This is a genomic window from Fulvivirga lutea, assembly GCF_017068455.1.
Classification (GTDB): domain Bacteria; phylum Bacteroidota; class Bacteroidia; order Cytophagales; family Cyclobacteriaceae; genus Fulvivirga; species Fulvivirga lutea.
This window is the reverse complement of the sequence record NZ_CP070608.1, coordinates 3,769,769-3,827,439: the sequence shown is the minus strand read 5'-3', so window position 1 is coordinate 3,827,439 and position 57,671 is coordinate 3,769,769. Positions and strand designations below refer to the sequence as shown.

Here is a 57,671-nt window from a genome sequence, read left to right as displayed (position 1 = left end):
AGCTAAACTCAACCTCATACCATCTTTAATACTCGCATGCACAAGTTCATCATAAATGATAGTATCTCCTTTTTGAGGGATGGAAGAAATAACGGCCAGATTAGCCAAGTAACCAGAATTTAAGATCAGACAACTTTCTGCTGAAAATTGTTCAGTTAAAAAGGCTTCCGTTTCCTCGGCAATTGCACTATTACCAGATAACAGTCTTGAACCTGTTGACCCAAGATTTAAATTCTTCGATTGCCTTTCTACTTTGGCTTTTAAGGTTTCATTTCTAGAAAGACCCAAATAATCGTTAGACGAAAAGTCTACTAAACCATTGGTTGTCTTCAAGCTTCTGATGCTATTATTCTGTTTTCTTTTATTTAATTGATCAGTAAGCTTTTTAGGAAGGGTCATTTCTAAAATGTTTCTATTTTAGCGGCTAAAATACTGATTATCCGATCGTTGATGAAAATACAAGCCTTTCTATTTTTTCTACTGCCATTTAGTTGCTTGGCTCAGGAAGTTTTTAACAGTCATCGTATGGATAGAGAACTAACAGTGCGGTATGATAACGATGTTGTTTTTGTAATCGATCAATACTACACATCTGGGGCAGATATATCTTATGCCAGAGTGGTTGGCCAAGAAAAATTCTTTGGAAAGTTATTTAGCACTTCTTATGATGATTCTAAGGTGATTATGAGAATTGATTATGGCCATAAGATTTTTACACCCCAAAAAATACGTGAACCAGATGTAATAAGGAGGGATCGGCCGTTTGCGGGGTGGCATTATACGGGGCTTTGGTTTGATAATTATCCTTCAAAAAATGCATCTAACCAGTATGGTGTTAGGCTGGGTATGGTGGGCCCAAGCTCCGGGATAGGAAACTTCCAGTTATGGTGGCATGATGTAGCAAGCATTACGGCACCCAAAGGTTGGGAGTTAGAAATTCAGGATGAGTTTGTGATTAATCTTAATTATTTAAGGACTCAAAGAGTACCTATCGCAAAATCATTTGATTTGGTGAGTGAAACCCAGTTGACTGCTGGTAACGGAAGTACGAGGGCTTATCAGCAATTAATAATGCGGCTAGGTGAATTAAACCCTTTAGATAATTCTGGATATAATAGAAGTAGATTGTCTAAGAATATCCCTGAATTAGGAAAAATAGATCAGTTTTTAGAGGAAGGATTTTTCTTTTATGGGCTAAGAGCGGAGTACATCAATCATAATATTTTTATAGAAGGTAGCAGAATAGGCAAAGCAAGTCCGCATGAAGAACAAGCCGAAAAATTTATGATTACGCACGTTTGGGGCGGTGTGTATTCAAGTCATTATACAACATTCAAAGTATTGTTTTACAGGATGAGTCCTGAGGTGGTTGGTGGCAACGTGCACCGCTATATAAGTTTGGAATTAGGTTTTAGATTCTAACTTATTTTTTTGATCTCATTTTTTCAAGCTGCTCCCATAAATCCTGAGGCACTGCTTCGAGGCCATTGAACTCGCCAGCACCATTAATCCATTCGCCACCATCTATAGTTACAACCTCACCATTTACATAAGCAGAATAATCGGACATAAGGTAAGCTGCCAGATTCGCCAATTCCTGATGTTCTCCGAATCTTTTAAGAGGTATTCTTTTCAACGGATCTATTTGTTCAGCAACCTCTCCCGGGAATAACCTTTTCCACGCCCCTTCAGTTGGAAATGGACCTGGTGCAATGGCATTACTTCTGATATTATACTTTGCCCATTCAGCTGCAAGAGATCTTGTAAGTGCCAAAACGCCAGCCTTAGCACAAGCTGATGGTACAACATAACCGGAGCCAGTCCAGGCATAAGTGGTAACTATATTTAGAAATGTACCCGCTTGCTTTTTCTCTATCCAGTTTTTACCATTAGCTAATGTAAAGTTGTATGTTCCTCGCAATACAATGTCTACTACAATATCAAATGCTCTGTGAGAAAGTCTTTCTGTTGGGCTAATAAAGTTTCCAGCAGCATTGTTTAAAACACCATTAATCTGGCCGAATTTTGACTCAGTCTCTTTTATAACATGGAGTACTTCATCATATTTCCTAATATCGCAAGCTACGGGTAGCACTTTCCCACCAGTCTCTTTTTCTAGCTCAGCAGCAGATTTTTCCAATACTTCCAGCTTCCTACTGGTAATAACAAGGTTGGCTCCGAGTTCTAAAAAGTATTTCCCCATCGATTTACCGAGGCCTGTGCCACCACCTGTTACAATAATGGTTTTTCCTTTTAGAGAATCTTCTTTAAGCATGCCAGTCATAATTGTAAGTTTTAACTTTAAATATATTTAATCATAAGCCGAGTAAACAGAACAAACCACTTTTTATTTCGTTTGTCGATTTCGGATATTAGTATGTAAATATAAAGACATGAGAAAAGTAATAGTTTTCATTGGGTTGTTTGCGCTGGTAGGTTCGTGCGTTACTCAGAAGAAGTATGATGAGCTGCTAGCCAGTAAGATTAATCTGGAATCTGATTTGGCGAATTGCAGGGATAGTTTAGCTACTGCACTTGCTACCATTGACAGGCTAAACAATGAAATTGCAACTTTAAAGAAAGATACTAGTCAGCTCAAAAATAAAATAAAGAATTTGACTGGTGACTTAAGTAGCTTAAGTAAGGATCACGCTCAGCTTCAAAAGTTGTATGATAACTTACTTGGAAATAGCGGTAAAATGACACGTGATTTAGCTGAGCAAGAGGAAAGGTTGCTTGCTACCAAAGAAGAACTTGAGAGAGCAAGACAACAAAACGAACAGCTTAGTGCTGATTTAGCTGTGCGAGAGCAGAAGGTGAAAGAACTGGAACAGATTTTGGAAAATAAAGATAAGGCCGTTCAGGCCCTTAAAAAGAGAATTAATGAGGCTTTACTAAACTTTAAAGAGAGTGATTTAACGGTATCTGTTAAGAACGGGAAAGTATATGTTTCATTAGCTGAACAGCTATTATTTAAGTCTGGCAGTACAAGTGTTGACCCTAAAGGAGTTAGTGCTTTGCAGCAATTAGCTAAGGCCATTAAAGATCAGGAGGATTTGAATATAATGGTGGAAGGCCATACCGATGATGTGCCTATCTCCAGGACTTCACAATATATGAATGATAATTGGGATTTATCTGTGCTAAGAGCCACATCAATCATTAGAATTTTAACTAAGGCCGGAGTGTCTTCAGATCAGGTGATGGCTGCTGGAAGAGGGGAGTTTATGCCAGTTGATTCTAACGACACGAAGGAGGGTAGGCAGAAAAACAGAAGAACTGAGATAATTATTACTCCTAATTTGGATGAGCTCTTTCAAATATTGGAGACGAATTAAATGAAAAAAGCCTCTCGAATTTCGAGAGGCTTTTTTGTTCTTCCCTGCTTATCTTCCTCTGCTTCTACCTGAACTTGTTGATCTGCTTGGAGCACTGCTTCTATTTGATTTCTCGTAAGAAGTTCTACTCACTCGGCTATGATCTTGTTTATCGGTATGGTATCTATCTCTTCTGGTATAAGTCACATCAGCAGATCTTCTAGAATCGTGATGGTCTCTTTTACCATTTTTATAGTGACCATTCTTATGTCCGTTCCCAGGACTATTACCATGTACATGATGTGGTCTTCTGTTATTTACATACACCACATGGTTATGTCCGTTGTGAAAATGACTATTACAGTTGTTATAATAAGTAGTGTAATAATTTGAATGGTATCCGCAAACTGAACCGCAAACATGGTTTACAAGAGGGTAATCATATCTTACTATTCTTCTGTTTATCCAACCATCATTTCTTACAGAAACTTCAACGAATACATCACCTCTTTTAAGAATAAGTTCGAAATATCTTACTCCATAATTGGTAACTCTTGAGGCATGAACGATGTCATATCCGTAGTAATTATTATACACTACGTTATGTACTCTGTTTGGCAAATTCCAACCCAGTTCTACTCCAAAAGAAGTAACGAAATACTGTGCGTTTACTAGTGAAGAAAAACCTACAACTAATGCGAGAGTTAATAATATCTTTTTCATGGCTCTTCGTTTTTTGATTTGATAAGAAGAGTGCAACGATGATGCCAAAAATATTTTAACCTACTTAAACATCTGATTATCAGTTAGTTGAAATTCGATTTTATAACCTTAAAAATCTGTGTTTCTGATGCGCTAGATAGTCTAATTAGATAAATTCCATTAGGGTAGCTGGATAAATCAACAGATATTTTTGAATTGGCAACAACCTTCGGAGCTACAATTTTCTGGCCTCTGGAATCGTAAATGATCAGATCAACTTCCTGTTTATTTTCATTCAATTCAATATTAAGAATACCTTCAAATGGGTTAGGACTAATAATTACTTCATCAGCCAAATTATTACTAACCGATAGGACAAGTGTTGAAGCGGAGGCCTCATTACTGAAATCAGATTCTCCGCCAGTATTTATTGCCTTTATTCTATAAAAATACTCAGTTAGCTCTCCCAAATTATCATCGTCAAACGATGTTGAATTAGCACTAATTGAGGCTATTTCTACATAATTATTATTCTCACCAACGCTTCGCTCAACTATATAATTATCTTCATTATCGGCTACATCTACCCAGCTTAAGCTTATTTGACTTAAGTCTATTGCTTCGGCAATTAGATTAGTAGGTGAAGCTGGTGGTAATGGGAGTAATAGTGCCGATACCTCATTGCTATAGCCTGAACTCCCTCCAGAGTTTATTGCTTTAACTCTATAGAAATATTCATTATCAAGGTTTAAGTTGATATCTTCAAATATTGTGGATTCTGATTCTAATGTGGCAATTACTACATAGTTTAAATTGTTTTGTATACTTCTCTCAATAACATAATTCTCTTCATTATTAGAATTATCATTCCACGTAAGGTTAATTTGATCAAGACCTTCAATTTCAGCAGTCAAATTAGTTGGGTTAGCAGGAGGTAGAGATAATGTACGACCAATTAGAATTGCAGAATAGTCTGACTCAAGAGTTCCTTTAAAATTTTTAATTCTATAAGAATAATAGGTTCCGGGTTCTAAGGAATCGTCTGTATAGCTGGTCGTGTTAGGTGTTAATATTGCAATTTCCAAAAACACACCATTCTCTAATCTTTCCAAAACAACACCTTCTTCATCATTATTATTATCTGTCCAGTTTAGCGTAAGACTATTAGCAGTAATATTAGATAAGTTAAGATTAGCAGGAGCAAATGGAAAAAATGAAATCGATTCTTCATTTGATGGGTTGGAATTTGTTGTGCTTAATGCAATTATCCTGTAATAGTATGAATCTGATACAGAAATTGTTGCATCTGAATATGTTGTAACGCCTGCACCTACTGTTGCTATTTCTGAAAAATTGGTATTGTTATTTGTAGATCTCTCAATGGAAAAGCCCGTTTCACTTCGTGAGTTGTCGTGCCAATTTAGAATTACCACACTATCATTTGAAGAGCCAGCTGTTAAGTTAGATGGTGGTAGCGTCTTTCCATTACCTATTGTACAAATTTCTAAGCCCCACGCATCTAAAGAGCCTCCATCTTGATCAAAAACATCTGATATTCTGAGCTGCCATATACCATAAGCTTCCAACCCATTTAAAGCATCTAATGAAGTTTGAGGTTGATAAGTCCCTCCATCTGTAGGGGGACAAGGAATAGACCCAACAGAAGCTCCAGAATCGAAATTAATATTGAAATCATCTTGATCATCACATATTTGACTAAAGAGAGTAGCCCCGGCACTTGATGGAGATAAAATTTGAACAATTAAGTCACTTATGTAGGTATGTGTCCCCTGTAATCCAATAACATTGATGTCTGATATTGGTCCTTCACTATTCATCATCAATTCTGAAACTATTTGTTGAGTTCCAACACTCTCTATAGTAATTGGAACATCCGTGCTTTCTAGTGTTGTACAGCTAGGGGTACCTGTTGTGAAAGAACTAACCGAGTAATCACTATCCTCACAACCTCCAAAGCTTTTTACCCTAACATAATATGTAGTACTTTCTTCCAGATTAGAATAAGTAAACAACCCTCCAGCAGAACTATTGTAACCTGAAATAATATTAGTGAAGGCTTCATCTGTTGCTAATTCGCCAAAATAGAGGAAACTACCGCGTATGTCATTCCAAACTACTGTACCAGAAGTGGCAACCTCTGTTTCACCATTTTCAGGAGATAAAATATTTAATATATCAGGCTCGCCATCATAAATATCCAAAACTAGATTAAGCCTTCTCTCGCTGACTCCATAATTGGCAATTAAATCTAAATAGTAAGTACCATCTGCAGTTAAATCAGGGTTATTTATTGTTAATATACTTTTGTTCCCTGGCGCTACAATGTTTTGAGAGAACTCTGCATTAATTCCATCTGTTAATCCTTCCAATGTTAACGTTACATTTTCTGAATAACCCAATATACTTCCAACACTTATTTCAATTTCTTTTGATTCTTCACCGCAAATAACTATCGAGCTATTATCTAATGAAAGATTATAATCTGGCTTAGTTGGCTCATTTATTAAAAAATCTATGTTATTAATATCAAAAAAAGCGTTATCTACAGCTTCAATCATAATTCTGGCGCGTGTAGTTATAATATCAGGTATTAACACTAACTCACTGCCATCATTTAATGTATTCGAACGCAATACATGGGGGTAAGTTAGACCTCCGTCCTCTGACAATAGTATATTTACATACTTACAATTTACTGGTGATAAATTTGTGTTTGCAACATCCCAAGTTACTTCAACATTATTTTTAGCTTCCACCTCAGTGGTGGTGTTAAAAGAATTAATAATAAATGGGCCGGCTTCTGTTGTAACATTGAAGAGTAAATTATCATAATTCACGCCCCCGCCACCATCAGCATTATCTCGAGCAATAAACCTGAATGATAATGATCGATCATAGTCTGGTAGAATTTCGCCTAAAGTTTGAGTGTTATTTATAATATCGCTCAGTTGCGGGAAGTATCGGGTTCGATTCGTAGTTGGGCTAAATGATCGAAACAATGGGGCATTTCCACTTGGGCTATTTGGATGACCAGCAGGCCCTAAGTCATGTTGCTCCCAGGCAAAGGTCAATTCATCTCCATCTGGGTCTGAAGCTGAGCCCATCAGTTTAAAAGGAGTATTTGCTGGGATAGTAAATCCACCTTCGCCTGCATATACATCTGGAGGAGTGTTACCTGTTGATGTGATTGTAGGGCAGTTATTGCCTGATCCATCGACACTATATGCTAATATTTCGTCATAGCTGGCACTATGGAAGTAAGGGTCGCTATTATTTTGGATGTTTTGAGGTGAACAAATACCGGCATAGGCTAAAATGGTCGTCCCGCTTCCAGGCTCATAGGCTGTAGAGCTGTTTCTATTGCCGCCAGTGCATGAACCAGATGTTCCATTGAAAGTATGATTAGCACCAAATTGATGACCAATTTCATGTGCCACATAGTCAACATCGTAAGGGTCTCCAATGGGTGTACTAGTACCAGTTACCCCGCGTGCATTACCACCACTTATACATGGTCCGGGGCCAGCAAGTCCACCGGCACCAGTAGAAAACCCATGACCAACATCATATGTGCCTGCTCCCAAAATGTTATCTATCTCTGCTTGTACTTCATTTATAAACGAACTCGCACTACCGTTTGTGTATGGATCGGTGTTTGGGTCGGTGAAAATTAATAAGTCTGTATTACCCACCAATTCAAACGAAATAGCTACTTCAGATTCATAAATACCAGTTACCCTATTCATTGTTGTAACTATGGCAGACAGAGCGTCTGGCACAGTTCCTCCATGAAATTGAGTGTATTCTCCGGTTGTAGAAATGGCAATACTGTAAGTTCGTAATTCTGTGCCTGATGATCTTTCTGAAGATTGATTAGATTTAGCTTCCGTTCTAAGAGCGACACTTTGCTTATCGTTTAAAACATCATCATTTGAAAAACCCTCTTTAGAAGCTATGAAGTCTTTCTTATAGTATACCTGATATTCAGACTTGGAATTTAAATTGATTGGATCAATAAAAATTGTTCCTTCCGCTGATTGGAACATACCATGAAAACCTTTGCTGGTTATATCAAACCTTCCTGAATATTTATTATTCAATGATTTGCCTTTATAAGCCTTGATGTCAGGGTATTTTTCTTTTAATTCTTTGGACATTACTCCTGATTCTTCCAAAGTAAATTGGGCAAAATCACCATTGGGTAATGGCACTTCAATAGTAGTTTGATTACTGCTTAAATTATCCGCCAATTTCGGTAGGTCTAAATTGTAGAATTTAGATTGACGTGTTGAAATACTTATTTCCTTTCTTTCATTTGACGTGCTTTTGGCCTCTGACCATAGGCTTTGACCATTAGATAGGTTGGGGATGGTTATGAAAGCCAGAAGCGTAACTTTGAACAATTTATTCATTACTTAATTACTTTATCGATGAAAGGGTTATCAGAATTTTTTACAGCGTACTTTTTATCATAAACGATGTAGTACTCACTTTTTTTCTCAACTGGGTTAATGTAGTAAGTGGTTTGCTTATCTGTAATCATAAGATAGAAACCTGATGGGTTGATGTCTATGCGGCCTAAAACAATGTCATCATTACCAATAATTTTATATGACTTAATTTCAGGAAATTTTGCCGCAAGTTCTGGGCTCATCGTGCCAGATTCTTCAAGATGATTTTCTTGATATTCACCACCTAATGTTGGAGTAATTACCTTGTTAGTTGTAGTTAAATGATTCTTTAATTTATCAAAGTCTAATTTATAACTATTAAACTCCTTAGGTAAGGTTTCACTTTTACTAATACTAGTTGGTTGCCAGTAAGAAATTGTATTTGCGGTTTTTTGATTATCAGTTGGCTTACAGCAATATGCTAATAAGCCAACTAATAATAACATAGGTATGTATTTCATTATTACTCTTTAATCACAACGGCATTTAAGTCTTTAGTTTTAACTAATTCATTAAATGCTGGGACATCTTTTTCGAAAATAGCCTCTAATCTACTTAATTCCTTGTCGATTAGAGTGGTAACTTCTTTCTTAAATTCTATTGCCTGATCGGTTGGTTTAAAATCACCCATGCCCATGAGCGAATTTAAATGCCCAAGCTTGTTATTTAACTTAATAGGGAAGTTAAGAGGGTCTTGATTACTTCTGTTTTTAGTTTGATATAATTCTACCTCTACAGCATTTAAGTTAGACTTTAATTTCTCAGCCATTTCATGAAGATCGGGATATTTCTCTTTATCGTATTTAGCGGCAACATCCGTAATTTGAGTTTTAGCCTTTCTAATCTTTTCAATAGCCTTATTGGTTTCTGAAAGCTTGGCAATTACCTCTTGTTGAAAGTCGAATTGAGCTTGTAAATCGGCAATTGATGAGCTTATTCTTGGATCTTTTAAAACCTTAAATTCTACTTTTTGAGTAAAGTCCTTGTGAACTAACTCTGCCATATAATTTCCAGGTACAGCAGTTGGGCCTTGCAAAGATGCCCACCAAAGTATCATGCCTTCAAAACCGTCAGCACCGTTATATTTTAAATCCCAACTATTGATGTTCATTCCGGGCTTAATATCTAATGTACTTTCCTTGCTGTCTGCTTTGGGTTTGGAACTGAAAGTTCTAACCAACTTTTGTTGGCTATCATAAATATTCATTCTTACAGTATCTAAACCAGCAGTATCTTTCACGTAAAAGTGGATTAATGCACCGCCAGGATGGTTATCGCCTTCATACTTTTTATCAGCATTATTACCACCCTCCATGCGATAACTATCTAGAGGCTTGAACAAATGTAATTTTTTGGTTTTGATAGTTTCGTTAAGCTGGTGTAAAGGTGTTAAATCATCGATTAACCAAAAACTTCTACCTTGTGTTGCGGCTATCAAATTATCATTTTTAATTGCCAGATCGGTAATAGGAACTATTGGCAAATTCAGCTGAAATGAAGACCAGGATGTTCCATTGTCGTAAGAGATATACATTCCGTTTTCAGTACCGGCATACAATAATCCTTTTCTTTTTGGATCGGCACGCAGTACACGTGTAAAGTGTTCACTCGGAATACCCGAAGTTATTTTTCTCCAGGTTTTACCATAATCTGTTGTATGGTATAAGTATGGTTGATAGTCACCTAATTTATATCGTGTTCCAGCAATGTAGACACCACCTTCATTAAATGGGTCGATTTCCACACTGTTGATCATTGTCCATTCAGGCATATTAGTTGGTGTGACGTTGCTCCAATTTTTTCCACCATCTTTCGTAACATGCACGAGTCCGTCATCAGAGCCAGTCCAGATAAGTCCTTCTAGTTTAGGAGATTCTGCAGCGGCAAAAATGGTGCAGTAGTACTCCACGCTGGTATTATCCTGCGTTATTAAGCCACCTGATGAGCCTAATTTGGTAGAATCGTTTCTAGTTAAGTCTGGGCTGATTGTTTCCCATGACTGGCCACCGTTGGTTGTAACATGTAATTGATTGGATGCAGCATAGAGTTTGTCAGGGTTGTGTGGTGAGAAGAAAACAGGGAAATTCCATTGGAATCTATATTTAAAATCTTCAGCACCATGCCCCATAGGGTTGTCCGGCCAAACGTTTATACCTCTTATTTCTTCTGTTTTATGATTCACTCGTGATAAATAACCGCCATAACTTCCACCATATACAATGTCATTATCGTCTGGCTTAACAGCTATATGTGCACTCTCACCTCCAGCGGTAGGCTCCCAATCTCTCTCGTCAATAGCGCCATCTGTTGTACGATGACTAATTCGTATTGTGGAATTATCTTGTTGTGCGCCATAAATTCTATAGGGAAAATGGTTATCCGTTGTCACGCGATAAAACTGTGCCGTGGGTTGGTTTAAATAGGTAGTCCAGTTTTCTCCACCATCGTAACTAACTTGTCCACCACCATCATCACCAATAATCATTCTTTGGTTGTCTTCTGGTGCTATCCACAAATCATGATGATCTCCATGCGGGGCATAAAAAGACTCGAATGTCTTTCCGCCATCTTTTGATCGGTGGTATGCCACATTCATCACATACACCATATCTTCGTCTTGCGTATCGGCATAAATCCTTGAGTAGTACCATGCTCTTTGTCTTAAACTTCGGTCGTCATTAGTTTTTGTCCAGGTTTTTCCTGCATCGTCAGACCGAAATACACCACCTTCAGCATTTTCTATGATAGCCCAAAGTCTATCTGAATTTACAGGTGAAACGGTTATGCCCGATATGCCCCAAACGCCTTTGGGTAATCCTTTATTAGTACTGATGTTTTCCCAGTTATCACCACCGTCAGTGCTTTTCCATATGGCAGAACCAGGGCCACCACTCTCCAAGCTGTATGGGGTTCTTCTTATATTCCATGTGGAGGCATATAAAATTCTTGGGTTATTTGGGTCCATTATCAGGTCTACTGCACCGGCATTGCTATTAGCAAAAAGTATTCTCTCCCAGTTTTTACCACCATCCTTACTTCTATAAACTCCTCTTTCATTTGTTGATTTGTACAAGTCGCCCAAAACGGCTGCGTAAACCAGATCAGGGTTTTTAGGATGTATTGAAATTCTTGGAATATGCCTAGAGTTAGGGAGGCCAATCGACTCCCAGGTCTTTCCGGCATCAACTGATTTATACATTCCTGATCCTGAAGAGACATTTCCTCGAACTGTAACTTCTCCGCCACCTACATAAATCACATTATTGTCCCATTCGCTCACAGCTACTGCACCAATCGATCCACCGAAAAAACCATCACTAATATTTTTCCAGGAGTTGCCGCCATCTGTGGTTTGCCATACACCTCCACCCGTAACTCCCATATAAAATAAAGTGGGTTTGCCTTTAACTCCGGTTACCGCTGCCGATCTTCCACCTCTGTAAGGTCCAATATGCCGCCATTTCATACCGTCTATTAGTTCGGATGGATAGGTAAGGGTCTCATTATTCGACTTTTTTCTTTGTGAAATACTTTGGTTCGTGAATGCAATAATTAGAGCAAGTAGAAGAGTGAATTTTTTGATCATGTTACAAATAGTTATTGGTTCAACTAAAGTTATCAAAATTAATTCGGAAGAAATTCATAATGTAAAAGTCAGCCCAGATTAATCAATGTATTTCAGTAAGGTATTGATAAGGAAATGACCAATAAGATTGCTATTTTTGAACTTGAAATGGCCTATTATAAAATGTTGCGTTTCGTAAAAAAGTACATATTCTGGTTATTTTTCCTATTTCCATTTCTTGGGGTATCACAAAATGTGGAGCGAATAGATAGCCTTAATGCTAAGCTAAGCAAACTTGCTATCAACGATTCAAACAGAATTGAATTGTACAATCAGTTGGGCTGGGAGTATAGAAAATCAGAACCTGACAGTACTATTCTTTATGCCGAGCGAGCCATAGCGTTAACCAAACGTTTAAATTCAGATAGAGGAATTGCCAAACCCCTGAATTACATAGGAATAGGGTATCACTACAAAGGAGATAATGTAAAGTCTTTTGAATATTATAACAAAGCACTAGAAGAGGCTGAAATTCATAATGATTCATCGCAGTATGCTCATGCGCTTAATAGCTTGGGAAGATTACACCTTAATCAGGGAGATTTCTTAAAATCTTATGATACCTATTTTAAAGCATTAAAAATATTTGAGGCAATAGATGACTGGGATGGAGTAAGTTATTGCTACAAGAGTTTAGCTGAATTGTATCAAACCCAAAACAACTATGAGAAGGCACTTGAAATGAGTGAAAAGTCTTTTCAGATTAGGATCGAAAGTGGAAATATAAGGGGACAGATATCAATACTTATTGAAATAGCAGGCATTTACGAGCAGATAGAAAATTTCGATAAAGCCTTTGATCATTACCTTCAGGCCAAGGTAAAAGCGGAATCAATCGATGATAAAATTAACATTGCAAATATCGACTTAGGAATATCTAAGTTGTATTACTCTGAAGCAAAGTATGATGAAGCTTTAATCTTTGGTTTGAAGGCGTTTAGGGCTGTTTCTAGTACTCGTAATATGGACTTGAGAGGCCAGATTGAGCTTCAATTGGGAAAAGTCTATTTTGAGCAACGAGAGTATGAAAGATCCAAAGATTTTTTAGAGAAGGTAATTGAAGATTCTGATAAAACCCAGGACTTATCGCTACAACGAGATGCATATTATTATCTATCCGAGATTGCAGCTAATCAGAATGATGTAACGGCCAGTTATAATGCATTTTTGAAATATACTGAGTTAAATCATGCATTGGATAATGCTGAAGTTGCACGGACCATTGAGAGACTGGAAGCTCGTTTTGAAATTGAAAAGAAAAATCAAGAAAATGAAGTGCTGAAAGCCCAGCAGGCTAGGGATGAGGCTATTATTGAGCGCCAGCAAATTCAAAATATAGCGCTGACAGTAATCATATTTGTTGTTTCCTCATTACTTGTTTTTATCTGGGTGATGAGCAGAAAGCGCAGGGCTGATAACCTTAAACTGAGAGAGAAGAACGAAGAAATAGCGGCTCAAAGAGAAGAGATTAGCAGACAGAATGATCAGATTAATACTCAGAATGAAAAACTTCAGAAGCGTAATGCTGATTTAGCTCAATTGAATCAAGAGAAAGATACCTTGATGAATATTGTAGCACATGATTTAAAATCGCCATTTAACCGTATCAAAGGTATTACTGAATTGCTGAAGCTTTCTGGCTTGAATGAAGAACAAAAGAATTACAATGAGCTTTTAAAAGACATCTCTCAAAGTGGTATTGATCTTATACGAGACTTGTTGGATGTAAACTCCTTTGAAGATGATTCCAGAAAAATGGACATTACCAAGGTAGATGCATGCGATATGCTGTTAACTAAAGCCAAGTATTTTTATGCTGACGCAAAATCTAAGAATATAGAGATTGTAACTGATATTAAGGATGCTCACGCCTATCTTCATACCGATGAAACCTATTTGTCGAGGATACTTGATAACTTAATATCTAATGCTATTAAGTTCTCCAATCGCGATTCGAAAGTAGTATTAGGAGCGGCAAGAAAAGAGAATAATGTATTGGTGTTTATTCAGGATTCTGGTCCCGGCTTTAATGAAGAGGATAAAAAGAATCTATACAAGAAATTCACTAAGTTAAGTGCACAGCCAACGGCAGGTGAAAGTTCCAATGGATTAGGTCTTGCCATTGTAAAAACATTAGTAGATAGATTGAATGGTGAGATTAAGCTTGAGACAGGGGGGGGCGGAGGAAGTAAATTTACGCTTACCTTCCCGGTTGGTGTAGAGGCAAAATCAAGTTCTAGAATCGAAGTTTAAAATATAAATGCAATAGCGCAAAGTGGGCAGATTTAATCCGTCCTTTTTTGTTTAGCCTAATGCCATTTTTAAATCACCAATAAGGTCTTCGACATCTTCTATACCTACGCTAAGTCTAATTAAGGAATCCACTAAACCTATCTTCTGTCGTTCATCAAAAGGAACACTTGCATGTGTCATACTTGCCGGGTGATTGGACATTGACTCAACACCCCCCAATGACTCTGCTAATGAGAAATAGTGAAAGTTTTCCATCACCTTGAAGGCCTCAGATTTATCATTACCCTTTAAAGTAAAAGAGATCATACCTCCGAAATCTTTCATTTGAGTTTTAGCAATGAGGTGATTAGGATGATCTTCAAAACCCGGCCAATACACCTTGTCCACTTTCGGGTGAGACCTTAAATACTCGGCAATTACTCTTCCATTTTCACAATGCCTTTGCATTCGTAGGTGTAGTGTTTTGATGCCTCGCAGCACCAGAAAACAATCCTGAGGACCTGGCACAGCACCGCTACTTTTTTGAATGAAAGCAAGGTCTTCAGCCAGTTGATCGTCATTTACAACCAAAGCACCCATTATTACATCAGAATGCCCACCTAAATATTTTGTTACTGAGTGCATAACAATATCTGCACCTAATTCAAGTGGTTGTTGTAAGTAGGGCGTGGCAAAAGTGTTATCTACAGCCAATCGAATGCTATGCTTCTTAGCAATACTAGCTGCACCAGCAATGTCAATGATGTTCATCATCGGATTGGTAGGTGTTTCCAGCCACAACAGTTTTGTTTTGTCTGTTATATAGCTTTCAATATTGGCAATGTCTTCCATATCCACAAAATGGAATTTGATGCCGAATTTGGCATATATTTTAGTGAAGAGGCGGTATGTTCCACCATATAAATCATTTGTTACGATTACCTCATCGCCCTGATTTAAAAGTTTAATTACTGCATCAATGGCTGCTAAACCGGAAGAATAGCAAAGACCATGTTTACCACCTTCTAGCGCTGCAATGCTCTTTTGTAAAGCACTGCGTGTAGGGTTTTGGGTTCTGGAGTATTCAAAGCCCTTATGATTGCCTGGTGACGCCTGCACGTATGTGGAGGTTTGGAAAATAGGAGTCATAATAGCTCCTGTTGATGGATCCGGCTCTACACCGGCATGAATAGCTTTGGTGCCAAATTTCATGTTGTAAATTTTAAAATGGATAATCTAACGGCAACTAATTTAGCAGAATATTGCGATGTGCCAAGATGTAATTAAAGTACTAAGACCAATATGCCTTGATGTTTTCCTTCCAGTTTTTCTGATCTTTTAAATAGAGTAAGGTATTTATCAGCATTTTACTCTTGGATGAATCTTTGTCTGATTCTTCAGCTACTGACAGTAGTAAATCCAAAAATTCTTCATCGCCTTTAGCTTTGAGCGCTTTCAAAAATGACTTCACGGAATTTTCGTTTAGAGGAAGTGCCGCTGATTCAGATTCTTCTTTAACTGGTGGAGGAGATTGAAAAGCAGCTGACTCATCTTTGGCCACTTTTTTAGGCTCTACGAAGCTCTTGGCTTCCTGCTTAAGAAAGGCATCTAAATCTTTTAATGGATTCTTACGCTTAGCCATTATTCAATTTTTTAACTATTTCTTTGGCTACTGATAAATACTCTTTTTCAGCCATGATTGTACTGAAATTTACGAACAAATTCTTTTGAGGAACAGTTACTTCTAAAATTTCTGCATTGAGATCGCTCAGTGCATCCATGATAGTTTTTGATCCGGTAAGGCTATGTATCCTATTAGGTAAAACCAAAATCTTTAAATCACTTTTCAACTCCTTCGCTGGCGATAAATCTTCTACTGTTTGATAAGTGACCAACAGATCATTTTGGGTAAGGCTGGTAGGCACAATTACAGCATCGCTTTGTAGGCAGAGCTTTTTAATACCTTCATCAGTAGTTTTACCAGCACTGTCAACTAAAATATAGTCGTAGCTTTTAGCCGATCTCATATTTTCGAGGTCAGAAGCTATTTGCTTATCCTCAGAACCCAAGATTTCGAAAAGTGAATCTTCTTTCGCACCGGATTTGTACACTTCCATTTTTCGAAGTGTATTCAATGTATAATTCGTATCGGTTTCTATTAATGCAACCTTGTGGCCAAGATTATGAAGCATGGTAGCCAGGTTTATGGCGTTGGTGGTTTTTCCTGTGCCACCCTTTCTACTAATGAAGGATATAACTTTTGTCATGAATAAATAGGTTGATTAAAAATAGATAATAGCCACGACTAAACCCAAATTCTTGTTTACTTTGATGTTAACCCAATTGTCTATGAAAAAAGTATACTATCTCTCCACCTGCGATACCTGCAAGAGAATAATCAAAGAACTGGGAATAGGTGATGAGTTCGAATATCAGGATATCAAAACAAAAAAGATTACTGAAGAGCAGCTTAATCAGATGAAAAATCTTTCAGCCAGCTATGAATCGCTGTTTAGCCGAGTAGCTAGAAAATACAAAGAACAAGGTTTGAAAGATAAAATCTTAATGGAAGATGACTATAAGTTTCTGATTCTGAATGAATATACCTTTTTGAAAAGGCCGGTTTTTATTATTGATAAAAAAATATTCATTGGAAACTCTAAAAAGAATGTGGAGGCAGTAAAAAAGGCGATTAGTTAATTAAGAACCTAGATTTTTCAATGGTGCGGTTTCATCCAAAATCACACTGATTGTGTGTATTACCGAATCTATTTCTTCCGTTTCTTTCACAATCTTTTCCAACAAAACCTGCTTTTCTTTTTCGTCTGTAGAGATGTTGAACAAATTTGTGAGTCCAAGCAGTCTGGCCACTGGAGCCCTTAGGTTATGAGCTGTGTGAAAAGCATATTCTTCTAACTTGTTACTGTAATCAACAACCTTTTTTGTTCGCTCCGTTACCATTTCCTCTAACTTCTCGTTATGCTGAGAAATGATCTTATTTTGATTTTCTATGGTTTCATTGGCCGAACGAAGTTCTTCAACAGTATCATTCAATTGATCATTTAGCTTTTTCAGCTTTTTATTTTTGTGACTTATTTCCGCTTTCTGTTTGTTAAGCTTTCTATTGCTTTTCAATTTAACATAAACGATATACGAAAGGCCAAGCAAAGTAATTGTTAAAAAACCCACTATATAGATGTAAATCTTTGATTGGAATTTTTGTTTGGTACGTTCCAGCTCCAGCTCATTTTCAGTTTGTAATAGCTCCAATGCACTGCGCTGCTGAATCAAATCTTCCCTATTAGATACGCTATACAAACTATCATTTAGTCGGCTCATTCTTTGAAAATGCCGGAGGGCAGAGAGCTCGTTATTATTAGCAGAATCTAACTGATAGCTTAATAATTCGTATCCGACATTTCCACGCACGTAGCTAATGGTGTCTAATAAACTCTTTAGCCTTATGAGATTATTTTTCATGGCCTCAAACTCTGAATTAATGAGGTTGAGGCGAATTAAATCCTCGAGCGTTGAGCATACTACTTTGTATTTCTTAAAAGTGGTAGCTTGCGAAATGGCCTTTTCATAATAAAATCTTGCCTTATCAGGAATGCCTAGTGAAAAGTGTGCATTACCTTTTTCATGTAAAATTTCATCTATGAGCTCACTTTTGTTTTCTTCTGCCATTAGTTGGGCACGTTCTAGCGTTAAAAGTGCTTTTTCATACTCTTGCAGGCCATTGTAAGAAATGGCCACATTTAGCATAGATGATATTATTTGAAAGATACTTCCTTCCTTCTCTCGTATATACAGTGCCAAATGATGGTACTCTAGCGCTTTTTCGTACCAGCCCTGGTATTCGTAAAGAATACCAATGTTTTTTAGCGCGAAAGCCTCGCCTTCTTTGTCTTTAATTTCTCGGCATATTTCTAACGATTTCAGATAATAATCCATGGCTTTTGAGTCGTAAGCCAAATCCCGGTAGATATTACCCAGGTTGTTGAAAATTATTCCCTGGCCAAACAGATTTCCTTCTTCTCTGTAGATATCAAGCGCAATGGTTAAATACTTTAGGGCAGCATTATCTTTGCCACCAATATTGGTGTAAATAGTGCCCAACCGATTGGCAACTTTTGCTTTAAGCTCATCATGATTCTGTATGGCTGGGTCTACGAGTAATTTTTCGCCCAGTTGAATGGCCTCATCGTTAAAACCTCTTTCGTAGTACGCATTCAACAACTCAAGCTGAATCGAAAACTCGTTATTTTTCGAAGTATTTTTTTGAAGTTCATTTTTAAGTGAGTCTATATCTCCATGGCAGATGAAGGCTACAAGAAGTAGTATGAAGACGCCCACAAGTTTTTTCATTTCAATAAGATACTAAAAAGGTAGAGTTAATGCCAGTGAAGTGCTTATTGAGTTTATGAATCACGTTGTGAAGTTGAGGTGAATGTAATGAGTTGGAGGGTCAATTGGAGCTTTTTTCATTCATTTTCCTCACCGCTCTTTCAATTCCGGCAGGTGATAGTGGAAACATAGGAACCAACTCTTTCATTACCTGAATGGTGTAGGTATAAGGCCAATACTTTAATGGTTCCGGGTTTAGCCAAACGCATTTTTTAAACTTGCTTACAATGGATTGTATCGACTGAATGCTGTGACTATCTAATTCATAAGGAGCCATGGCAGCATCGCCAATAAAGAACACTCTGTATCGCTTGCTATGGGCCAACAACTTGTCAATGGTGATAGACTTGGTTCTGCGTTCATCTACATACACTCGATTGTAAATGGTGTTATGGAAATAATACACTTCCAAATCATGAGCGAAGCGGGTTTTCATCTTTCGGAAGAGGTTTTGCACGCTGCGAACGTAAGGCGCCATGGAATAACCACCATTATCTATCAGGACAATCACCTTTAACTCTTCATTTTTTTCGCTTGATAATTCTGGAATGAAAAGTCCGCCACGCTTTAGTCCGGATTTGATAGTTAATGGCACATCTAACTTTTCAATGGCACTTTCCTCTATAACACCCTTTATTGATGCCAATGCAGCATCTACGTTATTATCATTTAAAAGAGCATCTCTGTCGATTGGGAAGTAGTTTTTATCGCCCATGACTTTACGGGCCATTTTACCACCACCTTGTCCGCCTACTCGAATGCCATTTTTAGCTGCTCCGCCATGTCCGTAAGGTGAAATTCCGCCTGTACCAATCCAATGGCTGCCACCTCCATGCCTTGTTTTTTGTTGCTCACGCACTTTTTCCATGCGCTCCAACAGTTCTTCTAGTGATAAATCGGAATAATCAGCCATTTTATCAAGTACACGTTCTGCCGGTTCGCCATCATTTTCCAGACCATCTTCATCAGCCAAATCAGGGTTGTCTTTATCCCAAATTTCTTTTCCGTTAATTACTTCCTTAATGTCGTAACTGGTCAAATGCACCTGGTCTAAAAATTCGGTTACCAGCTCTTCATCAGAAAGATCTTTGCCGGCTTCATCCAGAAACTGTGTTTTCCACTTAGCAAAAGTTTCTGATCTCAGAATGGCATCTTCCAGCGTTTGACCCGGCTCTATGGGCACGTATAAGAAGTATTCGTAATAAGCTTTGGTAAACGGGCCCATTTCTGAAGGCTCTTTCACTACAATGCCTTTCAATACATTATAAATATCCCCCAGCGTTTTTATCAACCCTTTCTGCATGGCCTTTCGAAGCAAAAGCAATGTGCGTACATCGGCTTTAAGCCCATGCGATCGAAATTTTTCTGGTAGGGAGCTTAACATATTAGTTTAATCTAGATCCACCGAACGTATCATCAGCACCAATCATTCTATTTACACGTTCCATATCGGTTTGAGTTTTTATCAAAGCACCAATTCCTTCTAATCCTTCAATTTTTTTAACTGCTTCTTTTGGTGCGATGTCACCCATATATTTAAGCCAATTCAGGATTTCACGAGTTGTTGGAGCCCTTTCCAACCCTAGCCTGCGTAAATGGTAAAACACATCCAATGCTACACGCACCACTTTTTCATCCAGTTTAGGATGATGCTTTTCGATGATTTTACCCATCACCTCTTTATCAGGAAAATCGATGTAATGATAAATACAACGACCTTTGAAGGCTGTTGGCAGCTCTTGTTCCCTGTTGGAAGTAATGACAATGGCAGGCATATCTGCTTCCGATATTTCAATCACCTCACCTGATTCCGGCATAATGAATTTTCTATGACTTAAGGCATACAATAGATCATTCGGAAACTCGCGGGGAGCCTTATCAATTTCATCAATTAACAGCACAGAATTTGGCTTGCTGTAAGCAATGGCAGCCGGTCCTTTCACCACATAATCGCCTAGTTTTTCAGGGTTTCTGTTGCCGGTAGTTAGCTTACTTTCTAATCCTTTCTCTTCGCGCTGTGCATTTAAAATTTCAATCTGAGAATCGCGGAGGTACTTCACATGATCGAAGCGCGCCACAAACTGCTCTATATTACTTTTGGAACCTACCGGATACACTTCCAGGTCCAGACCTCGATCTTTTGCATAATGAATCGGAAGTTCGGTTTTACCTGTTCCTGGTTCGCCCTCAATGAGTAGGGGCATGCCTAATGTTCTTGCCATATGAAAAGCCTGTGCCAATGCCGGATCACACAAATATTTATCGGAACCTGTCCAATGCGTTGTTTCTGCCATAGTAATAAAACTGTTAGCGTTAAATTAAGTTCAATAATTCAACAGAACCTGCAATAAAAGGTAAATTGATGGATAATAACTAATGATGCTGCTTACCATACTTGGTCAATGCAGTGTTTACATCCAGCATGGGCACTCGTAAAGTTCCATTGTGGAGGTCTTGTTTTTCGTAAATATCCAAGTTATGGATGTCGTAAGGTTTGTTATTTAAGTCGAGCATGATGACATCAAAGGTAAACGCAGTATCTGTGTTAGCCACAAACCAATGTACATTGTCTTTTTCATCCGAAATTGAAGAATTATCGCCAATCTGAGCTATTCTATCAATGGTTGGTTTGATAATGAGGTTTTGATCTTCCTGCCCAAGCTTTTCATAATGCCTTAAATGCATTTCACCTTGGAGAATCAGGTGAGCGGAAGCCATGTTACTATGTCCATGTGGAATGATGGCTCTATCTTTCTTCATTCCAAAAATCTTTTTGACAAACACCGTTTTCTCGGGCAGTCCGGAAAGCTTTGGAAAAAACACTTTGCGTGTATTCACACCCAAATCTGGATAATCAAAGCCTTGAGTGAGTTTTTCAAATTCAATGAATTTCAAAAGCTCTGTGAGCTCAATTTTGTTGTAAAGTTTTGCAATGAACGACTGCCACTCTGTAACAGTTATTGACCTTTTTTTGAGGTCAGAGCAGTATTCATTTAATTGTATTGCCCAATGTTGTGTGAGGGGTCTGATGGATTTACCAAAGGCATTGGCAACTACCAATGATTCCAACATTGCGAAACTTGCAACCGTTGTTAATAGCCCTTTGGTAAATTCTCGTCTATCCACTTCGTATTTACATCAAGAATCCATTTTCAGCTTTAATGGCTGGTGGAATGTCGGTATCATCAAACATTTCCCTTAGATCAATTTCAATGCCTCTGGCAATGGATGTGATTGGCACATCATTATAGGTTCCTTCAAAGGGGTTTTCGGAGTAATCACCAATTTTTTCCATGAGGAAGAAAACCCAGGTAATTAAGCCGCTTAAAAACGGACAAATCCACATAGCCCAAGGGTCATTTTGTCCTAAAACATCGAGCAGACCGAAGGGTACAAAAACGCAAAAAACTACGGAAATCCAGATGGCTACTGAGGCATATTGCCTCGGGAATGGGAAGTTTTTAATTCGTTCCGATTTCCCCTGATCTTCATAAAACGTGGTTATGAGCTGATGGAATTCCATGTGGCGGAAATCATCAAAGTAGTTTTTGTCTTTTAGCTCCTGAAGAATTTTGGATTGTATTTTTAGGATTTGGGTAGCGCCATTGGTTTTAGACTCCAATTCTTTTATCTCTTTTTCAGAGATGTACTTGGAGAGCTCTGCTTCTAATTTATCGGTGTAATCTTCACAAACTGTTGGTGCATATACGCCATTGAGGCGGTTTTCTGAATGTTCCCATTCTCTGCTTAGCCTAAGCTGGTGCCTTAGCAAAGTAAGCCAGGCAATATGACGATAGATTAAACTTTTATGTATTTCAGCTTCATTTTCGCCTTGTACAAAAGAAAGCACTGCCGCTCCAAAGGTTCTACTGTTGTTCACAATGCTGCCCCATATTTTGCGTGCTTCCCAGGTTCTGTCGTACGAACTGTTATTTTTAAAACCGAGATAAAAGGCTACTGCTATACCTATGATACCCAGCGGCCCCCATGGTAGGGCAATATGTAGCTCTGTGAAATAGGAGATGGAGCAGACTAATGAACCGTAAATGGCACCCCAAATAAATGGCCATTTAGACCAATTAAAGGTCATCCAGAAACCATATCTTCTTTTTACGTACATAGACTTTTGTTTTTAGTCCTTGTTAAAAATGAAATTACCATATTAATCTCACTTTACTACAAAGGCAAATTAGTGAATTTCATGTACAATTACTCTAGCAGGAAGTAAGTCTATGGGTTAGTTGTAATTAGTATTACTCCTTTTACTGTTCCTCTTAAACCATATAATGCTACCTTAGTGTTATCAGGTTTAAAAATTTCAATAGATTTAATATCATTAGAATCGTATTTTTTAAGTTCTTCCATGTCCTTTATATCACCATTAAGGACAACTAAAGGTGACGGGTTATCGGGAATGGAGCTGTATGTATGTGGTAATCCGCTTTCTTTTTCTGTTGGCCCATTGATGTAGGATTTAGGCTTGTTACTAGTTGAGTCGTATACGTAATCTAATTCTGTCAGCATTATACCTTTAATCTTATCATATAAATCAGTTTGTTTCTTGGCAATCATTACAGAAGGCATTAGGATCAATGCCATTACTAAGAGCTTTTTCATTATATAAACGGTTTTATTAATTTTTAATCTAATTGTCAGTTAGCAATGATGATTCAAAAAGATTTTATTCTGTTCTTCTAAATGTATTAATAATACCCGAAGCACCTTCATCATAGAAATTTTCTATTTGCAGCTCGTCATCAGACTTGTTGAAATAATAATCATTGAATGCAGAGTTACTTGATAGATACCAACGAAGGGATATTTTGTCGTTGGTTATTTTAAAGTCATACAAACCAGCGCCAGGTTTTGGTATGGATTGTCCATTTTGTATTTCAGTCCCTCGTTTGAGACTGATTACTTTTAATCCATCTAAAGATTCAAAACTAATAGTATCTGATTCATTGATAATTTCTATCCATCGGCTTTCAACAACAATTGTTTGTTGAACAGGATTTTCTTCAGAGCAACTAAAAGCTATAAATAATAAGAGTATAGGTACTATTAGTTTCATTTATCAAGTCATTAGTTGCTTTTTCTATTAATCCAATAAACTGAATCGGGAGTTTCGACAATAATAAAATCTTTATTCACCCTGAATCCAGAGATGAACAATTCCTCTTTACTTAATGAACGTATTGAGTCCATTGTTTTATTTTCAATTCTACCTAAGTAAGGACGATTCTGACTACCAAATTTTCGATTGGCACTATATTTTGTTAAACTAATTGTTCTTTTCATATCACTTGTACTGGTAAGTACTTTTGATAGCGTTAGTGTGGAATCGATTATTTCAATTACAGCATATATCCCACCAAAATTTAATCTAGACTCTACATTCTTGTCATCAAGTTGATGTTTTAAATATTTTTTTTCAATTAATTCCCAGCTTCCATATCCATAGTTGTACTGAAGATTACCATTATTTTCATATTGTAATATACCAAAGGGCTCATAACTATCAATCATTTCTCTATTCACAAATTCAATTTTCTTAACCTTCCACAATGTAGTGGTTAGCTTACTAAGCTTGACAGAATCTAATAAAAGTGCATCTGAATTGTTTAATTCAAATGAAACTGGTTGTGCACTTGAAATATTGATACTAAAGTAAAGCGCAAGTAGAATTATAAATTTTCTCATATGATATAAAATGCTATACACAACTACTTATAATTGAAGCTTTATTAAAAATACAACATCCTAGTCACTTAAGTAATAAAATTATTGGAATAGTGATAAAGCAGGATCCGGATAAAAGAAAAGAGTGAATGTCTGGCATTCACTCTTTTTGTATTGTCATTCCGGCCTGGAGCCGGAATCTTTGTCTTTCTGTCTAATTCGGGATTGCGGGTCGAGCCCGCAATGACATGCTAAAAATAAAGAGCATGACCGCAATGACACTTTTAAAATTAATAGCGAGCCCGCAATGACGTTCTAAAGAAGAGATTACTTTGCTCGTAAACTCGCTTGTAATGACGATAATAATATTACAAATCCCTGTTCAGTTCGAATTTCTCTAAGTAATCAGCTACTCTGCGAACAACCATACCACCTAGAGAGCCATCTACCACTCTGTGGTCGTAGCTGTGTGATAAGAACATTTTGTGTCTAATCGCAATGGCATCACCGGCAGGTGTTTCAATAACCGCTGGCTTTTTTACAATCGCGCCAAGCGCCAAAATACCTACTTGAGGCTGCATGATAATAGGCGTACCCATTACGTTGCCAAATGAACCTACGTTAGAAATAGTGAATGTTCCACCAGAAAGCTCATCAGGGCTTAATTTATTATCCCTCGCTCTTACAGCCAGATCGTTTACTTTGTTGGCTAAACCTGTTAAGTTGTACTGATCGGCATTTTTGATAACAGGCACAATTAAGTTACCAGAAGGTAGCGCCACGGCCATTCCAATATTTATGTCCTTCTTCTTAATAATTTTATCGCCATCCACCTGAATGTTGATCATTGGATAGTCCTTAATGGCCTTAACAACCGCCTCAATGAAGATAGGAGTGAAGGTTAAATTGCCGCCTTCACGCTTTTTGAATTCATTTTTATTTCTGTTTCTCCAGAATACAATGTTGGTTACATCTGCCTCAACGAATGACGTAACGTGCGGAGAAATACGCTTAGAATCTACCATACGCTCGGCAATCATCTTGCGCATTCTGTCCATTTCAATGATTTCGTCACCTGCGCTGATAGAAGCAGGAACTAATGGAGCAGACTTAGGTGCAGCAGCTGGCTGCGATGCTGGTGCCGGACTACTCGTTTGAGCAGGAGCGGCAGCAGGCTGAGAACCTCTTGTTTCTAAGTAATTTAAAATATCGTGTTTTGTTACTCTGCCTTCTTTTCCTGAACCCGGAACGGTTTCAAGCTCAGCTAGAGCAATACCTTCTTTTTTAGCTATGTTTTTAACCAATGGTGAGTAAAAACGGTCTGAATTCTGATAAGAAACAGAGCCATTGGAGCCGTTTGAGCTAGAAGCGGCAACAGGTTCAGCTTTTGTCTCTTTTGCAGGAGCTGCTTTCGGCTCTTCTTTTGGAGCCGCTGGTGCACCACCTTCGTCACCATCCGTAGCGATTATCGCTATAGGCTTGCCCACTTCAACCACTTCGCCATCTTTCGCCAAAATTTCTTTTAATACACCGGCATGCGTAGATGGTACTTCCGTGTCTACTTTATCAGTAGCTACTTCTAATACAGATTCATCTTGCTCGATCGTATCGCCTTCACTTTTTAACCAGGTAAGCACGGTGGCTTCCATTATACTTTCGCCCATTTTGGGCATTAATAGTTCTACTAGTGCCATGTATTATAAAATCTCTTTGATTCTGAATTTGACCGCAAATTTAGCATTTTAGTTTTTTATCTCAATCGATTTCGATAAAGTTATCCTGATAAGGTTCATTACTGCGATTGCAGTGGCTTTTATATTCACTTCGCGGTCTTTCCACAGTTGCAGCATACGTGCTTTAGTCTGTTCACCATCTGCATAGGCAATCCACACGGTGCCTACGGGTTTTTCAGGTGTGCCACCATCAGGGCCGGCTATTCCGCTTATCGCGATACCGATATCTGCATTAAAAAGTTTACGCACATTGTTAGACATTTCAATGACGGTTTCTTCACTTACAGCGCCATGAGCCTTCAATGTTTCTTCTTTCACGCCCAAAACATTGGCTTTTAATTCATTGTGATATGGAATGATAGTGCCCTGATAGTAAGATGAACTGCCTGGTATAGATGTAATTAAATGCGAGACATACCCACCAGTGCAGCTTTCAGCGAAAGCCACTTTCAGGTTGTGTTCTTTTAACATTTGACCAACTACGGACTGAATTTCATCTTTATCATACCCATAGATGTATTTACCAGCATAATTATGCAGTATTTCAATTTGTTCTTCCACATCAGCTTTAAGCTGATTCATATCTCCGCCAATAGCGGTTAAGCGCAGTTTTACTTGTCCCAGGCTAGGTAAGTAGGCCAGTTTAATATGCTCCGGAAGTGCCTTTTCCCATTCGCGTATCTCATCAGCCAACCAAGATTCACCAATTCCAATGGTCTTGATCACCTTATGGAAAATCATATCCGTTTTATAGAATTTCTGGAGTTTGGGAATTACTGTGTCCAACATCATTTTCTTCATTTCGTGCGGTACTCCCGGCATGGAAACGAATACTTTTCCGTTACGCTCCAACCACATGCCCGGTGCTGTACCTAAGGTGTTGCTCACTTTCTCTGCACAAATAGGCAATTCGGCCTGTTTTTCATTGATGGGCGTAATTTCTTTACCCTTACTTCTAAAAAACTCACGAACCTCTTCAAGGGCTTCCAAATTCATTTTAAGGCCACAGTCAAAATGTTCTGCCAGTAAGGGTTTGGTTAAATCATCGTTCGTTGGGCCAAGGCCACCAGTTATTAAAATAATATCTGCACGATTCTCTGCTTCTTCAAATGCCTGAAGCATGTCTGATCTATTATCTCCCACCGTGGTTTTTCTGATTACACGAATACCAACCTTATCCAATTCCTGACTCATCCATTGTGAGTTGGTATCATTTATTTGTCCGTAGAGAATTTCATCTCCTATAGTGAGTAGTTCAGCTTTAGCGTTTGCCATATGAGCTTAATAATTAAGTAGTTGTAACGAAGTGCCAAATATGCACATGTTTATTAACAACGAATGACCATTAAAAAGTTATTCTTACCCCTAATTTTTAATAATCTTACGATGATAGATTTTTGAATGTGTTTCGATCACCAATAGATAAATACCGGGTTTTAAATGCTTCAAATTAATGGTATTGGTCGATTGAATAGTGTCAGTAACTTGACGACCCTCCGAATTAAATAGTCGGATACTACTAATTCCTTCTCCCTGAATACTGAGAAAATCTGATGTAGGATTGGGATAAATGTTAAACTCTTCGGCTTCATTAGCTAAAGAAGTAATGCTTTCTACCTGATATAAAATAGATGTATTATTTATACACCCTAATTCATCGCGCACCCATAGCTCAACCGTATATTGGCCTATATCAGAAAAATTAAAACTGAAGTTAGGATCGGTACTGATGGTGTCTGATTCCAAAATCCAAACCCATTCAATCGCATCAATTGATTGATCGGTAAAATTGACCTCTGAAGCTTCAGCTAAATTTAGTGCCTCAGGGTTGGTAGTAAAACGAGCTTCAATGTCGCTGACATTAATGGCGACTGCTAGCGGTGCACTTTCAATAAGAGAGGCATTATTGGTGATGTATATGATGGTATCTTTTTCAATAGTGGCTAATAGAATTTCAGACCCTTTATGTTGCAATTGAGTAAGTGCTTCATCAGAATAAAAATGTAAAAAATGCCCTTCCGGATTTATAATGGCCGATGAATCTGCGCAAATGTCGATGTTCTTGAAAACAGGAATACTACTTACCTCAGGAGTAATGGTAACGCGCAGCGTATCGGTGCACGAAGTTGCACTTTCTGCTACCAACATTAACTCAAACGGTATAGTAGATTCATAAGGGTAGGTCAGTTCAGCTTGGGTTGAAAGCAGTTCGTTATTGATATACCAAATGTCCAGTACCTGATCAATGGAGGTTGATTTTAATGATAGTAGGTTGGTGCTTGAAATATCTAATGTGTCAGGATGGAAAGTAAAATCAGCTGTTACATCATCGATATGAATACGAACGTGCTTGGGGTTACTTTGATAAACTGAGTCGGTGCTTATTACATAGAGTGAAGTGTCTTTTTCATACTGATTAGTAAATGAAGTTCCTGAGGATATCAGGTTACTTAGCTGTTCATCAGAGTAAAACTCAAGATCAGTAGCATTCGTGGCGGTGAAAGTGACTTCTTCATTCTTACAAATACTCACATCAGCTATATTTGGCAAGTTGCTTCGGTTAGCTACTTCGATACTTTTTATCACTGTTTCCGAGCAGCCAATATCATTAGTTACATTCAGGCTGATGTTGTACATGCCTGTGGAAGTGAAATTCATCTGTGGGTTTTTTACATTGGAAGTAAAGCCATTATCAAACTGCCAGTGCCAGCTTGCGCCATCAACACTCAAATCTGTAAATCTTACTATTGAGTTGCCTGTTTCATCCAGCAAAAGAGGCGATGGGTTGGCACTAAAATCAGCTTCTACCAATTTAGGCTTTGCGATAACAGTGTACACATCGCTATCAAATGCATTGTCTTTGTTAATGGCATAGAATTTTGTGGGAGAAGTTATTGGACCCGTGGTGAATGACTCCCCAGATTCTAGTAAGTTGGCTAATTCTACATCTGAATAGAAATTGTAAAGAGTGCCATCCGAAGGGTTAATAATGGCAGGCTCGCCCACACAGGTTTCTGCAATGGCTACTATTGGAGGATTCGCCAAATGATCCGAATAAAAAGTTTTGGCCTTACTCACCAAATCGATCAACTCTGCAAGCGAGTGCCCTGCCACGAAGCAAAACGTTACTTTCTCTGCCTGATTTACTTCGAGTAAATCTATCTGAGCACCAATAAAATGAGAAACATCGTTACCGGTATTCACTTCACCGGCTTCTGTTTGAAGAATTCCTGCTGAGGTATGCGCATATTTTACACTATCATTCAAAGTGGCAGGAATATCAGCACTATTTCCATTGAAATTACGATTGTTTACAGCAGAATAAACAGAATCCTGATTGGAAATTAAGGCTATGCCCACATAGGTAGTTCCATTGTGGATATATCCCAATTTATGTGCACCAGACCAGGAAGCCCTGTTGAAGTCTTGATCACCAATATTCCAATCCGAAAATAGGTTAAGTGTAAAATCGTTGAATGATTGACTGCCTGTATTTACTATTCTATAATCCTGAATAATGAAATCATCCTGATCGTTCGAAAGTGAAGTTTGCTCAATGCGTATGGTATCTCCATTATTAAAAACCGATTTAGCTTCAATAGGAGCATACCCATTTTGGTTTCTTTTAATATGCTCAATTACTTCAAAATCTGAATCTTTAATGGCAGATGAGAAATTAGTAGGCGCATTATCAATCACTTCTGTTTGACTAAAAGATAGTATGAGACCAGTATTATCTGCAACTAGCTCACCTTCGAACTGAATGCCTATTCCATCATTTAAAAAGTCTGCATCATAACCCAAATCACCATCAGATGTAACCGTCATCGCTAAATTATTGCCCTGAATAATCGTATGTGGGGATGAGGTTACGATAGAGATATATTCAAAATCTTCATAAACACCATCGGTATAATCTAGCCTAAAAACAAGCTCCGTATCTGGTGGCGTATTGTTTGAAAGTTTTACCTGAAATGGTTCGTCAAAATTGTCGGTAGATTGCAATGTGCTTAGTGATGCAACATTAAAAGTGTTGGTTAGAAATGTTACATGTGGTGAATTGCTGCTGATCGTAATCTCACCTGATTGAAATGCATCCAAATAATTTTTGAATTGAAAATGGAGTTCCAATGTATCTCCACGATAGGCAAAATTGCCTAGCCCATTCGTATAATTTGAAGAATCGATACGAATAGAAGGCGTGACATCCGTAAGTGCTCTGAGCATGTTAAGTCGCCCTTTGCCGAGCATGCCTTCATAAGTTGAGTTAGTGCCAATGGTGTAGATATCATCAGCCGTTGCCCGGAGTCTTTCCATTACTTGCTGTGCAGATAAATCAGGAAAACGCGCTCTTACCAGCGCAGCTGCCCCTGCTACCATCGGAGCCGAAAAGGAAGTGCCACTTCTGCCACCTCCATAGGTGTTTCCATTGGTGGCTGTATATATTTCAATGCCTGGTGCCACCATATCTACTTTATGACTGAAGGTCGCGAAGAATGTTTTTTCATCGTTGATGTCTGAGGCACTTACGGAAATTACATTATCGAATGAAGCGGGATAAAAATCCAATTCTTCATTGGTGTTTCCTGCCGCTGCAATGATCACTACATCTTTTTCCAACACGGCATAATTAATTACATCCTGTCCGAATTGTGAGAAAGAACCCGCAGAACCCCACGATAGGTTAATCACCTTACAACCTAAATCGGCAGCCAGAGCAATAGCTTCATAACCAAATTTGAAATTGTTGGCTGGCGAAGTGAAAATTTTAATAGGCAGGAATTTTGATTTATAGCCAGTTCCAGCAATACCAATTCCATTATTCGTTCGGGCGGAAGATACAGCCCCAACCTCGGTTCCATGCACATCTACATCCGCCACGGGATTGTTATCGTTATCCGCAATATCCCAACCAGCGAAATTGTCAACCAACCCATCGCCATCATCATCAATACCATTGATAGGGTCATTGAAGTTATAGGCAATTTGATTGACCATATCAGTATGATTGGGCTCAACTCCGGAGTCCAAAATTCCAATGACAATGGTAGAATCTCCTTGTTCAATACTCCAGGCATCATAGGCCCTGATATTATTTAAATAGTATTGTGCGCCAGTAGTTGGATTGGCGCCCGGATCATTCGGTAATAATAGTGGCCTATGATTGAAATAAGGTTCTGCATATTCCACCTCATCATAGCTAAGTAATCTATTAATTTCTTCCAATACGGACTTTCCTTCTTCAACCTGAACTTTATAAATGGAAGATAGCGGGTGATTATTTTTTTGGGCTGTATGGAGTAAAGCGGCTTGTGGAGGTTTACTGAAAAGCTCTGTGTTCGCTAAGGATTTTGCCTTGTGCTCACCGGACTTCAGTTTTACAATAATGGTATTGGCATCATACTGACTATCATTAACGCCTTTGGGTAGCTCATATGTTCTTTTCTGACCTATCAGAACAGGCGCAGAAAGTATCAATAAAAAGAATATGGATATAAGCCTTTTCAACACTAAAATTAGATTCAGTTTTAAATATATCGAATCGCCAAATGGTAAACCCCAAGACAATAACATTTCGCTGGTGCAATCGGTTGAGATTTTAATGTAAGATGGCTTATCTTCGCTATCCTAATCATTGATAAAACACAATTCTTATGAGTTTATATTCGAAGCATAAAGATATTTTAGATAAAGCCGTAAAAGCGCTACACGAAAGAACTTTTTTCGCAGCTTATCCGGAGCATCCATCACCATCAGTATATGGTGAAACAGCTGACGCGGATGGCAGAAAGAAATTTCAAGCTAGCGTAGGCAAGAAGTTTGAAGAACTAAAACAAGAAAATCCAAAATCATGGATAGGTGTAGAGGAGTCGCCATACATGCAAACTCCTTTGAATATTCAGTATCCTGCTTTTGGTGTGGAGACCTTAGTTGAGAGAGGCTTAACCGCTTTCAACTCCTGGAGAAAAGTGGATGTAAATGACCGAGCAGGAATTTTGGTAGAATCCCTTGAGAGAGTGAAAGAGCGATTTTTTGAGGTAGCTTATGCCACTATGCATACTACCGGCCAGGGGTACATGATGGCCTTTCAGGCATCGGGTCCGCATGCAGCTGATAGAGCGTTAGAAGCCATCGCGGCAGGCTACGAAGAACTTAATAGGTTTCCTAAAAATGTGGTTTGGGATAAACCGATGGGTAAATTCAATATTACTTTAGATAAGCAATGGCGCGCTGTGCCGAAAGGTCTTGGCCTTGTTATTGGGTGTTCCACTTTCCCTACATGGAATAGTGTGCCGGGCGTCTATGCAAGTTTGGTAACAGGTAATCCTGTAATAGTAAAGCCTCACCCGGGCGCGATTTTACCAATGGCGATTTTCGTAGCAGAAATACAGAATGTTTTAGCTGAGAATAATATGGATCCAAATATCTGTCAGCTGGCTGTAGATACATATGATAAAACCATCACTAAGGAATTGGCAGAGCACGAAGCAGTGAAAGTGATTGACTTTACTGGTAACTCGCATTTCGGTAGTTATTTGGAAGGCCTTTCAGGCAAGGCGGTATTTACAGAGAAAACGGGTGTAAACTCTGTGATCTTAGATTCAGCTGAAAATATCGATAAAGTGGCGGCCAACCTGGCATTCTCAGTAACACTCTACAGCGGCCAGATGTGTACTGCACCTCAGAATTTCTACATTCCGGAAGGTGGTATTAATACTCCCGATGGCAACGTTTCTTTTGATGAGTTCGCAGCGAAACTAGTTGAGAATATTAATGGATTAGTAGGTAATCCAAAAGCAGGTCCGTTTGTGTTAGGTGCGGTTCAGAATAAAAATACATGCGAAAGAGTGGAAACTATTGGTCAGTTGGGAGGTAAGGTACTGTTGGAGTCTCGTTCAATTGAAAATCCAATGTTTAAAGATGCAAGAATTGCAACTCCGGCTGTTTTAACCATGGATGCTGCCGATAAGCAAAAATTCAGCTCTGAACTGTTTGGCCCAATTGTCATTTTAGTGAAGACTAAAGACACGAAAGAATCAGTTGCTTTGGCTAAAGATATGGCCATTAAGCATGGGGCCATTTCTTGCGGTGCGTATAGTACTGATGCCGATACGAAAGAAATGATCGCTGATCAAATGTCATTAGCGGCTACTCCGGTTAGTTTCAACTTAGTTGGGGGTATTTATATGAATCAGAATGCCGGCTTTAGTGATTTTCATGTGACTGGCGGTAACCCGGCAGGTAATGCGTCATTTACTAACCCTGAGTATGTGATTAAGCGATTTACGTGGGTAGGGCATAGAGAACCTGTTAAAGCTTAAGAATGCACCCGATACTTAATAAAAACCTCTTTTTTGTTAAAGAACATGTAGGCATGTTCAAGGCATCAAACAATTATGATATTTATGATCCTGAAACGCAGGAAATAATATTGGAATGTAGAGAACCCAATCTTGGGTTCTTTACCAAGATGTTTCGCTTTACAGATTATAAACGAATGACTCCCTTCGAAGTGGTTATTTCCACTCCGGGCGGTGAGCAGATCATCAAAGTGAAAAGAGGTATTTCTCTCTTTTTATCCACTGTAGATGTGTTTGACGAGAAAGATAACCTGGTAGGTAAATTCAAACAGCAATTCTTTTCAATAGGCGGCAAGTTCAATCTTCTGGATATGAACAATAAGGTGGTTTGTACGCTCAAAGGTAAATGGACTAGCTGGGATTTTAAGTTTGTGAAAGAGGGTCATGAGTTTGCACATGTGAGTAAACAGTGGTCGGGCTTCGGTAAGGAATTATTTACTTCAGCCGATAATTACATGTTGAAGATTGATGAATCCGTCCCTCAGGATAACCGATTGAGAATCCTGATTCTGGCTGCGGTTATGTGTATTGATATGGTGTTGAAGGAATAATGCCTCGGAAGCAATTCAAACGAAGAATAATTGCATAGATTTTAATTTTCAAGTTCTAGCTGCTGGGCTTTACGATTTATTAACTCCTGATACGCTTCTTTCATCTCATCGTTTAAAAAGCTGTGATTAACGAAAACAGCCCATTTTGGAAATAGTTTTTTATATTTTTTGAAAATGTTTTCAATTACCTTTTCATCAAGGCCAGCGCCTTTCATAGCTATTTCAAAATCTTTCTTTTTTAACTTTCTTTTCTTTCCATTTAAGTTGAGTGCTAGTTCTTCGTCATCGCCTTCAACCACAAGTTCCGAGGCGAGAAGATCATAAGCAGGACATAAATTATATTCAGAGTTTCTTTTGAGTAAAGAAAAGTTCTTCAAATGCATGTCATTATTGCCTGTAAGAAAACTAAACAATACTATTTCGAAGAAGTCTGTTACATTCAACCCCGGATTGGCGGCATACTTATGAATGACTTTTGCTATTTGTTCATACGATCCTTTGTACTTGTGTTCAGTCAAGCGTTCTGTTAGTTGACACATGTCTTCCATGTGAAACTTGTCACCTTTATTTCGATCTACTCTTTTGGTGATATAAGCCAATTGACCAGATTTTAACCTGATCAAAGAATGCTCTACCGTTTTTATTTTGCTCATTTCGGCCAGATGCATTGTTAAATCTTCAATTTCTGGCAGATGCTTGAAAGTAGTCGTCTGAGGTTTTAAGATATACTCACCCCTTAACCCTACAATTGTAAATCGTTCAGTGGAAGAGGAGTTTTCTGATAGACCAAGTGATAACTTGGGTTGAACACCAGTTACCGTTTTTTGACTTTTGATCACTTGTTCAGCAAACTCCAGAATTTCATCTTCAGTAAAATCCAGTACTGGAGGAACAACATTGCCAAAGAATTTCTTGCTACATTTTTCATGATAACCTTTTGAGCCAGCAGTAGTTTTTAATCCTTCTGAATCAATTTCTTTATAACAATAGAGGCACTTAGTTTTCATTGTCTTCAGGTTGTATTGAAACTGCTCCTATGCAATCATGGCATGTTTTTAATAGTATGCTCATTCGGTCCCTTGGGTTAAGTTTCCAGTTTTTTTGTGCAATGTCTAATAGCCAACCTTCCGGTATTAAACCATCAAAAAAAGGAAAAAGAAATTGACTATGATAGCCTTCACTTGATAGTGGTAGTGTCAGGCTAATGGACTCAGAATCATTTTGCTCCAAATAAGTTGGGTCATAGTTAAAATGGTAGCCATTCTCATCCTCCGTTAATACTCCGGCCAACTGGGTATGCATGTAAACCTTAGCTTTCTTCATGTCTTTCTGTTGGTACTGGCCCTAGTTCATAACCAAATAATGATAACACCTGGTTGACTTTATCAACCATTAATGATTTCTTACCTTGCTCCAAATCTCGAACAAAGCGGAGCCCTACACCTGCTTTGAAGGATAGATCTTCCTGAGTTAACCCTAGGCTTTTTCGCTTATTTTTAACAAACTGACTTAAGTTTTTCATGCTTTATTATACCCAATCGGGTATAAATGTAATTAATAATTCTGTAATTATACCTTAACGGGTATAAAATTGCTTAATTTATTAAAATTATACCCGTACTGATATAATTATGAACATCTTGAAAGGGAATGAACCCGAAAGGGTATAATGAATTGATTCATTGAAATACCAAAACCTTTTGCTGCTTAATTATATGCTTCTAAATATAATTATTCTCTTTATTACTGATTTATATGTATTCGCATATAGTCGAGAGGTGCAATTAAACACCCTTTATACTCATTGATCTTACCAATAAGCTGTTATTCACGCGCAAATGGGTATCATCATTCAAATCATCCAAAGTATAAATAGAAAATGGGTCATCAGAATTTGTTTTTCCAATAATATTATGAAGTGTATTTGAATCCTGATAACAGTAAAAGCTTAAGTCCAAAGACTTAAAAAAACCGTAGGAATCAATTTTGTCTAATTCTGTACATACATGCTGAACCAGAAGAATAAAGTCAATAAAGGAAATAGAATCAGGAAGTTTAAAAATGGCAGGATTATTTTGAATTAAGGTAAAGTCCTTAAATTCTACATCTCCTAAATAACCATTAAATTCTCGCATTACTTTTTCCAGTTCTAAGCCATCGATAGCTGCCATTATATACTTATCACCAATTCGGTAATCGAACTTTAATTTTTTAGTTGCTTTATAAGGTTCGTCAGACTTTACTTCATAAAGTCCTTCAGTTTCTTCAATCAAATTCAAGCGAAAAGCCTTGTCAACGCTTTTAATAATTAGCCAAAGCGGGTAAAATAGAAAACTAACAAGATTAAAGGAAGTTGGTCTTATAAAATTAATAAAGGCCCTTATTAGGTCTTTTGGATATTTAATGATTGTAATGATTGCTGCGAAAGCCAACCCAATAAAAAGAATTTCTGTTATAGTTGAGATGATTTCCATATATCGGAGCTTGGCAACATAATTAATGAAGTTTGAGTAATAACTAGATTAGTTAATCCTCATTTGTTAATTGACTGCATAGTTAACTATTTTCAGCTAGAGATCACTCTATTGCTATCCCATCATACTTTTTGTAACTTGAGTGCTTGTGAAAGAAGCGCCCATGAAAAAAATAGTACTCTGTCTTCTTGCTTTGGCACTAGTTCAATCGAATTTAGTTGCTCAAAATAAGCTAGCTAATCTCAAATCAAGCTTTTCAGAGTATCGTGTAAGCACCATCAATTGTGCGAAAATTATTCATCATTCTGGTAGTCTAATTTATATTCCAAGCAAGGCCTTTGAGGTAGATGTCAATAAAGTAGATTCAGTATCTCTTTTGTACCGCGAAATTCGCACCCCTGTACAAACGGCTATCAACGGCTACCGAATGACAACCGAACTGATGGGTAAAACCTATCAACTGGAATCCAATGGCATGTTTGAAATCTATTGTCTAAATGGGTCTGATACGATCCAGGTGCATGAAGATCGGTCAATTGTAGTCCGATTAGCTATGGAGCGAAATGAGGTAGATGTGATGATGGAAGGGTATAAGTATAACTCAGAAACAAATCATTGGGATTCTTATACTAATAGAATTCAAAACTTGCTTTTAACAGAACAGGATGATGATTTATGGGGCAGTAGCATTGTTGAAACCCAAAGTGAAGCTGAGGTTTTTGAGCCCGGCTGGGACGATGAATGGTTTGTGGATCCGGCCTGGGCTCGTAAGGACTCGCTACGGCAAGTGGCTTTTCAAACCATGGAAATTTTTGATTTTGGCTTATATAATTATGACAAAATAATTACTGATGAGGTGTTTGTTCCTTATGTTCCTGAATTTGTAAATGGAGATAATGAACCCATTAAATCGGAAGTATATGTGATCTACAAAGATCTTAATACCGTCATCTATTTTAATGAATACAATTGGAAAGATGACTTTACTCTTATTAAAGACAGGGAATACGCCATGTTTACGATAGGCGAGGAGGGTGAAATTTTTAAACTGAATGATTATCCCACACTCGGAGAGCCGGAAAGTGAGCTCACTTTTAAACTGGAGTTGGAAGGGCCGGTGCCGAATGAGGCCAATGAATTATCTAACCTAATAGGAATGAGATGAAAAAGATTATGATCATAACATTACTAATTAGTTGTTTCGCTGATATGACGGCACAAGAAATCGTGTCTCGTGTAAATCTTGAGGTGAAGCAAAATCAAATGGCCGCTGAAATTCCTAAAATCCTCATCGATGCATTCAGCAGGGGAGATATTGATGCGTATTATCCAAAAAAAACCAATGTACCGGTTAGCTACTCACAGTTTTTATATCATTTCGGTATGACTGAACGTGCTTTTCGTGCTTTAATGCAAACTTCTCCAGGTTGGGAATGTGAAAATGCCAAGCCCGTTCCTGTGGATGGCCATGTACTAAAATGCATGCAATATGAATTTGAGATTGTGGAGCAGATGCAGCGAAATAACGTTACCTACGAACAGGAGCGTAAATTGAAATACATTCGATTGGTTTTCTCTAGCAATTGCACGCTCGATGGTGTAGATGTGGAGGGGCCTGTATTTAAAATCGCTGATATTGCCGATTTAACAGACCAGCGATATGGTGTAACAAATGTTCAAAACCCGGCAGTTAAATACTCTATTTTAGAGTTGTTACGATTGAAACTGTATAGTGCCAATTAGTTTAGCTGAATTGCATCTACTTCCTTTACTTCTCCCGGTTTTAGTCCATTAAGATGAATAGTACCAATTCGTACGCGTAGCAACCTGACAGTTGGAAAACCCACTGCGGCCGTCATTTTGCGTACTTGTCTGAATTTACCTTCAGTTATTGTTATGGATATCCAACTTGTGGTTCTGTGTTTCTGAACAGGTATTTCTTCCAGATTTGGAGAATTTTGAAGTTTTACAACTCTACAGGGTAGCGAGACATACCTTTTTCCTTCAAATCCAATTTCTACACCTTGAGACAGCTTAGTTATAGCCTCATCTGTTATTTCACCATCAACTTCAGCATAATACTCTTTCTCAACTTCCTTACTTCTTACTCTTTCACTTTCATTTCCATCAGTGGTTAATAACAATAAACCTTCTGATTTTTCATCCAACCTTCCAATAGCCATCACTCCCTCGGGGAAGTCATAAAGCTCGCCCAGTAACTTTTTGTTCTTGCGCCTGTTCTGATTATTCACAAACTGTGAGAGATACCCAAAAGGCTTATTGAGAATAAAATGGCGGTGTTTTTTCAAGGCTGGATCTGCTTTTATATGAGCGGTTATTGGGTATTAAAAATAAGCCTTAAATTGATAAATTATTGAATCATTACTCAAAGCAAACAAATCAAAACAATAGATGATGTTAAAAGTCCAACTCAAATCAGCATTTATATTTCTAGTTAGCCTACTTCTTACTATCGACATTTATGCACAAGCGGTGAATGATGTGCACAAAGAAGCGGCAAAAGGTCTGAAACTGCGGGAAATTGGACCGGCACTCATGGGTGGCAGAATATCCGATATTGCAGTAAACCCAAAAGATAAAAACACTTGGTATGTAGCTGCAGGCTCTGGCAATGTTTGGAAAACGATCAATGGTGGTATTACCTGGAAACCAATTTTTGACGATCAGGCATCCTACTCGATTGGGTGTGTTACTATCGACCCTAACAATCCAACTATTTTATGGGTAGGTACTGGAGAAAATGTGAGTGGCCGACATGTAGGTTGGGGTGATGGTGTGTATAGAAGTATGGATGCCGGTAAAACCTGGCAGCATATGGGGCTCAAGAAATCCGAACATATTGGTAAAATTTTAATAGACCCAAGAAATAGTGATGTGATCATGGTAGCGGCAGAAGGCCCGCTTTGGTCAGCCGGTGGCGAACGTGGTGTGTACAAAAGTATTGATGGTGGGAAGTCCTGGAACTTGGCGCTAAAAATTGATGAGAATACTGGAGTAACTGACATTGAATTTGATCCTTCTAACCCGGATGTAGTATATGCGGCTGCATACCAGAGAAGAAGACATACCTGGTCGCTACTTGCAGGCGGACCGAAATCTGGTATTTATAAATCTACCGATAACGGCTACACATGGAAACAAGTTAAAACGGGTTTGCCTTCTGGCGATATGGGAAAAATAGGTTTAGCAGTAACAGCTGCTGACCCTCAAAGAGTATTTGCTACTATAGAAGCGAATGATGAAGAGAGAGGTTTCTATCGGTCGGATGACAAAGGTGAAAGCTGGAGTAAAATGAATAGCTACATTTCCGGTGGAACAGGCCCACACTATTACCAGGAAATTGAGGCTTCGCAAAGTAACCCGGATTTAGTGTATCAAATGGATGTGTTCTTACATGTGACCAGAGATGGCGGAAAAACCTTTGATTACCTGACCAATGGTAGAACTAAGCACAGTGATAATCACGCCATGTGGATTGATCCGGATAACGGCAACCATTTAATAGCTGGAACCGATGGCGGCCTGTATGAGTCGTTTGATGAAGGAGCTACTTGGAGACATTTTGAAAACTTGCCTATATCTCAATTTTATAAAGCCGCTTTAGATAATTCAGAGCCATTTTATAATGTGGTAGTGGGTGCGCAAGATTTGGGTACATTAATTGGCCCATCCAGAACCATGAATACTGAAGGCGTTAGAAACCAGGATTGGTACGTGCCTTTAGGTGCCGATGGATATGACTGTGCTGTAGATCCGACAGATCCGAACATCGTGTATATGGAGATTCAGAACGGACTGCTTTTCAGGTTGGATAGAAGAACAGAGGAGGTTCTGATGATACAACCTCAGCCTCAGCCGAATGATCCTCCTGAAAGATATAATTGGGACAGCCCTGTACTGATCAGTCCGCATGATAATAAAACATTATTTTTCGGATCACAACGGCTTTGGAAAAGTACAGATCGAGGCAATTCATGGACAGCCATAAGTGGCGATTTAACCACTAACAAAAATAGGTATGAATTAAAGATGATGGATAATGTGCCAAGTGTGGATGCTTTGTATGACAATGGCGCGATGTCCAAGTTCTCGACACTTACCTCCATATCGGAATCGCCAATTGCTAAAGGGCTTATTTACACAGGTTCTGATGATGGATTAATTCAGGTTACTGAAGATGGAGGCCAAAGCTGGCGTAAAGCCCAAAGCCTTCCTAAAGTGCCTGAACTGTCGTTTATAAATGATATTGAGGCCTCTAAGCATAATGCAAATACTGTGTTTGCTTCAGCCGATGCTCATAAAATAGGTGATTACACCACCTATCTTTTCATGAGTTCTGATAGAGGTAAATCTTGGCAAGCAATTAATGGAGATTTACCAGCCAACACGATCGTTTGGTCTATCAAGCAAGATCATGTAGATCAAAATCTATTAGTTATAGGAACGGAGTATGGTATTTACTATTCACCTAACAAGGGCACTAACTGGTTAAAATTAGGAGCAGGCGTACCTACCATTCCTTTCAGAGATATTGAATTGCACGAACGAGATAACGATTTGGTAGGAGCATCTTTTGGTAGAGGAGTTTTTGTATTGGATGACTATTCTGCGTTGCGTGAAGCAGGAAAGGTTTCTAACAATACTTTATTTCCAATACGAGATGCATGGTGGTTTGTTCCTAATGCGCCGTATCAGGCCACTGGTGGCCCTTCGGCAGGATCTTCTAACTTCAAAACACCCAATCCATCTCATGGAGCATTGATCACTTATTACATCAGCGAAGTGCCTAAAACGTCTGAAGAGAAGCGTGAAGAGAAAGAGAAGAGTTTAAAAGAGCAAGGTGCTAATATACCTTTTCCGGGTTGGGCAACGCTCAAGGCTGAGTCGTTAGAAGATAAACCAGAGGTATTGATTTTAATTAAAGATGAAAATGGAAATGCCGTGCGCTGGTTGAATGGTGCGGCTAAAAAAGGGGTACATAGAATTAATTGGGATTTGAGAATCCCAGCACCTGACCCGATAAGTTTATCGCAGCCGGCTTTTGTGCCGCCATGGGCAGGTTCGCCTGAAGGGCCAATGGCCATTCCTGGTAAGTATAGTGCAGAGCTGTATTTGGTAGAGAACGGCAACCTAGTGGCGCAAGGCCAAGCGCAGGAGTTTGTCGTGAAGCCAACCCCAAATCTACCGCAAAATGTGAACTATGCTGAATACGCAGCTTTCACAAAACAGACCAATGAATTATCAAGAAAACTAGGGGCGGCAGGCAATAAGTTGGGTGAGGTAAGCAGCAAATTAAGACATATTGACGCTGCTATTACCCAAACACCGAGCCTTAATCCCGAATTCTTTAAGAAACTTAAGGAGTTCAATACACAATTGACGGAATTAAGGGAAGTGTTGTTTGGTGATGCAACACGACAGGGTAAAGATGAATCTACTACGCCATCTATTAGTGATTATGTATGGAAGGTGGTGTACGGCCATTGGAATACCACTCAATTACCAACAGAAACCCAGAAGCAAAGTATTGAATCAGGTACAAAACAAATAGCGGATTTTGTAAAGAAGTTTGAAACCTATGCTAACAATCTGGCCGCTTTTGAAAAAAGTTTAGAGGAGGCTGGAGCTCCTTATACTCCAGGGAGAGGGTTGGAGTAGTTAAGTGATTTAGGTTTCTGCTTTTGCTGAATTTGTTGAACGCTCAGATAAGCTCAGTGAGCATACCCTTTCATATTGATTCTAATGTTAATGTTTCGTGCAGAAATTTGCTCATATCTCAGATTGCTCATGGAACTTATTGTTTGTTATCAGCATCTTTTCTTCATCAATCTGATTTATTCCCAAATTTATGTTCAAAAAAGTTAATACCTGGTTCCATGAATGAATTGATGCCAGGGCGTTCCCTTGAAAATTACCTCCCGACTTCCAGATGGTCAGACTTGAAAAATCGACCTGTGGAACATTCGGTGTCGCATCAAACTCATGTCCAGCATTTTCATATGCAAAGTGTTCAATTTGATAATTGAAATTATTGGCATAAGCTCGTGCAACTAATTGTTCGCTCATCATACTGGAAGGCCATTGCTGATCGTCTTTTCCAGAAAGCAATAATACTGGGCACTTAACATCCTCTATTGCGATTGATGCCTTTTTTATTCTCTTTCTCTTGTCGAATGCACTTAACATGTATGGCAACTGATTTTGAGCTTTCCCTTTCGATTTTTTTAAAAATTTGATAGCTTCTATAAGCGATCCTCTTGCGTAAGGAACTTCTTGTTGTTGATATGACCATGAAGATTTGATATAGTTTTTTGAACTCCAGACTACACTCGAACCAACTATGGAAATAAGTGCTTGAATATTATCGTATTTTGAAGCGTATAATAAAGCATATTCCGCTCCCTTAGATCTTCCCATCAAAGCAATTTTAGATGTATCTACAGCAGGTTGCTGTTTTAACCAATCTATTGCCTCATTAAGATATTCTAAAGGCACTTCTTCCAGTTTCTTAGGTAAATGTTCTGCTCCAAAGTACTTCAAGTCTAACACATTGTATCCCTTAGCAGCAAGATAAGAAGCTTTTCTATCCTGAAAGTTACCACTGGAACCAGCTAATAAAACTACAGTTGGTCTTTGTTCCTTTCCTTGCTTAAAATAAATGTTACCAATAAACTCATTCCGAAATTCTTCTTTGATGATATTATTTTTTTGAAGGTTATGGTAGGATTTTTTTACGATTGTATCATACAAAGTTTCTGACCCAATCGATTCGTAGCTGATTATAAACTTAAGATCAGTCCGTTCATCAAATCTGATTAGTTTTTCTGGTTTCAGTGACCAGAAAAGACCCATCGCTTGAATGCCACTATATGTACTCCCACTTAAAGGTGCTTGAGTAGAAGGTGTTATTTCTCCATCCTGGTTTGACTTAAAACAGGCCAAAGATTCCCATCGGGTTCCTTTTGAATCCACAACTTCGAGTTTCAAGGTTCCTATTTTTTCTGGAGTAAGTCCCGTTACTCTTATTTGAATGCTCTCATCAAAATATGAAACTTTTGGAGTCACCTCGAGCATAATATCTTTTTCATTAGTTAGTGGTAATGTATGGCATGGTTCAAGTTCTGAAATAAGCAACTGATGTTCACCACTTGCAACTGGTAATGGCACCAAATAAGAGTAACATAATCCTACTATCAGTAGCGTAAGGAAAAGCAGCAAAGAAATTTTCGCTACTCCAATCAGTATTTTGCCTATTTTCATTACTGATAACGCCCGGCTAGCGCGCTGTGTGCTACCTAGGCTGATTTGCACGCAAAGTAATGAATTCTGTGTTTTGAGCCAAGTTGCAGAGCCTTTGGCAAAGACCTTTCTGCACCCCTTGCCGCCCGAGTCTGCTCGAGGGCTTACGCCCTGAAAGCAGCTGAAGGAAGACCTATAGTTAAAAGCCAAGAATGGAAACACAGAATGAATGGGCGAGGAGCAGTCACAAACCAGTAAAGCACTTTAGCATATGCGCTGCTAGCCCATGTTGGCGGTAGTTTTAGAAATTCTAAAATTTCATATAGTGGTACCGATATCGAATCCCGTTAATTGGCTCAGTTGTTAGGATTAGATTTGAGCTATCTACCTTCTCAATAGTTTTTATCTGTTCTAGCCGTAGAAATGATTTGTACTTTTCTTGAACTTCAGATTCGGTTTTTCTTATTTCTATAACAGAATCTGATATGAGTTTCCAATTATAGTTTCGCTCGATACCAGAATCAAATTCTAATAAAGTCCCATCACTTTTAAAAGTCAATCTTGAATCTGAATCGCCTAAAACTCCATCTGTTTCAACCGAGTCTACTTCAATTAGGCTGTGCAATCCCCAAGTGTTTAGTTGTAATAGATTATTTGTATCCCCTTGAGAATATCCAAGTAAGGGTAAAATGCTAATTACAAGTGTGTAAAAGAAAGTCTTGATATTCATGTGGTAGTATTTTTACTCCGAAACTCCAATGTCCTTTAATAGTCTGTCCAGCAGTTTATTTGTTAGGCCACAAAATTTCTCTAAGAAAAAAGTCTCTCTCAGTCGAATATGTCCGAAAGTACCTGCTAGCAATACTTTATTGTCAATTAGGTATTTGAATCCCTTTTTGTCTTCAAGTTTTGATTTTAAACTTTTATTGAAGTATCCACCTTCATGGGTTAATTTGTTTCTTACTAGTCGGTATATATCAAGTTCATCCCACATCTCGTCTTTCTTAGCTGATTCAATTTTTCCAACTAGATGCATATACTTTCTATATTGGTCAATATACCCTTGACCTCTTATGTCCTCAATTCCTATTTGTCCCGAATTCTGATTCTCAACGATTCTCGCCAATTTGTAAATCAAGTTTTCAAAGTTGCTGTAAAGCGCTAAGAATATCGAGTTTAAGAAGATCCAGTCGATATTACTTAATTCAGAGAATAATTCGTTGTCAGCCTGGGCGCCTTTCGAGGCAATTAAATTCTTAATGTAGGCATCAAACTCAGTCTTATTATTCTCTATGGTCTTCTTTGCCAGTCGTATCAACGCGTCATTGTTACTCCGATATATAGAGTTCACAAGTTTAATGTCATATGAAATTGTCCCACGACTCATAAAAAATATTACCGCCAACCTTTAGATTGAGTCGATATAATTATTCAAAGATATCCATTATGGTTATTGTAAAGTGAACTTGTGGGTAACTCGAAAGAGTTATCCATAAATACACTTTAAAAAAAGAAGCAGGTTAGGAACCATGCGCTAACCAGGTTAATGACCTATGGGGCGATTTGGCAACCTGCTTCTCATTTACATGTTCAAATGGATATCCGGGAACGTTCACCGCGTAGTCCCAATACCAAGGTTTAGAATTAATTAAATGAAATTATGAAGAAACTAGCTTTAACCCAAACCCTTTACCCCTATATCGTAGGAGTAGATGTAAGCAAAGAGAGTATCGATGTTTGCATGATCGACACAGCGCAAGATCGCTGTGAGAGCAAAGTATTGACCAACACCAAGGAAGGTTACATGAAGCTAAAACAATGGATGAAACGCTTAGGCAATGACGTAGATAACCAGACTCTGTTCTGTATGGAACACACCGGTATTTACACCCGCAATCTGGTCAAGTACTTACTAAGTAGGGGCTGTAAAGTTTGGATGGAGTCATCACTTCATATTAAAAGGAGTATGGGTTTAGTACGAGGCAAGACCGATAAGATTGATGCTGAGCGGATAGCAATGTTTGCCTATACACACCAAAAAGAGGCTAAATTGGTAACGATGACACACGCTACCCTAGACAGGCTCCAGTACTTAATGCGTACACGAGTGCGTTTGATGAAAGGATTGCAGAGCCAGGAGAAGGCCATTAATGAAATGGAATACTTTGATAAGAAAGCGGGACGTGAGATGCGCATGATGTGTCGTCAGGCGCTAGAAGGTCTGAATAAATCATTAGCTAAAGTAGAGGCAAAGATGTTGGAGCTGGTGAGTATCGATAGGGAAGTACGAGCGCTTTACGAATTGATAACATCGGTAAAGAGTGTTGGTAAAGTATTGGCAATAGACTTGATAGTCTATACCCATGGGTTTACTAGAATGCTAGATGGTCGGAAGTTGGCCTGCTATTGTGGTGTGGCACCTTTTGAGTATCGGAGTGGTACAAGTATTCATTCCCCGTCAGGCACCTCACAATTTGCCAATAAGATATTGAAGAGTCATTTGCATATGGCCTCAATGAATGCCATTCGTTGTCATCAGGAACTTAGGGAATATTACCTGCGAAAAGTAGAAGAAGGAAAAGGGAAAATGAGTGCTATTAACGCTGTGAGAAATAAACTGCTTCATCGAATAGTGGCAGTGGTAAAACGAGGCACACCGTATGTAGAGAAATTGGATAAAAAGTAGACAAACTACTTGTTTTTATCATGGATATCGCCCCTGTAAGGCGCGTTTGTTTACTTGTTTTACAGGGCATAAAACTAGCACGATTTGGGTTTAGAACCTAGTCCCAATACAAGCAGCTTAAGACACCCCGTCCTTATAAATTGTCCACAAGTTAAGAGATGAAAATGGATGTGAAATGCTAACCCAAAACGTGCGGGCTAACCGCACCCGAGCATTTAGGACTTCGCAAGGTGAAGTCCAAATGCGCTCTTAAAGCTTGTTATGGTGCTACTTCCTGAATGTAATTGGCAGCATTATCATTTGCTTAACCTTTTGTCCATTATGTTCAGCTGGAATCCATGGAGGCATATTTTCAATCTTTTTAATTGCCAATTCCGTAAAATAATTATCAGTTAAAATCCACGCTTTTCCTTCAAGTTTAGATTTGTCAGGAATAGAGATTGAATTCTTGTCAACTTTGCCAGATTCATCTATTATAAATTGTACATATACTTCACCCTTGTCATTGGGATAGTCATAGTCCTTTGGAAATTTTGCCTTCTTGTTTAAGTATTTATAAAGTTTAGCATATCCACCATTAGGTTTTGCACTCTGTTCAACAATCTGAAGATTATCAGATGAATTACCTTTTAGCCTGTCATTTATCTGTGCAGATAATAAATTGCTAATTAAACCTAGAAATAAAATGAAATAGTACTTCTTCATGGAATCTTCTGAGTTAGTGCACCATAACGCCCCTGTAAGGCGCGTTTGTTTACTTGTTTTACAGGGCATAAAACTAGCACGATTTGGGTTTAGAACCTAGTCGCAATGCAAGCAGCTTAAGACACCCCGTCCTTATAAATTGTCCACAAGTTAAGAGATGAAAGTGGATGTGAAATGCCGACCCAAAACGTGCGGGCTAGCCGCACCCGAGCATTTAGGACTACGCACGGTGAAGTCCAAATGCGCTCTTACATTATGTTAGCAGCTATGTAACTACTTTTGCTCCATTATTTTATTATAGTCCGTAAACATAGCTCTCAATAATTGGTTTCCATTTTGTCCTAAGCCTTTATTTTCTAGACCGAGGTCTTTACGCATTTCGACCATTATTCTTGAAAGTAATTCAAGCATAATCTTAGTGTCCGATTTTTGAACTTCATTTGTTGAGTAGAGATATTGAAAGAAGTCCGCAAATGAATTAATTACTGCAGGTGAGCCATATAAAATGTATTTCTTATAAATTTCATAGAGAGTGTTGATGAATTCTTTATCTATGTCCTTCTTTGCCTTACTTTGTTTAAAGATGTCTACAATCAAGTTGACAAATTGTTGATACAACTCTCGTCTTTCTTTATGAACTTCCGATAAAAGCTCTTTTCGTTTTTCAATATTTTGCTTAATCAAGTAGCCAATGCCCGCCCCAATTAAAGGTAATATAATTGAAAGCAATGTAATGATTGTCGTAGTTGTCATGGTCTAATCCCTTGCTGCTAACACCCCTGTAAGGCGCGTTTGTTTACTTGTTTTACAAGGCATAAAACTAGCACGATTTGGGTTTAGAACCTAGTCGAGATACAAGCAGCTTAAGACACCCCGTAATTACAAGTAGTCCACAAGTTAAGAGATAAAAGTGGATGTGAAATGCTAACCCAAAACGAGCGGGCTAACCGCACCAAAGCATTTAGGACTTCGCACGGTGAAGTCCAAATGCGCTATTACAATTTGTTATGGGGATTTTTTGAAAGTTGAGTTAATCAATTCTACAATGCTCTCAATTTCAGACGCCATTCGTTCAGGCTTAATGTTCACTTGCGTATTTGTTGAGCAGTATGTCCAATTAGTTTTTAGATCCCCAAGTGCCAAACCTTCTGAAAAAAGTCTTGGTGTTGATTTGGTTAACCTTTGATATTCACTTTGTACCGAGCTATTATCGAAATCTTTACACGGCTTTCTATTTCGTTTTGCTTTTCTGACTTGCCTTTTATCGTACATTTTTTGTCTCCACAAAGTATTGAAATGAACGAATGAAATTGAGGGTTGCGAACAAGGGTCAAAAACACAATCAGGGTTTATCCGGATTATCTGCTCAAGGGAATCGAGCTTGTTTATTGAATTGAGAATTTGGGTTGTATCTGTGATCTCAAATTTGGTGAGTTTTAATTTTGGGGTAGTGGTGTAGACAGAATCTCCTGAGAATTCATAGGGTTCACTTCGTTGATAAAAAGTTATTTGAACAGGTTTCTTTGACTCAAAAAGGATGTAGGATTCAGTTTCTTTAATATTCCAGTTTGCAGGCAGTTTATCAAATATCGCCAGCAACAATGTGTCTTTCATCGCAATAGATGGTTGATTATCTTCTATTGGATACCATTCTTCCATTTCGTTAATACTGTAATAGGATGCTCCGACATTGGTCGAGGAGACAAAACAGGAACTTAGACACAGCAATAATAATATTGATAGAAATGTGTGTATTCTCATATTCCCCATAACGCCCCTGTAAGGCGCGTTTATTTACTTTAGTTCAAGGCATAAAACTAGCACGATTTGGGTTTAGAACCTAGTTCCGCCACAAGCAGCTTAAGACACCCCGTCCTTATAAATTGTCCGCAAGTTAAGAGATGAAAGTGGCTATGAAAAGCCAACCCAAAACGTGCGGGCTAACCGCACCTGAGCATTTAGGACTTCGCACGGTGAAGTCCAAATGCGCTCTTAAATCATGTTGTGCACTTTATTTTTCGTCAAGATAAAATAACTACCAGCAAATCTTTTAAAATCATCTTCTTCTGAGATTCTTATCCCATCTTGATTCATTATTAATGTGTCACCAGTGAATTTTAAGATATTGATTAATGTCATTTCTCCGTTTTTCGTAAGTATTAATTCAGATTTCTCAAGAGAATCGAGTTCATAGTGATAATATACTGTCTTGCCTTGACTGTTAATTTTAAGAGTATCACCATAGAAGTTAAAAACCATTGAGTCAATTTCAATTTCTTCAACCAATTCCGAAGAAGCAAGATATTCTGTCAAAGAAGCAAGTGAGTCGGCAGGATTATTTATTTGGTAGGTATATATTAATTTCCCGTCCCACTTTCCTGATAATTGAATTACATTAGTTTCTAGTTTATCAGAGTAATTACATGAAAAAAGGAACAAAAAAATAACCACTAAATAGTAAAAATATTTCATAGATTGTTTTATTGTGCACAACCTTTAGATTGAGTCGATATAATTATTCAAAGATATCCATTATGGTTATTGTAAAGTGAACTTGTGGGTAACTCGAAAGAGTTATCCATAAATACACTTTAAAAAAAGAAGCAGGTTAGGAACCATGCGCTAACCAGGTTAATGACCTATGGGGCGATTTGGCAACCTGCTTCTCATTTACATGTTCAAATGGATATCCGGGAACGTTCACCGCGTAGTCCCAATACCAAGGTTTAGAATTAATTAAATGAAATTATGAAGAAACTAGCTTTAACCCAAACCCTTTACCCCTATATCGTAGGAGTAGATGTAAGCAAAGAGAGTATCGATGTTTGCATGATCGACACAGCGCAAGATCGCTGTGAGAGCAAAGTATTGACCAACACCAAGGAAGGTTATATGAAGCTAAAACAATGGATGAAACGCTTAGGCAATGATGTAGATAACCAGACTCTGTTCTGTATGGAACACACCGGTATTTACACCCGTAATCTGGTCAAGTACTTACTAAGTAGGGGGTGTAAAGTTTGGATGGAGTCATCACTTCATATTAAAAGGAGTATGGGTCTAGTACGAGGCAAGACCGATAAGATTGATGCTGAGCGGATTGCAATGTTTGCCTATACACACCAAAAAGAGGCTAAATTGGTAACGATGACACACGCTACCCTAGACAGGCTCCAGTACTTAATGCGTACACGAGTGCGTTTGATGAAAGGATTGCAGAGCCAGGAGAAGGCCATTAATGAAATGGAATACTTTGATAAGAAAGCGGGACGTGAGATGCGCATGATGTGTCGTCAGGCGCTAGAAGGTCTGAATAAATCATTAGCTAAAGTAGAGGCAAAGATGTTGGAGCTGGTGAGTATCGATAGGGAAGTACGAGCACTTTACGAATTGATAACATCGGTAAAGAGTGTTGGTAAAGTATTGGCAATAGACTTGATAGTCTATACCCATGGGTTTACTAGAATGCTAGATGGTCGGAAGTTGGCCTGCTATTGTGGTGTGGCACCTTTTGAGTATCGGAGTGGTACAAGTATTCATTCCCCGTCAGGCACGTCACAATTTGCCAATAAGATATTGAAGAGTCATTTGCATATGGCTTCAATGAATGCCATTCGTTGTCATCAGGAACTTAGGGAATATTACCTGCGAAAAGTGGAAGAAGGAAAAGGGAAAATGAGTGCTATTAACGCTGTGAGAAATAAACTACTACATCGAATAGTGGCAGTGGTAAAACGAGGAACACCTTATGTAGAGAAATTGGATAAAAAGTAGACAAACTACTTGTTTTTATCATGGATATCGCCCCTGTAAGGCGCGTTTGTTTACTTGTTTACAGGGCATAAAACTAGCACGATTTGGGTTTAGAACCTAGTTCCGACACCAGCAGCTTGAAACACCCCGTCCTTATAAATTGTCCACAAGTTAAGAGATGAAAGTGGATGTGAAATGCTAGCCCAAAACGTGCGGGCGAGCCGCACCAAAGCGTTTAGGACTACGCACTGTGAAGTCCAAATGCGCTCTTACGCCATGTTACCAGCTTTTTTATAGTCACTTACTGCAACCAGAGTCAAAATAAACGAAAAGATGATTAGTAAACTTTGGTAAAATAAATCTCTAAGTAAAAAGTAAGAACTTATTAGAGCGATTATTAGTAATGTTCTAGTCAATAAATGGAACCAAGTAAAATTAGTTTTTTGAAATTGTCCAGAGCTAATTAATATGAACGCCCCGATGGAAATATCTATAAATGAAACAATAGCATTCTTTTCACTTATAAAAGAATTGTTAAACGCATACCCTATGCCGATTATCAAGAAGGCAAATCCAACTATGTTAAAGATAAGAGGATAGAACTTTATTCTATTAGTGGAATTGCTCGAACTTCCTTCCATTAACTCTCCATTTAAATAGAGATTTAATGACGAGTGGGCAGTAGCAAACCTAAATTGAATTTGTAATTCAGAACCATCGTGTAAGACTGTTTTATAGCCATTTAAATTATCCGAATTAGAAATTTTTTTAACAATTGCTCCACGTTCATAAATCTGCATTTCTAAGTCATTCCATCTGACTTCAATTTGTCGATTGCGTAAATTAAAAACTTGGATAAGCATAGTTAGATTGCTGGTAACGCCCCTGTAAGGCGCGTTTGTTTACTTGTTTTACAAGGCATAAAACTAGCACGATTTGGGTTTAGAACCTAGTTCCGTAAGAAGCAGCTTGAAACACCCCGACCTTATAAATTGTCCACAAGTTAAGAGATGAAAGTGGATGTGAAATGCTAACCCAAAACGTGCGGGCTAACCGCACCAAAGCATTTAGGACTTCGCACGGTGAAGTCCAAATGCGCTCTTACGCCATGTTACCAGCATATTAGTATATCTCAATAACTTGCATGTACAGCATATGCCCATATCCACTATACAAGTATCCTATCAGGGTCACTTGTTGCTTGGAAACGAATTTTGATTCCAAATTGAAAAGCATGTCATGGTCTAAGTGGTTGAGTGGAATTTTATATAGTTGAAGAGGTTCGTCATCTCCTTCACTTTGAAATGGAATTGGTGTATCAATTTTGACTGCATAATCTCCAGAAATATCTGGAGAAGATCTATGATATCTTATAATTTTTCCACTTAAAGTGTCTAACTGTATCTTATCATAAGTAGCTTTGTGGTAATTCTTTATAGATACGATAGCAGCTTCATTGTTTAAGTTTTGGTACTTGTATTCAATTTTAACAATACTGTCAACGGAAAATACCTTACATGCAAAAAGCCATTGATCAGTAACGATCTCATGTCCATAGATTTTGCAATATTTCCCTATTAACAATTCTAAATCCTTAGGGTATTCAAGGAGATAATTATTGTCAGTGGTTAGGAGAAGATAATCAGAGCTTATTAAATTAGCTTTTTTTTTGTGGTAATCTCCAAGGTTAGAAGTATGCACAAATCCTTCAATGTAATTTTGAGCACTTGCAGATGAACAGAATAAAACTAGTAGAATTTGAATAGACTTCTTCATGTTGCTGGTAACGCCCCTGTAAGGCGCGTTTGTTTACTTGTTTTACAAGGTATAAAACTAGCACGATTTGGGTTTAGAACCTAGCTGCACAATACGAAGCTTGAAACACTGCGTTCCAGTTGGTCGTCCACAAATTAAGTGATGAAAGTAGATGTGAAATGCTAACACAAAACGTGCGGTATAACCGCAGCAAAGTATTTAGGACTTCGTACGGTGAAGTCCAAATGCGCTCTTACAGCATGTTAGCTACTGTTTTTAAATCAGATTGACTTTTGATTTTCCCAATCCAATTTTCTTTGATGAAAGAGTTTTTGCTTGTCAGGAAAATAAAGCCACACAACAAAATCATATGTTCTGTCAAAATTATTATTTCTAGCCATGGAATCTATCTTGTCCAAAACCTCGTCCTTGGACTTGTACTCTAATGAAAACTGACAATAATTGGCAAGTGCTAGTGTATCTAATGGGAATTCCGCCAAGTGATTCTCCATTTCGTGTACGACTTTCTGTGTTAAATCAAGCTTTGCAAATTCATCTTGGATGAGTTTTTGTTGAAACGAAACTGAATACACTAGGCTATCATAAGGGTTGAGAAAATTGCTATCGTCCAATGATTTAATATATTCTAGTCCTTCATTGTATCTATTCAGTTTGCTTAAAATGCTCAATCTGAGTTCAACAAACTTGGGAGAATTACCACATTTCTTTACTATTTCAAGGAGTAATGAGTCCTGTAAAGTGTCTCGTTCATGGATTACACTATCAATATTTGCTTTAATATTTAAACAGTAATCTTCAGCATTTGAATAATTTCTTTCGTCTCTTTTACTGCAAGAGATAATGAATAGGGTGCTGATAAATATTGCAAATATGATTTTATAGGTATTCATCCAAATATGGTAGCTAACGTTTAATTTAAAATGCGTTTTAATGCATTTTTACATAGTGTTGTACACCGTTTTTAGTTTATTTAATTTTTCAGATGTTTTAGCATGAGAATCCAATGAAGAAGAAAGTCCCATGTTTACATTGGCATGCTGATGAAGTTGTTTTCTGATTTTCATTTCATCGGCATTTTCTTGAATTAGTTTGACGATCGAAGGAACATAGCTTCTATATTCATCATCAGGCCCCCCATAATCATTTACTCCAATTGGATCCCATTCTTCCCAAAGGATTCTATCGACTTCCTTCCATAATTCCTTATTATTCATAAAGTGTTATTCTAAAGTCTTTGATTAAGTCAGCAAGTTCATCTAACTCCTTTTGTCTATGATAATGCTCATTGATAATCTGAAATGTTACATAGTTCATCAGAATCGTACATATCAAAACAAAGCTTATTCTAGTTCTGTGAAACTCTTCTAACTCTTTTTCATCTTTAGGTTGTTCACTTTCAGGCTTGGTCATACCTCTTGCGAAAAGGCTGCCAAATAAAGTCCCATGTATGATTTCAGATGAATGGCGATAGATGTAGAATAAGTTGATTATCATCATCATTCCTGCTTCCTTGCCGTATGAATCTCTTATTATTTCTATCTTTTTGAAAACATTATCTCCTGTCCAAGACCTAATTTCAAATCCCTTGTTTGATGTGAAGTAATCCAAGGCTTCTCTAAGCTTTTCAGAAATAGGAGCTTTATCTATGTCTTTTAATCCTATACCAAATCCTAAATCTTTGATTTCAATTTTTCTGTCTAAATCTCGAAATGATTTTTGATGATAATGTTGCAGTGCTTTTTTTACAGTGTCTTCACCCTTTGCTCCAAAATATCCAAGATTTAAAACATGGTCGAATATTATTCTGGACAATGAATAACAGTCTCTCATTTTACCCATTGATGACAGTACCACCAAAGAATGGCTCGTGTCCAGAATAGGGCCTACCATAAGAGAAAAAGACATGGCTATATCATCCTTTTCGTTTGCAAGTCCTTTGTTAACCGATTTAGCTATTAAGCGAATGGATTTATCAAGAGCCTTTTGAGCAACTTCTAAATACTCTTTTGTTCCAAGTTTAATTTTTTTATCCATCCTTATGGTGTACAACGCCCCTGTAAGGCGCGTTTGTTTACTTGTTTTACAGGGCATAAAACTAGCACGATTTGGGTTTAGAACCTAGTTCCGCCATATGCAGCTTGAAACACCCCGTCCTTATAAATTGTCCGCAAGTTAAGAGATGAAAGTAGATGTGAAATGCTAACCCAAAACGTGCGGGCCAGCCGCACCAAAGCATTTAGGACTTCGCACGGTGAAGTCCAAATGCGCTCTTACAAAATGTTGCAGAGCGTTTTTAGTCAACAATCCGAAAAAGTCCTTCTTCAGTTAAATCGTTCAGTGGAACAAGTCTAAGTGTGTCATTACGAGTTGTTATTCTATAACCGACAGTATCATAGCCCCAATTAATTATTAAGGAATCATGAGTTACCCAGAAAGGGAAAGTCTCATTTGCATGTAGATAAAATACAGAATCAGAAATATAAAAGTGTCCATTTTCCTTGGGGTCACTAAACCATGCGCCTTCAATTTCTTCTGGGTAATAATCGCGCTCGTAAACTATGATTTTGGAGCTATCAATTTTGTTTACTTCAACTTTCTTCTCTGTTATTTTCTCCACCGACTCGGTTAGAGTATTTGAAGAATTGTTATCAGGTGATTCTTCATTATTCTCTTGAGTATTACTGCCACAGGCAGTTAATATTGCAATTAAAAAGGATAGAAAATATTTAGTCTTCATGCTCTGCAACGCCCCTGTAAGGCGCGTTTGTTTACTTGTTTTACAGAGCATAAAACTAGCACGATTTGGGTTTAGAACCTAGCCGAGATACAAGCAGCTTAAGACACCCAATCCTTATAAATTGGCCACAAGTTAAGAGAAGAAAGTGGATGTGAAATGCTAACCCAAAACGTGCGGGCTAACCGCACCAAAGCATTTAGGGCTTCGCACGGTGAAGTCCAAATGCGCTATTACAGCATGTTAGCGGCTGGTTTTTCTTCTCCAGTCTTCTCTTCTTTGACGACTCTCATTTATTCGTTGTTGGTACTGAACTAATTTTACAATTAGTCTCCAAATTATTATTGCAAGAAATAAAGGAACTATGAAATTAAAATTATTTCCGGTTGCAAAGAGTAACATAAAGAAACCAACAAGTAAAATCACTATTATATTGACCCATTTATTCCATTTTGCTTGCTGAACTTCATTGTAAAACTTTCTGTCTAAGTTTAATTCAAGCGTTGTTTTCTTCATAAGCCATTTTTCCAGACTGTCATAGTTAATAAATTCCAAGTCCGAAATATTTGTCAAGTATCCAGAGTTTGTTTGAATACTTAATTTACGATAGTCGCCCATTTTAAACGTTTCCCACAAGTCCCATTTAAGACTTTTAATATTCTCGAATGTGAAGGTTTTAAATTGAAATCTGAAAGGAATAATGATAATGAGTTTCTTATCTGTCATCACGACTATTTTAAAGCGATAACAAAGAATTCCGAACATTCCGAAGCACATAAGAAGAAATAAAGCAAAGAAAATAGTGGAACCAGTTGTCGCTGAATCAACTTTGTCAAAAAACAATATTGACATTGAAATACTAATTGCACCAAAAAAGGTGAATCCAATTAGAGGCAATATATTGGGAATCCCTAGTTTCAAAATTCGATTAATTTATTTCGTTCTTGCGTTCATGTACTTGCCGCTAACGGTTTGCATATGACTTGTGGCGGTTTCGAAGCACTTTCCTGTCCACCGAAACCGAATTAGCTACGGAGCAAAAACCTTGCAGGCAGCCGTTCACCCGCCATAAGCTATATGTGTTGTTGGCGGTAGTATTTATTTCCCAAATTCTAGGTTTTCTCTTGCCACGATTTGCCATCTTTTCTGCCTGTGCTTATAAAATAGCTTTGCAAAGGCAGTGATGAACCCTGTCATAAACCCACCATAAATCTCAATCGAATCTGCATAGTAGATAGAATCTGTTCCGATTGCTTCCATCCGCACATCATGATTCCAAACTTTCGCACTCTTATCCCATTCTTTTGTTGAAATTTGGTAATTAGCCGAATCAATTTTAACGATGTTCAGATAATGAATTCCACCAAATGGGATGAATCCAAAAACTCTCATTTTAGCACCGTATGTCTGTCCTTCCTGCCATTTTTTTGGGAAACCTTCACCATCAACAGATTTGAACTTAATCATTCCTTTGGCAACAAACTGAAGCAATTCAGGAGTTTGAACATTTGTCCATGCTCTGGCAATTTCTATCGGTATCATACTTGACACAGTTAATCTACGTGCTTCAACACTATCACCTTTATATTCAATGTAAATCTTTTCTACCTTGGCAACTGGTTTGTTTTGTGATAATCCTTGTTTCATAAAGAAAGTTATAAGAAACAATAATATTATTACTCGCTTCATTCTCTTTTCTTATTCATATTACCGCCAACCTTTAGATTGAGTCGATATAATTATTCAAAGATATCCATTATGGTTATTGTAAAGTGAACTTGTGGGTAACTCGAAAGAGTTATCCATAAATACACTTTAAAAAAAGAAGCAGGTTAGGAACCATGCGCTAACCAGGTTAATGACCTATGGGGCGATTTGGCAACCTGCTTCTCATTTACATGTTCAAATGGATATCCGGGAACGTTCACCGCGTAGTCCCAATACCAAGGTTTAGAATTAATTAAATGAAATTATGAAGAAACTAGCTTTAACCCAAACCCTTTACCCCTATATCGTAGGAGTAGATGTAAGCAAAGAGAGTATCGATGTTTGCATGATCGACACAGCGCAAGATCGCTGTGAGAGCAAAGTATTGACCAACACCAAGGAAGGTTATATGAAGCTAAAACAATGGATGAAACGCTTAGGCAATGATGTAGATAACCAGACTCTGTTCTGTATGGAACACACCGGTATTTACACCC

General features: G+C 38.1%; 52 protein-coding genes (2 of these 52 running past the window's edge). 12 read left to right on the top strand and 40 right to left on the bottom strand.

Features of this window, described 5'->3' with window-relative positions:
- A protein-coding gene (locus JR347_RS17040) for an aminotransferase class I/II-fold pyridoxal phosphate-dependent enzyme (protein WP_205721784.1) crosses the window boundary here: on the bottom strand, positions 1 to 399 show its 5' end (the start). 723 nt of this gene lie to the left of the window's left edge; the window shows 399 of its 1,122 coding nt (coding positions 1-399); its start codon is at positions 397 to 399; its stop codon lies beyond the left edge, outside the window.
- Between the two features lie 51 nt (positions 400 to 450).
- Here JR347_RS17040 and JR347_RS17035 point away from each other — a divergent pair, with 51 nt between their 5' ends.
- Positions 451 to 1,422, top strand: coding sequence for a lipid A-modifier LpxR family protein (locus JR347_RS17035; protein WP_394369436.1), 972 nt, complete (start codon positions 451 to 453; stop codon positions 1,420 to 1,422).
- Position 1,423: 1 nt separating this feature from the next.
- Here the strand turns inward: JR347_RS17035 and JR347_RS17030 are convergent, their stop codons facing one another.
- Positions 1,424 to 2,284 (bottom strand): SDR family oxidoreductase, encoded by an 861-nt coding sequence (locus JR347_RS17030; protein WP_205721782.1) that lies wholly within the window; start codon positions 2,282 to 2,284, stop codon positions 1,424 to 1,426.
- Between the two features lie 109 nt (positions 2,285 to 2,393).
- Here JR347_RS17030 and JR347_RS17025 point away from each other — a divergent pair, with 109 nt between their 5' ends.
- Complete coding sequence (locus JR347_RS17025) at positions 2,394 to 3,338, top strand: OmpA/MotB family protein (RefSeq protein WP_205721781.1); 945 nt, start codon at positions 2,394 to 2,396, stop codon at positions 3,336 to 3,338.
- A gap of 48 nt (positions 3,339 to 3,386) precedes the next feature.
- Here JR347_RS17025 and JR347_RS17020 read toward each other — a convergent pair whose 3' ends face one another.
- The 4 genes from JR347_RS17020 to JR347_RS17005 all read right to left on the bottom strand — a co-directional run bounded on the left by JR347_RS17020 (position 3,387) and on the right by JR347_RS17005 (position 12,077).
- On the bottom strand, positions 3,387 to 4,040 hold the full coding sequence (locus JR347_RS17020) for a hypothetical protein (RefSeq protein ID WP_205721780.1): 654 nt from the start codon (positions 4,038 to 4,040) through the stop codon (positions 3,387 to 3,389).
- Positions 4,041 to 4,123: 83 nt separating this feature from the next.
- The gene (locus tag JR347_RS17015) at positions 4,124 to 8,452 is read right to left on the bottom strand and encodes a reprolysin-like metallopeptidase (RefSeq protein ID WP_205721779.1); all 4,329 of its coding nucleotides are present in this window, start codon (positions 8,450 to 8,452) and stop codon (positions 4,124 to 4,126) included.
- Positions 8,452 to 8,952 (bottom strand): hypothetical protein, encoded by a 501-nt coding sequence (locus JR347_RS17010; RefSeq protein ID WP_205721778.1) that lies wholly within the window; start codon positions 8,950 to 8,952, stop codon positions 8,452 to 8,454. The genes JR347_RS17015 and JR347_RS17010 overlap by 1 nt, the downstream gene beginning before the upstream one ends.
- 2 nt (positions 8,953 to 8,954) lie before the next feature.
- Positions 8,955 to 12,077 (bottom strand): WD40/YVTN/BNR-like repeat-containing protein, encoded by a 3,123-nt coding sequence (locus tag JR347_RS17005; RefSeq protein ID WP_205721777.1) that lies wholly within the window; start codon positions 12,075 to 12,077, stop codon positions 8,955 to 8,957.
- A 114-nt stretch (positions 12,078 to 12,191) separates the two neighbouring features.
- On the opposite strand from JR347_RS17005, the gene JR347_RS17000 reads away from it, so the two are divergent.
- Positions 12,192 to 14,369, top strand: coding sequence for an ATP-binding protein (locus JR347_RS17000; protein ID WP_205721776.1), 2,178 nt, complete (start codon positions 12,192 to 12,194; stop codon positions 14,367 to 14,369).
- A 51-nt stretch (positions 14,370 to 14,420) separates the two neighbouring features.
- On the opposite strand, the gene JR347_RS16995 is transcribed toward JR347_RS17000, so the two are convergent.
- From JR347_RS16995 to JR347_RS16985, 3 genes are all read right to left on the bottom strand, one after another.
- Positions 14,421 to 15,560, bottom strand: coding sequence for a cystathionine gamma-synthase (locus JR347_RS16995; protein ID WP_205721775.1), 1,140 nt, complete (start codon positions 15,558 to 15,560; stop codon positions 14,421 to 14,423).
- A 79-nt stretch (positions 15,561 to 15,639) separates the two neighbouring features.
- Positions 15,640 to 15,990 (bottom strand): hypothetical protein, encoded by a 351-nt coding sequence (locus JR347_RS16990; protein ID WP_205721774.1) that lies wholly within the window; start codon positions 15,988 to 15,990, stop codon positions 15,640 to 15,642.
- Positions 15,983 to 16,615 carry a ParA family protein gene (locus JR347_RS16985; RefSeq protein WP_205721773.1) on the bottom strand — a complete coding sequence of 211 codons (633 nt, stop codon included), beginning with the start codon at positions 16,613 to 16,615 and terminating at the stop codon, positions 15,983 to 15,985. The genes JR347_RS16990 and JR347_RS16985 overlap by 8 nt, the downstream gene beginning before the upstream one ends.
- Before the next feature lie 82 nt (positions 16,616 to 16,697).
- Here JR347_RS16985 and JR347_RS16980 point away from each other — a divergent pair, with 82 nt between their 5' ends.
- On the top strand, positions 16,698 to 17,048 hold the full coding sequence (locus tag JR347_RS16980; RefSeq protein WP_205721772.1) for an arsenate reductase family protein: 351 nt from the start codon (positions 16,698 to 16,700) through the stop codon (positions 17,046 to 17,048).
- On the opposite strand, the gene JR347_RS16975 is transcribed toward JR347_RS16980, so the two are convergent.
- The 11 genes from JR347_RS16975 to JR347_RS16925 form a co-directional block, all read right to left on the bottom strand.
- Positions 17,049 to 18,716, bottom strand: a complete 1,668-nt coding sequence (locus tag JR347_RS16975; RefSeq protein WP_205721771.1) for a tetratricopeptide repeat protein — start codon at positions 18,714 to 18,716, stop codon at positions 17,049 to 17,051.
- 100 nt (positions 18,717 to 18,816) lie between these two features.
- On the bottom strand, positions 18,817 to 20,139 hold the full coding sequence (locus tag JR347_RS16970; RefSeq protein WP_205721770.1) for a hypothetical protein: 1,323 nt from the start codon (positions 20,137 to 20,139) through the stop codon (positions 18,817 to 18,819).
- Between the two features lies 1 nt (position 20,140).
- On the bottom strand, positions 20,141 to 21,049 hold the full coding sequence (locus JR347_RS16965; RefSeq protein WP_235689706.1) for an AAA family ATPase: 909 nt from the start codon (positions 21,047 to 21,049) through the stop codon (positions 20,141 to 20,143).
- A 79-nt stretch (positions 21,050 to 21,128) separates the two neighbouring features.
- On the bottom strand, positions 21,129 to 21,881 hold the full coding sequence (locus JR347_RS16960) for a cupin domain-containing protein (protein WP_235689705.1): 753 nt from the start codon (positions 21,879 to 21,881) through the stop codon (positions 21,129 to 21,131).
- Between the two features lie 7 nt (positions 21,882 to 21,888).
- Positions 21,889 to 22,875, bottom strand: coding sequence for a bestrophin family protein (locus JR347_RS16955; protein WP_205721769.1), 987 nt, complete (start codon positions 22,873 to 22,875; stop codon positions 21,889 to 21,891).
- 110 nt (positions 22,876 to 22,985) lie between these two features.
- Positions 22,986 to 23,372 (bottom strand): hypothetical protein, encoded by a 387-nt coding sequence (locus JR347_RS16950; RefSeq protein ID WP_205721768.1) that lies wholly within the window; start codon positions 23,370 to 23,372, stop codon positions 22,986 to 22,988.
- Between the two features lie 64 nt (positions 23,373 to 23,436).
- Positions 23,437 to 23,826: a hypothetical protein gene (locus JR347_RS16945; RefSeq protein ID WP_205721767.1), complete on the bottom strand. Its 390-nt coding sequence runs from the start codon at positions 23,824 to 23,826 to the stop codon at positions 23,437 to 23,439.
- A gap of 11 nt (positions 23,827 to 23,837) precedes the next feature.
- The gene (locus JR347_RS16940; protein ID WP_205721766.1) at positions 23,838 to 24,455 is read right to left on the bottom strand and encodes a hypothetical protein; all 618 of its coding nucleotides are present in this window, start codon (positions 24,453 to 24,455) and stop codon (positions 23,838 to 23,840) included.
- Positions 24,456 to 24,802: 347 nt separating this feature from the next.
- Entirely contained in the window at positions 24,803 to 26,128 is a 1,326-nt protein-coding gene (locus JR347_RS16935; RefSeq protein ID WP_205721765.1) for a dihydrolipoamide acetyltransferase family protein, read from the bottom strand.
- Between the two features lie 48 nt (positions 26,129 to 26,176).
- A complete protein-coding gene (locus tag JR347_RS16930; protein WP_205721764.1) occupies positions 26,177 to 27,442 on the bottom strand; it encodes a competence/damage-inducible protein A in 1,266 nt (421 codons plus the stop codon).
- A 90-nt stretch (positions 27,443 to 27,532) separates the two neighbouring features.
- Positions 27,533 to 31,675 carry a S8 family serine peptidase gene (locus JR347_RS16925; RefSeq protein ID WP_205721763.1) on the bottom strand — a complete coding sequence of 1,381 codons (4,143 nt, stop codon included), beginning with the start codon at positions 31,673 to 31,675 and terminating at the stop codon, positions 27,533 to 27,535.
- A gap of 146 nt (positions 31,676 to 31,821) precedes the next feature.
- Here JR347_RS16925 and paaN point away from each other — a divergent pair, with 146 nt between their 5' ends.
- Together paaN and JR347_RS16915 are read left to right on the top strand one after the other, a co-directional pair.
- Positions 31,822 to 33,489, top strand: coding sequence for a phenylacetic acid degradation protein PaaN (paaN, locus tag JR347_RS16920; protein WP_205721762.1), 1,668 nt, complete (start codon positions 31,822 to 31,824; stop codon positions 33,487 to 33,489).
- A 2-nt stretch (positions 33,490 to 33,491) separates the two neighbouring features.
- Complete coding sequence (locus JR347_RS16915) at positions 33,492 to 34,079, top strand: phospholipid scramblase-related protein (RefSeq protein WP_205721761.1); 588 nt, start codon at positions 33,492 to 33,494, stop codon at positions 34,077 to 34,079.
- A 41-nt stretch (positions 34,080 to 34,120) separates the two neighbouring features.
- On the opposite strand, the gene JR347_RS16910 is transcribed toward JR347_RS16915, so the two are convergent.
- The 4 genes from JR347_RS16910 to JR347_RS16895 all read right to left on the bottom strand — a co-directional run bounded on the left by JR347_RS16910 (position 34,121) and on the right by JR347_RS16895 (position 36,553).
- On the bottom strand, positions 34,121 to 35,086 hold the full coding sequence (locus tag JR347_RS16910) for a HipA domain-containing protein (RefSeq protein WP_205721760.1): 966 nt from the start codon (positions 35,084 to 35,086) through the stop codon (positions 34,121 to 34,123).
- A complete protein-coding gene (locus JR347_RS16905) occupies positions 35,076 to 35,402 on the bottom strand; it encodes a HipA N-terminal domain-containing protein (protein WP_205721759.1) in 327 nt (108 codons plus the stop codon). Before JR347_RS16905 ends, JR347_RS16910 begins: the two co-directional genes overlap by 11 nt.
- Positions 35,389 to 35,601, bottom strand: coding sequence for a helix-turn-helix transcriptional regulator (locus tag JR347_RS16900; protein WP_205721758.1), 213 nt, complete (start codon positions 35,599 to 35,601; stop codon positions 35,389 to 35,391). Before JR347_RS16900 ends, JR347_RS16905 begins: the two co-directional genes overlap by 14 nt.
- Before the next feature lie 262 nt (positions 35,602 to 35,863).
- Positions 35,864 to 36,553: a hypothetical protein gene (locus JR347_RS16895; protein WP_205721757.1), complete on the bottom strand. Its 690-nt coding sequence runs from the start codon at positions 36,551 to 36,553 to the stop codon at positions 35,864 to 35,866.
- Positions 36,554 to 36,716: 163 nt separating this feature from the next.
- Between JR347_RS16895 and JR347_RS16890 the strand changes: the two genes are divergently transcribed.
- Both JR347_RS16890 and JR347_RS16885 read left to right on the top strand, forming a co-directional pair.
- Positions 36,717 to 37,718: a hypothetical protein gene (locus tag JR347_RS16890; RefSeq protein ID WP_205721756.1), complete on the top strand. Its 1,002-nt coding sequence runs from the start codon at positions 36,717 to 36,719 to the stop codon at positions 37,716 to 37,718.
- Positions 37,715 to 38,296 (top strand): hypothetical protein, encoded by a 582-nt coding sequence (locus JR347_RS16885; protein ID WP_205721755.1) that lies wholly within the window; start codon positions 37,715 to 37,717, stop codon positions 38,294 to 38,296. Before JR347_RS16890 ends, JR347_RS16885 begins: the two co-directional genes overlap by 4 nt.
- Here the strand turns inward: JR347_RS16885 and JR347_RS16880 are convergent.
- Positions 38,293 to 38,862, bottom strand: coding sequence for a pseudouridine synthase (locus tag JR347_RS16880; RefSeq protein WP_205721754.1), 570 nt, complete (start codon positions 38,860 to 38,862; stop codon positions 38,293 to 38,295). The two genes, JR347_RS16885 and JR347_RS16880, sit on opposite strands and share 4 nt — an antisense overlap.
- 103 nt (positions 38,863 to 38,965) lie before the next feature.
- On the opposite strand from JR347_RS16880, the gene JR347_RS16875 reads away from it, so the two are divergent.
- Positions 38,966 to 42,232, top strand: a complete 3,267-nt coding sequence (locus tag JR347_RS16875) for a WD40/YVTN/BNR-like repeat-containing protein (RefSeq protein ID WP_235689704.1) — start codon at positions 38,966 to 38,968, stop codon at positions 42,230 to 42,232.
- A gap of 111 nt (positions 42,233 to 42,343) precedes the next feature.
- Here JR347_RS16875 and JR347_RS16870 read toward each other — a convergent pair whose 3' ends face one another.
- The 3 genes from JR347_RS16870 to JR347_RS16860 form a co-directional block, all read right to left on the bottom strand.
- Entirely contained in the window at positions 42,344 to 43,834 is a 1,491-nt protein-coding gene (locus JR347_RS16870) for an acyl-CoA thioesterase/bile acid-CoA:amino acid N-acyltransferase family protein (RefSeq protein ID WP_205721753.1), read from the bottom strand.
- A 289-nt stretch (positions 43,835 to 44,123) separates the two neighbouring features.
- Positions 44,124 to 44,543, bottom strand: a complete 420-nt coding sequence (locus tag JR347_RS16865; protein WP_205721752.1) for a hypothetical protein — start codon at positions 44,541 to 44,543, stop codon at positions 44,124 to 44,126.
- Positions 44,544 to 44,555: 12 nt separating this feature from the next.
- The gene (locus JR347_RS16860) at positions 44,556 to 45,164 is read right to left on the bottom strand and encodes a hypothetical protein (RefSeq protein ID WP_205721751.1); all 609 of its coding nucleotides are present in this window, start codon (positions 45,162 to 45,164) and stop codon (positions 44,556 to 44,558) included.
- 309 nt (positions 45,165 to 45,473) lie between these two features.
- Here JR347_RS16860 and JR347_RS16855 point away from each other — a divergent pair, with 309 nt between their 5' ends.
- Positions 45,474 to 46,499, top strand: a complete 1,026-nt coding sequence (locus JR347_RS16855) for an IS110 family RNA-guided transposase (protein WP_205721738.1) — start codon at positions 45,474 to 45,476, stop codon at positions 46,497 to 46,499.
- Between the two features lie 267 nt (positions 46,500 to 46,766).
- Here the strand turns inward: JR347_RS16855 and JR347_RS16850 are convergent, their stop codons facing one another.
- The 4 genes from JR347_RS16850 to JR347_RS16835 all read right to left on the bottom strand — a co-directional run bounded on the left by JR347_RS16850 (position 46,767) and on the right by JR347_RS16835 (position 49,676).
- Positions 46,767 to 47,204 (bottom strand): energy transducer TonB family protein, encoded by a 438-nt coding sequence (locus JR347_RS16850; RefSeq protein WP_205721750.1) that lies wholly within the window; start codon positions 47,202 to 47,204, stop codon positions 46,767 to 46,769.
- Between the two features lie 273 nt (positions 47,205 to 47,477).
- Positions 47,478 to 47,957: a hypothetical protein gene (locus JR347_RS16845; protein ID WP_205721749.1), complete on the bottom strand. Its 480-nt coding sequence runs from the start codon at positions 47,955 to 47,957 to the stop codon at positions 47,478 to 47,480.
- A 252-nt stretch (positions 47,958 to 48,209) separates the two neighbouring features.
- Positions 48,210 to 48,863 carry a hypothetical protein gene (locus tag JR347_RS16840; protein ID WP_205721748.1) on the bottom strand — a complete coding sequence of 218 codons (654 nt, stop codon included), beginning with the start codon at positions 48,861 to 48,863 and terminating at the stop codon, positions 48,210 to 48,212.
- Positions 48,864 to 49,196: 333 nt separating this feature from the next.
- A complete protein-coding gene (locus JR347_RS16835) occupies positions 49,197 to 49,676 on the bottom strand; it encodes a hypothetical protein (RefSeq protein ID WP_205721747.1) in 480 nt (159 codons plus the stop codon).
- 276 nt (positions 49,677 to 49,952) lie between these two features.
- Between JR347_RS16835 and JR347_RS16830 the strand changes: the two genes are divergently transcribed.
- Positions 49,953 to 50,978, top strand: coding sequence for an IS110 family RNA-guided transposase (locus JR347_RS16830; RefSeq protein ID WP_205721738.1), 1,026 nt, complete (start codon positions 49,953 to 49,955; stop codon positions 50,976 to 50,978).
- Positions 50,979 to 51,226: 248 nt separating this feature from the next.
- Here the strand turns inward: JR347_RS16830 and JR347_RS16825 are convergent, their stop codons facing one another.
- The 8 genes from JR347_RS16825 to JR347_RS16790 all read right to left on the bottom strand — a co-directional run bounded on the left by JR347_RS16825 (position 51,227) and on the right by JR347_RS16790 (position 57,114).
- Positions 51,227 to 51,820, bottom strand: coding sequence for a hypothetical protein (locus JR347_RS16825; RefSeq protein ID WP_205721746.1), 594 nt, complete (start codon positions 51,818 to 51,820; stop codon positions 51,227 to 51,229).
- Between the two features lie 259 nt (positions 51,821 to 52,079).
- Positions 52,080 to 52,733: a hypothetical protein gene (locus tag JR347_RS16820; protein WP_205721745.1), complete on the bottom strand. Its 654-nt coding sequence runs from the start codon at positions 52,731 to 52,733 to the stop codon at positions 52,080 to 52,082.
- 260 nt (positions 52,734 to 52,993) lie between these two features.
- Positions 52,994 to 53,623, bottom strand: a complete 630-nt coding sequence (locus JR347_RS16815) for a hypothetical protein (RefSeq protein ID WP_205721744.1) — start codon at positions 53,621 to 53,623, stop codon at positions 52,994 to 52,996.
- A gap of 48 nt (positions 53,624 to 53,671) precedes the next feature.
- Positions 53,672 to 53,947, bottom strand: a complete 276-nt coding sequence (locus JR347_RS16810; protein WP_205721743.1) for a hypothetical protein — start codon at positions 53,945 to 53,947, stop codon at positions 53,672 to 53,674.
- Positions 53,940 to 54,767, bottom strand: coding sequence for a DUF5677 domain-containing protein (locus JR347_RS16805; protein ID WP_205721742.1), 828 nt, complete (start codon positions 54,765 to 54,767; stop codon positions 53,940 to 53,942). Before JR347_RS16805 ends, JR347_RS16810 begins: the two co-directional genes overlap by 8 nt.
- 259 nt (positions 54,768 to 55,026) lie before the next feature.
- The gene (locus tag JR347_RS16800) at positions 55,027 to 55,470 is read right to left on the bottom strand and encodes a hypothetical protein (protein WP_205721741.1); all 444 of its coding nucleotides are present in this window, start codon (positions 55,468 to 55,470) and stop codon (positions 55,027 to 55,029) included.
- Between the two features lie 240 nt (positions 55,471 to 55,710).
- Complete coding sequence (locus tag JR347_RS16795; RefSeq protein ID WP_205721740.1) at positions 55,711 to 56,388, bottom strand: hypothetical protein; 678 nt, start codon at positions 56,386 to 56,388, stop codon at positions 55,711 to 55,713.
- 177 nt (positions 56,389 to 56,565) lie between these two features.
- Positions 56,566 to 57,114, bottom strand: coding sequence for a hypothetical protein (locus tag JR347_RS16790; protein WP_235689703.1), 549 nt, complete (start codon positions 57,112 to 57,114; stop codon positions 56,566 to 56,568).
- A 325-nt stretch (positions 57,115 to 57,439) separates the two neighbouring features.
- Between JR347_RS16790 and JR347_RS16785 the strand changes: the two genes are divergently transcribed.
- Positions 57,440 to 57,671: the beginning of an IS110 family RNA-guided transposase gene (locus tag JR347_RS16785; protein WP_205721738.1), read on the top strand. The gene runs 794 nt beyond the window's last position; 232 of the gene's 1,026 nt are visible here — the first part of the coding sequence; it begins with the start codon at positions 57,440 to 57,442; its stop codon lies off the right edge, out of view.

Bases quoted from the DNA above. Each gene is read 5' to 3' on its own strand.
- JR347_RS17035 (WP_394369436.1), top strand. From the start codon at position 451: ATGAAAATACAAGCCTTTCTATTTTTTCTACTGCCATTTAGTTGCTTG.
- JR347_RS17030 (WP_205721782.1), bottom strand. From the start codon at position 2,284: ATGACTGGCATGCTTAAAGAAGATTCTCTAAAAGGAAAAACCATTATT.
- JR347_RS17025 (WP_205721781.1), top strand. From the start codon at position 2,394: ATGAGAAAAGTAATAGTTTTCATTGGGTTGTTTGCGCTGGTAGGTTCG.
- JR347_RS17020 (WP_205721780.1), bottom strand. From the start codon at position 4,040: ATGAAAAAGATATTATTAACTCTCGCATTAGTTGTAGGTTTTTCTTCA.
- JR347_RS17015 (WP_205721779.1), bottom strand. From the start codon at position 8,452: ATGAATAAATTGTTCAAAGTTACGCTTCTGGCTTTCATAACCATCCCC.
- JR347_RS17010 (WP_205721778.1), bottom strand. From the start codon at position 8,952: ATGAAATACATACCTATGTTATTATTAGTTGGCTTATTAGCATATTGC.
- JR347_RS17005 (WP_205721777.1), bottom strand. From the start codon at position 12,077: ATGATCAAAAAATTCACTCTTCTACTTGCTCTAATTATTGCATTCACG.
- JR347_RS17000 (WP_205721776.1), top strand. From the start codon at position 12,192: ATGACCAATAAGATTGCTATTTTTGAACTTGAAATGGCCTATTATAAA.
- JR347_RS16995 (WP_205721775.1), bottom strand. From the start codon at position 15,560: ATGAAATTTGGCACCAAAGCTATTCATGCCGGTGTAGAGCCGGATCCA.
- JR347_RS16990 (WP_205721774.1), bottom strand. From the start codon at position 15,990: ATGGCTAAGCGTAAGAATCCATTAAAAGATTTAGATGCCTTTCTTAAG.
- JR347_RS16985 (WP_205721773.1), bottom strand. From the start codon at position 16,615: ATGACAAAAGTTATATCCTTCATTAGTAGAAAGGGTGGCACAGGAAAA.
- JR347_RS16980 (WP_205721772.1), top strand. From the start codon at position 16,698: ATGAAAAAAGTATACTATCTCTCCACCTGCGATACCTGCAAGAGAATA.
- JR347_RS16975 (WP_205721771.1), bottom strand. From the start codon at position 18,716: ATGAAAAAACTTGTGGGCGTCTTCATACTACTTCTTGTAGCCTTCATC.
- JR347_RS16970 (WP_205721770.1), bottom strand. From the start codon at position 20,139: ATGTTAAGCTCCCTACCAGAAAAATTTCGATCGCATGGGCTTAAAGCC.
- JR347_RS16965 (WP_235689706.1), bottom strand. From the start codon at position 21,049: ATGGCAGAAACAACGCATTGGACAGGTTCCGATAAATATTTGTGTGAT.
- JR347_RS16955 (WP_205721769.1), bottom strand. From the start codon at position 22,875: ATGTACGTAAAAAGAAGATATGGTTTCTGGATGACCTTTAATTGGTCT.
- JR347_RS16950 (WP_205721768.1), bottom strand. From the start codon at position 23,372: ATGAAAAAGCTCTTAGTAATGGCATTGATCCTAATGCCTTCTGTAATG.
- JR347_RS16945 (WP_205721767.1), bottom strand. From the start codon at position 23,826: ATGAAACTAATAGTACCTATACTCTTATTATTTATAGCTTTTAGTTGC.
- JR347_RS16940 (WP_205721766.1), bottom strand. From the start codon at position 24,455: ATGAGAAAATTTATAATTCTACTTGCGCTTTACTTTAGTATCAATATT.
- JR347_RS16935 (WP_205721765.1), bottom strand. From the start codon at position 26,128: ATGGCACTAGTAGAACTATTAATGCCCAAAATGGGCGAAAGTATAATG.
- JR347_RS16930 (WP_205721764.1), bottom strand. From the start codon at position 27,442: ATGGCAAACGCTAAAGCTGAACTACTCACTATAGGAGATGAAATTCTC.
- paaN (WP_205721762.1), top strand. From the start codon at position 31,822: ATGAGTTTATATTCGAAGCATAAAGATATTTTAGATAAAGCCGTAAAA.
- JR347_RS16915 (WP_205721761.1), top strand. From the start codon at position 33,492: ATGCACCCGATACTTAATAAAAACCTCTTTTTTGTTAAAGAACATGTA.
- JR347_RS16910 (WP_205721760.1), bottom strand. From the start codon at position 35,086: ATGAAAACTAAGTGCCTCTATTGTTATAAAGAAATTGATTCAGAAGGA.
- JR347_RS16905 (WP_205721759.1), bottom strand. From the start codon at position 35,402: ATGAAGAAAGCTAAGGTTTACATGCATACCCAGTTGGCCGGAGTATTA.
- JR347_RS16900 (WP_205721758.1), bottom strand. From the start codon at position 35,601: ATGAAAAACTTAAGTCAGTTTGTTAAAAATAAGCGAAAAAGCCTAGGG.
- JR347_RS16895 (WP_205721757.1), bottom strand. From the start codon at position 36,553: ATGGAAATCATCTCAACTATAACAGAAATTCTTTTTATTGGGTTGGCT.
- JR347_RS16890 (WP_205721756.1), top strand. From the start codon at position 36,717: ATGAAAAAAATAGTACTCTGTCTTCTTGCTTTGGCACTAGTTCAATCG.
- JR347_RS16885 (WP_205721755.1), top strand. From the start codon at position 37,715: ATGAAAAAGATTATGATCATAACATTACTAATTAGTTGTTTCGCTGAT.
- JR347_RS16875 (WP_235689704.1), top strand. From the start codon at position 38,966: ATGATGTTAAAAGTCCAACTCAAATCAGCATTTATATTTCTAGTTAGC.
- JR347_RS16870 (WP_205721753.1), bottom strand. From the start codon at position 43,834: ATGAAAATAGGCAAAATACTGATTGGAGTAGCGAAAATTTCTTTGCTG.
- JR347_RS16865 (WP_205721752.1), bottom strand. From the start codon at position 44,543: ATGAATATCAAGACTTTCTTTTACACACTTGTAATTAGCATTTTACCC.
- JR347_RS16855 (WP_205721738.1), top strand. From the start codon at position 45,474: ATGAAGAAACTAGCTTTAACCCAAACCCTTTACCCCTATATCGTAGGA.
- JR347_RS16850 (WP_205721750.1), bottom strand. From the start codon at position 47,204: ATGAAGAAGTACTATTTCATTTTATTTCTAGGTTTAATTAGCAATTTA.
- JR347_RS16845 (WP_205721749.1), bottom strand. From the start codon at position 47,957: ATGACAACTACGACAATCATTACATTGCTTTCAATTATATTACCTTTA.
- JR347_RS16840 (WP_205721748.1), bottom strand. From the start codon at position 48,863: ATGGAAGAATGGTATCCAATAGAAGATAATCAACCATCTATTGCGATG.
- JR347_RS16835 (WP_205721747.1), bottom strand. From the start codon at position 49,676: ATGAAATATTTTTACTATTTAGTGGTTATTTTTTTGTTCCTTTTTTCA.
- JR347_RS16830 (WP_205721738.1), top strand. From the start codon at position 49,953: ATGAAGAAACTAGCTTTAACCCAAACCCTTTACCCCTATATCGTAGGA.
- JR347_RS16825 (WP_205721746.1), bottom strand. From the start codon at position 51,820: ATGCTTATCCAAGTTTTTAATTTACGCAATCGACAAATTGAAGTCAGA.
- JR347_RS16820 (WP_205721745.1), bottom strand. From the start codon at position 52,733: ATGAAGAAGTCTATTCAAATTCTACTAGTTTTATTCTGTTCATCTGCA.
- JR347_RS16815 (WP_205721744.1), bottom strand. From the start codon at position 53,623: ATGAATACCTATAAAATCATATTTGCAATATTTATCAGCACCCTATTC.
- JR347_RS16810 (WP_205721743.1), bottom strand. From the start codon at position 53,947: ATGAATAATAAGGAATTATGGAAGGAAGTCGATAGAATCCTTTGGGAA.
- JR347_RS16805 (WP_205721742.1), bottom strand. From the start codon at position 54,767: ATGGATAAAAAAATTAAACTTGGAACAAAAGAGTATTTAGAAGTTGCT.
- JR347_RS16800 (WP_205721741.1), bottom strand. From the start codon at position 55,470: ATGAAGACTAAATATTTTCTATCCTTTTTAATTGCAATATTAACTGCC.
- JR347_RS16790 (WP_235689703.1), bottom strand. From the start codon at position 57,114: ATGAAACAAGGATTATCACAAAACAAACCAGTTGCCAAGGTAGAAAAG.